A 55797-nucleotide genomic window follows, 5' to 3' on the forward strand; every position below is an offset into this window, starting at 1 on the left:
GCTTCCATGAGAAATTCGAGTTGCTGGCTGCGCAGCATGGCGCGCAGGCGCGCGGCGCGCGTTGCCGTCGGCGGGAGGGTAAATGCGTCGGGAGCGTTCATTCGGACACCATGGTCAGTGGTTCGAGCTGCGGCAGCACCTGTTCGGCGGCACGCTTCACGTCTTCAGGGTAGTCGATTTCGATCCACGGGAAGCCGGTGACGTCGGCGGTCTCGAATTGCGCACCGCGCTCGAGCAGCAGATCGCGCACGGCCTCTTCGTGCGGCATCTTGGCGCGGCCCGTTTCGACGTAATCGCGCGTGATTTCGGCAAGGCGCGCGGCCGTCGCTTCGTTGAAACGGAAAAAGCCGACGGATTCGCCGACCGTGTCGTACGTCAGGCCGACCATGACCTGCTTGCGCAACTCGACCGGTACGCCGTCGCGCAGACACAGCTTGACCGGCTCGTCGCCGACTTCGAAATCACGGTCGATGAGCAGGCGATTGGCGGTCTTGCCGGCCACGAGCGCGTTGAAAATGCGCTGGTCGTAGAGCACGTCGGCGTCCATGACGAGCACGTCGCCGCCAGCGGTCATGGCCTCCGCGGCGGTATGCAGCGTGAGCACGCTGCCGAGATGGAATTCGGGATTGAGGCAGATCTTCGGGCGCGGCGTCCAGTTCAGGCGATCGAGCTCCTCGCTCACCTGTTCGTGGTGAAAGCCGAGCGCGAGCACGACGTCGGTGATACCGGCGGCCGCCAGCATGCGCAGGTGGCGCTCGAGCAGCGACATGCCGTCGAACTTCAGCAGGCACTTGGGCGACTGCTTGTCCTCGGGCTGGAGCAAACGCAGGCCCATGCCTGCGGCGAGAATGATGGCCCGCATGATCGATTTCCTTCTTTAGAGCGGTGCAGTATCCGTGGCGGACGGCAGCGGCACGTTTTGTTGCGCCTCGCGCTGGCGACGCCAGCCACGTTCGGAGAAATGCAGATAGACGAGGCCCGGCACGCCGAGCAGCAACTCGCGCGTGCGTTTGGCCAGTGAGAGGGCCAGCGCGGCGTCGGCCGGCAGGCCCACGAGCGGAGCGAGCAACAGATAGCCGCCTTCCTGAACGCCGAGCGAGCCGGGCACGAAGAACGCGGCGCCGCGAATCGCCTGGCCCAGGCTTTCGAGCAGCAGGGCGTCGACCCAGCTGACCGGGAAGCCCATGAAATGGCAGATCAACCACACTTCGGCCGTGCCGACGATCCACCCGACCAGGCTGAGCAGGAAACTCGCAATCACCTGGCGGCGCTGGCCGTACATGCGCAGGACGATCTCGTCGACGGCGTCAGCGCGGTCGAGCAGCGACGACCAGTCGCGCTTGGACGACATTTTCGAGAGCATGCGAAACGCCCAGCCGAAGATGCCGCGTCGTTGCGCGACATAGAACCCATACAGCAGCACGGAGATGAGCCCGGTCGCCAGCAGCATCGGCATCCACAGGCCGTCGCCGGTGCCGCGCGTCGCGCCAATGCCGAACACGGCCAGGCCGAGCAGCGCGAAAACGATCTGGGCGACGGCCTGCAAGGTGGTGCTCACGGTAATGCCCGCCGCCGCCTCGCGCCCGGCCATGCCGTTTTGCTTCATCTGGCGAACCATCGCGATCGGTCCGCCGATCTGACCGGCCGGCAGCAGGCTGTTGACCGATTCGCCGACCCAGCGGGTGAGCGTGGCACGGCGCAGCGAGCACGACTTTGCCACCAGCACCTGAATCGCGGCGGCGTCGAGCACCAACGGCACCAGGTGGAAGGCGGCGATCGGCAGCAGCCCCCAGCCGGCGCCGGCCAGCGTGGACATCACCGATCCCGTGCCCTGCCAGATCAGCAGGGCCACGAAAAGGGCAAAACCGAGGGTGAGAGAGACGATGGCGGTCCGGTTCATCTAGCGTTTCGTCCGTCCCAGTACTTGACGAAACACTTGCCGGAATCCGAAGTAGGCAATGGCGTCCTTCATGTTGGAGATGAAGCGCTGCCAGGTGCCCATGCGAGGATCGGTCACGTACTCGAACGTGAGCGAGATTCGCTCTTCGTTGTCGCCGAGCGGCGTAATCCGGTGATGCAACTTGTCCCCGTCGAAGAACACCAGCGCCCCCGGCGGATACGCCACGGCGCCGTCGATCTGCGCAGCGCCCGGGTTGCGTGTGTGGAGCCGGTATTCGAGCTTGCAGCTCGATTGGTCCACCACGCCGAGCAGCAGCGTGTAACGGCGGCCCTTGTAGTAGGAAGTGTCGTAGTGCCAGCCGATGTGGTCGCCCGGGCGGGTGTAGTAATACAGCGCGTAAGCGTGCGGGTCGTCCTGCGGCGAGGGGAGCAGCTTTTCGCCGGCGAGCCGCTCGAGAAACCGCATCAGGGCCGGCGAACGATACAGCTCGGCCACGAACGGCGCGCGCTCGTCGAGCGTATGTCGGCTCACGCTGCCGCCTTGCTTGTGCCCGGGAAGATAGTTGCGGTTCACGTTCGGCGTGACCGCGCGCGCGGCGGCGATCAGTTGCTGCGTCACCGACTCCGGCAGGAATTTCTCGAGATAGACGAAGGCGTCCTGCGATTTGAATTCACGGGAGACATCGTCGATGTCGAGGGCGTCGAGCGCACGTTCGATTTCGGCGTCGGCCGCGAAGGCGGCGGGTTCGGTGGAGACTGGGGCCGCCGGTGCGGCACCGTTGGCCGTGTCCGGCGCAAGCATGCTCGCGTGCGTCGCGCGACGCATCACGCGCACATAATCGGCGATGACCAACAGCGCAAAGACCGGCGCGCCGATCGCCGCGGCGATCAGAAAGCCACGTGTGCCATCGAACAGCGTCACGAGCGGCATGAGATACAACACGTCTTCGGTCTCGAATCCGCCGACCGAGGCCTGACGGGTACCGGCCTTGCCCACGCGGTCCTCGATGCGCATGCGCAGGAAGAAAATCAGCGCCACGGCAACGCCGGCGATCCAGCCGAGCGCCGAGGCCGACAGCGGCACGGGCAGCGGGTACTGCTCCGGGGCCATGGCATCCACGCCCATGCCGATGCCACCGAACAGCAGCACGGTCACCAGGGCGTCGGAGGCCAGGTCATAGAGATGGCCGATACGGCTGCTCTTGCCGCTGATGCGCGCCAGCTCGCCGTCGGTGTGATCGATGAAGTTCGACAGTACCAGCAGCACCGCGCCCAGATTGGCCATGGCGTAGCCACCCTGCGCGAATGCCCAGGTACAGGCCAGGCCGACGATCAGGCGAAGCGTGGTGAGGTGGTTCGGCGTGACGCGTGTGTCGACGAGCGGCGTGACGAGCCAGCGTGCGAGCCGCGCGTCGTATTGACGCGGACGTGGCGGCACGGGGCGTTCGGACGCAGCATCAGGTGCCGAAATGATTTTCGGTATCGTTTCCATGAGGGGGGAATATATACCCATAAGGCGGTAATGTGCAGAGCACTCAAAACCCCGTATCGGCCGGACAACCTTGGGGATTCGGCGCATTGACGCGCATTGACGCGCATTGGCGCGCGATGGCGCCGAAGCGCTGCGCGGCTTCGCACCGTTGTGCAGAGGGCTCGCCGAGTCCGCTATGACTACGGTAGGTCATCAGCGCGCGAAGTTCGCGATTATATTCTGCAATACACCATTTCGCTTTGCAGCCCGGTGGCGTCGTTTTGACGCGGCCACGCCGGCTCGGCGAGAAAAGCGACGCAAAGTCAGGATAGCGGCACCGCGTCGATGCGCGGATAATGGCGTCCCATTCGTCATTTTTTGCGGCGTGCTCCAGCCGCCCATCTCCCGATGTCCCAAACGATTGCCTTGCTTACCGGTGCGTCCCGCGGTCTCGGCGCCGCACTCGCTCGCGGCCTGCTCGCTCCTGGCACCCGCCTTGTCACGATGGCACGCCGCACCGACGACGACCTCGCCGCGCAGGCCGCGGCCAAGGGAGTCGAGCTCGAGCAGATTTGCGTCGATCTGGCCGACACGGCCGCCGCGGCGCAGGTTGCCGAGCGCGTTTTTGCCGCATTGCCCCGCAATGCCGGCCGGTACCTGCTGATCAACAACGCGGGCACGGTGCATCCGGTGGCCAATTCCGCTGCATTGAACGACCCGGCGGCCATCGGCGCCGCGTTCGCGCTGAACGTCACCTCGGTGATGCTGCTGACCTCGCGTTTTCTCGCGGCCACGCAGGGCCTGCAGGCCCGCCGCCAGATCGTGAACATCTCATCCGGAGCGGGACGCAATCCGAACGCCGGCTGGGCCGTGTACTGCTCGACGAAGGCCGCGCTGGATATGTATACGCGCGTGGTGAACGCCGAACATCGCGAGCACGGCGTGCAGGCCGTTTCGCTTGCCCCGGGCGTGGTCGACACCGGCATGCAGGAGGCGATTCGGAGCAGCAGCGAGGAAAGCTTTCCGGCGCTGGCCCGGTTCCAGGAACTCAAGGCGAGCGGAAAGCTGTCGTCGCCTGAGGACGTCGCTCGCCGCATTCTGGCACTGACCGAGCGCGACGATTTCGGTCAGACGGAAATCGACGATATTCGCAACTACACCTGACGTCCGGCAAGCGCCGCGGCTGAACGTCGACGCGCGCCTATCGCTTCGCGAGGCGTGAAAAACACCGGGCAGCCGATTGGCTGCCCGGTGTTTTCGTTTGGATCGTGCGTCGGGTCGCGCGCAGCGGTGACGCCCGGCGTCTATTGTTCAGTGCCGGTAATGAAAACACTGCCATTGCGCTCAGGCGCATATAGGATCAGCGTAGGCGTGTGAATATCGAACGCGCGCTCGCAGGCTTCACCGTATGAATCGAACTGGACCGCCCACGCGCCATTGCGCACGTAGCAGTGGGTAATGGTGTCGGTCCGCCGATCGAACTCCTGCCCGAGAAACACGCCCTGCGTGTAGCACCAAACGACGAACCCGTGAAAATCGGCCTGCTCGGGGGGGCGAAAGACGCGCCAACGCGCATCGTCCCTGCCTGCCTGACGCGCCGTCGCGCCCGCGGCCCAACGTTCGAAACCGTCGTGTCGTTTGCGTTGCTCCATGTCGTCGTACCCCCTTTGGGTGAACCGCCCTTGAAATGCCGGGACTCGACATCCCCGGGCGCGTTTCCATAGTCGGAATTTGTTCCCGGCATTTCTATCAGGCAATTCCGAAAGGCGGCAGGGAATTTCTCCAAAGGGGCGACGACGGCTCAGTCGTAATGGATCGCGAGCCACACGGTTGTCTCGCCCTGCGCGGTCCATTCCACGCGGTGACGCCGATTCGGGGCGATCGTGACCGCGTCGCCGGGCCGCAGAACGAGCGTGTCGCCCGCCGAGTCCGCGAACGCCAGCCCGGCGCTGCCGGCAAGCAGCACGACCCACTCGTGTTGCGGCTGGTCGTACCAGAACCCGGGTGGAGATGCCTGCCCGGTCGAGACGATGCGCTCGACGCGCAGCCCGGGCCGGTCGATCAGCCTGTCGAACTGCTCGGCGGCCGCCGGATCGGGGTGCGAGGGCAGGCCGGCGAACAGATTTGTGTCCGGTATGAGGGGCATGTGCATACGAAGGTGAGACGCTCGAGCGTGGGGTTGAGAAGCATATCCGCGCGGCCTTGTTTTCCACGGCCCTGCGCAGGACGGCGACCCCGGCGATCAGTCGTCGAGATTCTCGTGCACGGCGGCGTCGCCTCGTCGCCAGTATGCCGCCGCCTTGACCCACTTCGGATTCAGGCCGCGCTCGTCCACGAGGTAGCGACGGATGGCCTTCGCCACGCCGGCTTCCGCCGCGACCCAGGCGTGGAGGTCGCCGTCGGGCAGCGTGGCCACCTGAAGCGCGTCGAGCAACGCGGTGCTCTGTCCCGCGGGGATGCCTTCGCGATAGATCCATTCGACCACGACGTCGGCATCGCTCGCGAAGCGAAGCCGATCGGCCGGGCTGTCGACTTCCACGAACACGAAGACCAGCGAGCCGGCCGGCAATTCGGCCAGGCGTCGCGAGATGGCAGGCAGGGCGGTGTCGTCGCCAATGAGCAGGTAGCCTTCGAAATTCATCGGAATGATGAACGAGCCGCGCGGTCCGCCAACGCCGATGCGGTCGCCCGGCTTCGCCGAACGCGCCCACTCGGTGGCCGGGCCGGAGTCGTGCAGCGCGAAGTCGATGACGAGCGTTCGGGTCGCCGCGTCGAACCGGCGCGGCGTGTAATCGCGCATGAGACGCGGCGCATCGCCGGGCGCGGGTTTGGCCACCCCTTCCGGGCCGACCCTGGGTAGCACCAGTTCGCCGGTTTGCGGGTCGGGGAAGAAGAGCTTGACGTGGTCATCGAAGCCGGGACTTTCGAAACCCTCGAGATCGTCGCCGCCCAAGGTCACACGCCGCATGTTGGGCGTCAGCGCTTCGACGTCGCGCACTTCGAGCAAACGCATGCGAAGTTCGTGGCGCACGCGTTGTGGCGTGCGATCGGGGATGGCGTTCGGTGCAGCGTTGTCTTGCATCAGAGTCGCTCCAGTTGTTGTGCGGCCGCGTCGAGAATCGCGGCGAAGGCATTGGCCTGATCGGTCGTAAGCGGCTCGCCGCCAAGACGCAGGTGCACGGCATATTTGAAGTTGTGCAGCGCGCGCATGACCTGCGGCGGCATGTCTTCCGAACGTTCACGCCGCGTGGCCAGCCGTGCGAGCAGTTCCGTCACCGAATCCTCGTTCTCGGCCAGGTATTCGCGGCCGGCGTCGGTGACTTCGTAAGATTTGCGCTGGCTGTCCCCCGTATTTTCCTGCACACGGATGAAGCCCATTTCCTCCAGGAGCGTGAGCGTCGGGTAGACCACGCCCGCGCTGGGGCTGTAAGTGCCGTTCACGCTTTCTTCGATGGCCTTGATGAGCTCGTAACCATGACGCGGTTGCTGAGCGATGAGGTGAAGCAGCACGAGGCGCAGGCCGCCATGGCTGAACAGCCGGCCGCCGCCTCGTCCGCCCCGGCCGCCGCGTTCCACACGCGCGTCGTCGCCGCGTCCGAAGCGACCCTCGCCATATCCCTCGCCACCGCTGCGCCGCCCATGCCGCCCGCCGCGGCGTTCGTCGCCAAAGTCCATTTTGTCCAGGTCCAGCGGGCCCCGGCCCATGAAATCGCCACGTGATCCACGCATGATGCGACTCCTTTTCGATGTAGTTAAGACGTGTTTACGATATATCTAAATTGAATCGAAAGCAAAGTTATTTTTTGCCGTGCTTCGGGTCGGGACGCGGCAATGCCCGTGCGGCAGGCGATTTGAGGCGATTCTGACTTCGATGGTGAACGCATCGACTGTATCGAAATGCGCATTTCGATACAGTCGGGTGTGGGAGGGGCGGCAGAAGGGCAGGGCTGTGAAGGCGGGGCAATGTGCAGCGGGCGATATCGATGGCTTCGGCGCGACCCCGATGCGCCGAAGCGGACGGCGGCTACGACAGTTTCGGCAGATCCGTATCGAGCCACTTCCGATACAACTTGTTCAGCTCGCCATTGTTGGTATTCCGCGTGACAAAGTCATTGACCGCCGCGAGCAGCTCGGGCTGATTGGGACGCATGGCGATGCCCATGGCCTGTTGAAGCAGGTTGAACTTTGGCTCGAACTGGCCAGGCGCGCGCTGGCGAATCGCATTCGCGACGGTGACCGAGCAACCAATGGCGTCGACCTGGCCGGTGAGCAGCGCCTGCATGGCGGAGGCGTCGTCTTCGAAGCGACGAATCTCGGTGCCGACGGGGGCCGTTTTCGTGACGGCCATGTCTTGCGTGCTCGCGCGCGCCACGCTTACCCGCAGCCCTTTGAGGTCCGCGGCGGATTTGATCGCCGTGCCTGCCTTGCCGAGCAGCACGATGGTCGCGGCCGCATACGGCTTGGAGAACTGGACCTGTTTCGCGCGCTCCGGCGTGATCGCGAGCGATGCAACCAAAACGTCCACCTTGCCGCTCAGCAGGTACGGGATCCGGTTCGGTCCCGTGACCGGCACCAGATTCACCTTCACGCCCATGTCATGCGCGAGCAGCCGTGCGACGTCGGCGTCGTAGCCGTCGGGCTGCGCCTGGGCGTTCGTGGTGCCGTAGGGAGGAAAGTCGATGAGCATCCCCACGTTGAGCGTTCCCTTCTTCTTGATGTCGGCAACGGTCTGCGCATGGGCGGGTGTGGCGAACAGCGAGAGCGTACTGGTGAGTACGCTCCCGAGCGTGCCGCCGAGCGAGCCGACGAAGCCCGCAGGCATCGCCGCCACGCCGAGCGTCGCGAGAAATCCGCGGCGCGAATGCGGATCGATCTCGCCAGCGGGCGTGCGGCGGCTGGCCGGGTGTGGCAACGCGGTGCGTTCTGGTACAGGGTGACGCGACAACTTGCGAGTCATGTTGAGTCTCCTGAAGCCGGGCAAACCACCACCGGCGTGGCCGATGGTGTGGCGCGAGCGAAATGCCGCGACCGGTCAGCGCACTGGCCGACGGGCGTCCCGAGCGATGGTAGCGGGCGGCAATAAAGGCGTCCACTCAGCAATTACCCGAGCGAAAACCCGAGGTTCGGCGACGCCGCGCGGCGCGACGAAGCCGTCGTAAAAGTGATGAGGATGACGAAATCAGTCACATGCGGGAGCGCAGGGGGTGCGCGCGTCGGGCCGTGGGGAGTTCGCGAAATCGTGGCGTCCGGGGACGGCGGTCGCGAGGGGGGAGGGCGGTGCAGCAGGGGCGCGGGATGGCGAGATAGCGAACGGGGGGCAAAAAAAACGGTGCCGAAAAATCGGCACCGTTATCAGGCGCAGCCTGCCAGGTCTTCGCTTTTCGCCGCGCCGTGGCGTGCACGGCGGCGTGAGCGCAGGACTTACTGGGCGGCGTCCTTCACCTTCTTCAGCGGGCGAACCTTCACGCGCACCGAAGCCGGCTTGGCCGGGAACCAGCGCTCTTGACCCGTGAACGGGTCCTTGCCGAAACGCTTCGCCTTGGCGGCGATTTGCTGCGACGTGACCTTGAACAGACCATGCAGCGTGAATTCGCCGACGCCCTTCTTGTGCAGCGAGCTGATGATGGTGTTCTCGAGTGCGGCGAGCACTGCCTTGACTTCCTTCACGGCGACTGCCGATTGTTCGGCGAGGTGTGCTGCGAGCTGGGTCTTGTTGAGTGCTTCCTTGATCGGCGAAACCTTGCCGTTCGCGGCGGCCTTCGGAGCTGCCTTCGCGGCGGTCTTCGGGGCTGCCTTCGGAGCAGCCTTCTTCGCTGCCGGCGCCTTCTTGGCGGCCGGGGCCTTTTTCGCCACAGGGGCCTTCTTTGCTGCTGCTTTCTTTGCCGTTGCCATATCGATCCAATCGATGAGAATAAGAAAGTGCCGTCGGAGAACGGCCACCCGAATGATACGTCTTGCTGCGCCGACGATTCTACCTAAGAAATCGCTTCGTGCGAGTAGTGCGCGCACAATGTTGCGCGCTTGCCGCACAAGGCTGCGCGCCGGATCGCAGCGGTTTTCCCGCGGGATTTATCGCGCTTTTGTTCGCGGCGTATCGACGGGTTCGCGCCGTCGCGTTTTTTTCACCGCGACGCCGGCGCGCCTTTCCTCGCGTCATTGCGGGCGACGTAACACCGAATTTTCCGTGTGAAGCGCCGTGCGCGGCAACGCCTCGATCGCCCGTAAACCCTCAGAAACGCTGCATTTCGCAGGTTTCGCAGCGACCGTCGGCATTGCACCAGGCGTCGGTGAGCGTGGTGCCGTCGGCGCCGAAAGTGATGTCGTGCTTTGCGCCGAAACTGCCGGCCATCTGCAGTTTTTCGCCGACGAGCGTGCCCTGTACCGAGGTGTGAACATTCGGCTCGACATCGTCGACACTGCCCGTGACCTGCGCGCCGTTGAGCGCGAGCGACATGAGTCGCGTCATGGGCGAGCCCCACAACTGCCACCATAGCGGCGCGTTCGTGCACAGGCCGCGCCAGCGTCCCGACGGGTTCACCACGCGTGCCGGCACCTGCGCGCTCGCCTGCATGACCGTGCCCGGCGGAATCGGTGGGGTCACGACGGTGACGCCGGCCGGTGTCGGTGCGTCGATCGACGTGACGTCGCGCGCAACGTCGGGGGTGCCCGCGCGGGTGGCGTTCACCGCGTTCAGTCCCGCCGTGTCGCCGATCTGGCTCGGCGGCGGCTGCGTCGTGGCTGCGCTGGTGGCGTCGGCGGTCGCCGGGAGCGGCTGCACTTGCGCACCGTGGCCGGCCAGCGGGGCCGGCGCTGCGTACGCGATCGGCGCGGTCGGCGCTGCGCTGTAGGTGCCCGGGGCGCCGTCGACGCGCGCCATCTCCGGCGGCAAGCCGTCGTTGGGCACAGGGGTCGAAGCCGACGCGCACGCGTGGCAGGACATGTGCGACAGGTTGTTGCGCGTGAGCGGGCGCGTGCCGTACAGACGCAGTGCGCTTTGCGCGCCGTTCTGCACAATCGTCACGTACGCCGTGTCATCGAGCTGGTAGTCGACCTTCGCACATGACGGCGCGTCGGTCTGCAGCGTCACGTCGGCCGAGAACGCGCCGTTGAGGGCGCGTACGGGCAGAACGGATACGGAAGCCGAACAGTCGGCGACGATCTGCGCACAGTTGCAGGCGAGCGGTGCGAGCGCGGCAGGCGCTGGCTGCGCCTGCGCGTGGCCCGCATAGGTGAGCGTGCCCGCGACTAGCCATGCTGTCGCAATCTTGAATGAAGCCAATCCCCGCATGATGTATCCCCGAATGTGCGGCCTATCCCGTGCTGCGGATAGTCGATCAAAAGATGTCGGCTGACAAGCGCCGAAAACAGCGAACAACTAGATAAAACGCGCGCTCCACGGCGTATCGGAAACATCGCCGCGTCACGCAAATATGAGATTTCCCCCGTATCCTGGCATGGATAGTGCGGTCTACACTCCTTACGTCTGCCCCCCTTCATTGCGCATCAACGCGCTAGTGCCGTTGCCCTCTGGAGAGATGCATGCCCGACGATCGCCTCTGCGAACCCCGCACCGCAGCCCAAACCGCCCCCCAAACCGCCCCCCAAACCGCCGACCAAACCCCGGACCAAACCATTTGCGGCCCCGATGCCTGGAATGCGGCTCCGGCGGCCCGGCCTTCCGTGAACCGCGTGCTTGCCGTGCTCGCCACGTTGTTCTTCGCGATGGGACTCATCACGTCGCTCAACGATATTCTCGTGCCTCACTTCAAGGCGGCGTTCGACCTGACGTATCGCGACGCGGCGCTCATCCAGTCGAGCTTCTTCGCCGCCTATTTCGTCGTGTCGTACCCGGCGGGGCAGTACACGGCGCGCGTCGGTTACCGGCGCGCCCTGGCGAGTTCGCTGTGGCTGGCAGGTCTTGGCTGCGCACTGTTCTTTCCGGCCGCGGCACTGGTCTCGTATCCCTGTTTCCTCGCTGCACTCTTCGTGCTCGCGAGCGGCGTCACACTGCTGCAGGTCGCCGTCAATGCGTATGTGGAGACCTTGGGCTCGCGCGGTGCGGCCGCGAGCCGTCTGACGCTCGTTCAGGCATTCAACTCGCTGGGCACCACGATCGGTCCGCCGCTCGCCGCCCTCTGGATCCTCGCGCCGCAATCGTCGGCGGTCGCCGGGCACGCCGCCGACAGCGTACGCGGACCCTATGGCCTGCTGGCGGGCGTGCTGGCGTTGGGCGGTATCGTGCTGTGGCGCCTGGCGCTGCCGGAGCCGGGCGCCACCGGGACGCCGCGACCGGGTGTGCGCGCCAACGTTGGCGGCCTGTTCGCGCACCGTCCCTTGCGTTACGGCATCGTGGCGCTATTTCTTTATGTCGGCGCGGAAGTCAGTATCGGCAGCTTTCTCATTGTCTTTCTGACGAACACGCAGACGGGCATTGCCGACCACGCGCATGCGAGCCGATATTTGCCGTTCTATTGGGGCGGAGCGATGGTCGGGCGCTTCGTCGGCGCATGGCTGCTGCGCCGGGTGTCTCCCGGCAAGATGCTCAGCGTATGCGCGCTGTACAACCTGACACTGATCGTGGCGTCGCTGGCGGTGCCGGCGTCGCTCGGGATGTGGCTGCTGCTGGCTTGCGGATTGGGCAATGCCATCATGTTTCCGACGATTTTCTCGCTTTCGGTGGGGGGACTGGGGGCGCGCGTGAGCGAGGGGGGCGGCCTGATCTGCATGGCGATCGTGGGCGGTGCGGTGTTGCCCTATCTGCAGGGCATGCTCGCCGACGCCGCCGGGCTCATGTTGTCTTTCCTGGTGCCGGCGGCGGCCTATCTGTACATCGCGGGGTTCGGCGCATGGAGCGCGCGCGCCATGGTGCCGACTGACCCCGCGCGGCATCAGCCGGGTTTGCCGAACGTGTAGCGCCCGAAGATGAACAACACGTTGCCGTTGCCCTTGCCGCCAGGCACATATGCGGTGGAGACAGACGCGCGTCCCACGCCAATCTCGGCGAGCGGGAGCGCGCCGGGGAAGGGCACACCGCCGAGCGTGTCGGAGCGCGACATCAGAAACACCGTGTAGCCGAGTCCGAAGCGCACGGGGCCCGCGTTCGCGACGTTCCAGATGCGGCCGTAGCCGGCCATCGGCGACCAGTCGTTGTGCGAGTCCTTGAATGCCATGGCGTAGAGCATGCGCGAGCCATTCCTGCCGTCGGACAACACCCGGCCGTAGCCCAGGCCCCAGGGATTTTCGTTGTATTGGGCGATCTTGTCGGCCGTGTAGGCGAAGCGCAGATGATGCGTGTGCAAGGGCACGTACAGATCGCTGGCGCCTTGCGTGGCCACGTCGCGCACTTCGTCGACGATCGCACCCGTCCAGGTCGACATGACGCCGGGGGCGTCGTTTGCCCGCGCGGCAAGTGGCGACAGGCAGGCGACGGCGGCACCCAGCGCGAGCGCATGGCGACGCGACGCCTGAAACGCGCGGCGTAGCGGATGGACGCGCAAGGGAGAGAGAACGATTCGGGTGTGGACGGCAAGCGATGCGAGTGAGATCGATGGCGCGAGCCGCCCGATGCATTGGGGGGGCGTAGTCATGGTTGTGCGAGCGATGTTGCGAGACGCGTGTCGATCGTGATCGTCGACATCGCGGGGCGACGCGTGGCGCGGGCAGGGGGCGGGTAACGTGTCGGTGTCGGTGTCGGTGCCGGTGCCGGAGTCAGTGCCGGTATGGACGACGGCGCGCCTGCCCCGCATTCGCGTGTCTTCTAGACCCCCCTCACCGGCGAAAAGTTCGCCTCGCGACCCGCGCCTCTCCCGGTGCCCGCCGCTCTTGCAAGACGTGACCGATCCGGCTGCGACGAAAAGAAAGCCTTTTGCGTCAAAGGCATACGCCGGATATCGACGTGTTATTCACCGGGTTGTGAACATTTTCTGTGGATAACGCATGCGATGACGCCTCCCGCCGAAGTGCGCCCGACCGGCCCACCATGCCGCGTCTCGAGGATCGGGGCGATGGCGCAGCAAATATGCGCGACACTTTTCCCGCGTCCGATCAAGGACTTGGGCGACCTATCCTGAAGTTGTCCACTGGCTTGCAAACAGATTCTGTGGATAACGGCATCCACCGAAAACCCGCGCCGCGCCTGGTTTTCGCGCACGCGGCACAACTTTCGCGCGTCGTCATTCTTCCCTGTCGAATCAGTCACTTGGCATGCTTTTCCGCAAGTTATCAACGGGCTTGTGAACAAAAAATGTGGATAAGCCGTGCCAGGCTTTGCACTCTTAAAATCCCAATATATGAGATCAATGTTTACATGTTGACATTTTGGTCGGCGGGGAAATACTATGCGCCTCATACCGGTCGACGGACACGTTCAGGAGACGACAGTGACAGAACGACGCAAACAGAAAGTGGCGATCATTGGCTCGGGCAACATCGGCACCGACCTGATGATCAAGGTGATGCGTAACAGCGAGCATCTGGAGATGGGCGCGATGGTCGGTATCGACCCGGCCTCGGACGGCCTGGCGCGTGCCGAGCGTCTGGGCGTGCCGGTGACGGCCGGCGGCATCGACGGCCTGCTTGCCATGCCGGGATTCGAAGACATCCGCATCGCGTTCGACGCGACGTCGGCCAAGGCGCACGCGCATCACAACGAACTGCTGCAAGCGCGCGGCGTGCAGGTCATCGACCTGACGCCGGCGGCGATCGGTCCGTACGTGATTCCGTCGATCAACCTCGACGCGCACCTCGATGCGCGCAACATCAACATGGTGACGTGCGGCGGTCAGGCCACGATTCCGATGGTCGCTGCCATCTCGCAGGTCGCCAAGGTGCACTATGCGGAGATCGTCGCGTCGATCTCCAGCAAGTCGGCTGGACCTGGCACCCGCGCCAACATCGACGAATTCACCGAAACGACCTCCAAGGCCATCGAGGTGCTCGGCGGCGCGTCGCGCGGCAAGGCCATCATCGTGCTCAATCCGGCCGAGCCGCCGCTCATCATGCGCGACACCGTCTTCGTGCTGTCGGAGCCGGGCGATCAGGCCGCGATCGAAGCGAGCATTCAGGCGATGGTCGACAAGGTGCACAGCTACGTGCCGGGCTACCGCCTCAAGCAGAAGGTGCAGTTCGAGCTGTTCGACGCCTCGCGTCCGCTCAACGTGCCGGGCCTGGGCAAGCTCACGGGCCTGAAGACGTCGGTGTTCCTCGAAGTCGAAGGCGCCGCGCACTACCTGCCGGCCTACGCGGGCAACCTCGACATCATGACCAGCGCCGCGCTGGCCTGCGCCGACCGTATTGCCGCGACGCGCCTGGCGCTCGCGGCCTGAACGTCGCACGCGCTATCAGGAGACTCACACCATCATGACGCAGAAAAAGCTCTATATCTCCGACGTGACGCTGCGCGACGGCAGCCACGCGATTCGTCACCAGTACAGCATTGCCAACGTCAAGGCGATTGCGGCCGCGCTCGATGCCGCCCGTGTCGATTCGATCGAAGTCGCGCACGGCGACGGCCTGTCCGGCTCCAGCTTCAACTATGGCTTCGGCGCGCACACCGATCTCGAGTGGATCGCCGCCGTGGCCGAGACGGTCACGCACGCCAAGGTCGCCACCCTGCTGTTGCCGGGCGTGGGTACTGTGCACGACCTGCGCGAGGCGTATGACGCGGGGGCCCGCGTGGTGCGCATCGCCACGCATTGCACGGAAGCCGACGTCTCGCGCCAGCACATTGCCTATGCGCGTGAGCTGGGCATGGACACCGTTGGCTTCCTGATGATGAGCCACATGACCACGCCACAGCATCTGGCCGAACAGGCCAAGCTCATGGAATCGTATGGCGCGCAGTGCATCTACGTGGTGGACTCGGGCGGTGCGCTCGGCATGAACGATGTGCGCGATCGCTTCCGCGCATTCAAGGACGTGCTCAAGCCCGAGACGCTTACCGGCATGCACGCGCACCACAACCTGAGCCTCGGCGTGGCGAACTCCATCGTTGCGGTGGAAGAGGGGTGCGACCGGATCGACGCGAGTCTCGCCGGCATGGGGGCAGGGGCGGGGAATGCGCCGCTCGAGGTCTTCATCGCGGCGGCGTCGCGCCTGGGATGGAACCATGGCTGCGACCTGTACACGCTCATGGACGCCGCCGACGACATCGTGCGTCCGCTGCAGGACCGCGCGGTGCGTGTGGATCGCGAGACGCTCGCGCTCGGATACGCAGGCGTGTATTCGAGCTTCCTGCGCCATGCGGAAGCCGCCGCCGCGCACTACAACCTCAAGACCGTGGACATCCTGGTCGAGCTGGGGCAGCGTCGGATGGTGGGCGGTCAGGAGGACATGATCGTCGACGTTGCACTCGATCTGCTCAAGCGTCGCGCCGCCTGATCGTCGGCATACACGGCCGCGCGTCGAACCGGGTGCCCCGGCGGTACCCGCGGCGCGGCACTTCCCTGCCCACACCGGCCCCTCGTCAGACGGGCCGGTTTTTTTGCGTCTTGAATCCGCGTGATTTACCATCGCGGGGCCAGATCGCGTCGCGGTCGCCGGGGGCCGGATATCTGCGCGCCGCGTGCTCGCCATGTGCTCGCGATGTGCCCGCCACGTGCCCGCCACGTGCCCGCCACGTGCCCGCCACGTGCCCGCCACGTGCCCGGCAGGCGGCTATCGTGCGGCTGGTCGACCTCGCTTCGCAACGCAAAACGCCCCCATCGCCAAAATGCGAGAACGTTGGCGGAATTCCGGGATAATCGCGAACTTTGGTCGAAAGTGCGCTGCGGCGCTCGCCGATTGTGCATAATCGCGCCGATGGTAAATTCGGCACCGATGCCGCCAGGCGCCGCATGACTTCGTACCCTGATCGATACCTAGGAAATCCACCTGTGTCCGACCGCGCATTCGTATTGCTACAACATGTCTTGCCCAAAACGCTCATGACGCGTGCGTTCGGCTGCCTGGCGAATCGGCGCCTGGGTGCCGTGACGCCCTGGGTGATTCGGCGCTTCATTGCCCGCTACGGTGTCGACATGACGGAGGCTCAGCGGCAGGCGCCCGAGGCGTACACGACCTTCAACGACTTCTTTACCCGGGCACTGCGCCCCGGTGCGCGCCCGCTCGCTTCGGCGCAGATGATCTGCCCGGCCGATGGCGCGGTCAGTCAGTTCGGCACGATCGCACATGACCAGATTTTTCAGGCCAAGGGCAAAACGTTCGGCAGCGGCGCGCTGCTGGCCGGCGACCCCGCGCAGGCGAGTCGTTTCAACGACGGCCAGTTCGCCACGATTTACCTGAGCCCGCGTGATTACCACCGCATCCACATGCCGTGCGACGGGCGGCTTCGCTCGATGCGACACGTGCCGGGGGCGCTTTACTCGGTGAACCCCGCGACCGCGCGTGGCGTCGACGCCCTGTTCGCGCGCAACGAGCGTGTCGTATGCGACTTCGATTCTCCGCAGGGGCCTTTCGCCATGGTGCTGGTCGGCGCGGCGATCGTCGGAAGCATCGCGACCGTGTGGCATGGCATTGTCAATCCGCGCAGCGGTGGTGGGGCAGCGGGCGTGAGTACGTGGGATTATGCGCAGCGCGACGTTTTCCTGAAGCAGGGCGAGGAGATGGGGCACTTCCAGCTCGGCTCGACGGTGGTGCTGCTCGTGCCGCCGGGGATGGGACGGTTCAGCCCGGACTGGTCTGCCGGCTGCCAGGTTCGCATGGGCGAGGCGATGATCGTCTGAGCGCGGTGCGACGACGCGTGGCGCGCTCGTGCGCTCGTGCCATGTGCAGGCTCGCACCCTTCCGTTTGCCCGTCTTCTGACGCCTAGCCCGCTTTTTCCGCGTTGCGCTGCGCGCCGTGCCGGATGGCTTCCGCCACCACGCTCAGCACTTCCCGCGCCGTGTTTTCCGAGTGCGCCCGCAGTACCTCCGCCAGACGCGGACGGCCGGGTTCGCGCAGCGCCGCGATGATCTCGTCGTGCTCCTCATGCGAGGCCTGCCATCGCGACATGTCCGCGTTGGCGGCGCCGCGCGCCCGATGCACTTTGCTCATCAGACTTGCGTAGATCGACGCCAGCACCGGGTTGCCGGCGCCATCGACGATCATCTGATGGATCGCCTGATTGGTTCGAAAGTACTCGGTGCGCAGGCCCTTGCCGTACGCATCGAGCATCTGGCCGTGCTGCTTCTCGATGGCGGCAAGCGCCTTGTCGGTCAGACGCCGGGCCGCCAGTTCACCCGCCATGTGCTCGAGCCCGTGAAGCGTCTCGAACGTGGCCCGGAGCTCCTCGAGATCCAGCGGCGCCACGCGATATCCGATGTATTGCCGGTGCAGCACAAGACCTTCCGAGACCAGCGTCTTCAGCGCTTCGCGCAATGGGGTCTTGGAGACATCGAACAGCTCGCAAAGGGCCTTTTCGTCGATGCGCTCACCGGGCGGCAATTCACCTTCCTCGATCATCATGCGCAGGCGCGCCGTGATCTCGGCTGCCATGCCCAGCGTGCGGAGCTTATGGGATTTCTGAAGGGGAAGGGTCACGGTCTCTGGCGTGTTTAGCAGTGTCATAAATATCCTACCATATAGGGAATTCCCTAAATCAAGTCTAATAAAATCAATTATTTACCGATATTGTAATTACAGATTACAGATCCTATACTCCATCCCAAGTCGCGCGACGAATCGTATTCAGGTCATCTACTCGGGAGAGTCACCATGCAGTCGACAGGTAGGGTCGCCACTTTGGCAACTGCAAAAAGTGCCGTGCGCTGGAAGATTTTTTTCTTGATGTTGTGTCTGATCTCGATCAACTACATCGATCGGGCATCGTTGTCTGTGGCCATGCCGTTGATTGCCAAGGAGTTCGATCTCACGCCCGCGATGGAAGGGCTGATTCTGAGCGGCTTCTTCTGGACCTATGCGGTGATGCAGATTCCAGGGGGTATGCTGGCGGACAAATACAAACCCCGGATCGTGATCGCGCTGGCGACCGTTTTCTGGGGGATCTTCCAGGCCGCGGCCGCGTTCTGCACGAGCGCCACGTCGTTGCTGCTCACGCGATTCGGGCTTGGCGCGGCCGAAGCGCCGATTTATCCGGCGGGCGGGAAGCTGAACGCAATCTGGATGACGCAGCATGAACGCGGGCGCGGGGCAACGCTGCTCGACGGCGGCGCTCCGCTCGGCGCCGCGCTCGGGGCCATCATCATCACGTGGCTCATCACGCTGTTGGGATCCTGGCGTCTGGCGTTCGTGGTTGCCGGTGTCGGGACGGTGCTCGCCGGATACGTCGCGTGGCGCTATATCCGCAACACCCCTCGCGAACACCCGGGCGTGAACGACGAGGAAGCGACCCATATCGAACAGGCGCAGGCGAGCGAACATCAGGCCGAACCCGCCAATCTCTCCGGCCGCTCGCTCGACTTCTTCAAGTACCGTTCCGTATGGTGCATGGCCCTCGGCTGGATGTGTTTCAACACCGTCTTTTACGGCTTGCTGACCTGGATGCCGAACTACCTCCACAAGGTGCACGGATTCGATATCCGGCAAATGGGCGGCGCGAGTTTCGTGATCTTCTTCTGCGGCTTCGTCGGCGAGTTGCTTGGCGGCTGGATCGGCGACAAGTGGAAAGCCGCGGGCGGGTCCGCCAATAAGGTCATGCGCACCCTGTTCGGCATCGCCGCGATCGTCGCGACCGTTTCGATCTTTTCCGTGGCCTATGTCAAGAGCGATGTCGCGACGGTCGCACTGCTGTCCTCCACGCTCTTCTTCCTTCGCTGGTGCGGGCTGTACTGGTGCATTCCGTCGATTCTCGGCACGCGCCACAAGGTGGGTTTCCTCGGGGGAGTGATGAATCTCGGCGGCAACATCGGCGGTATTTCGGTCCCGCTGATCGTCGGCCTCATCGTGCAGACCACGGGTTCGTACTTCCTCGCCCTGATGTTCTTCGCGGCCGCCGGCGTTGGCCTGTTCGTGTGCTCCACGCTGATCGACTACGAACGCAAGCTGCCCGTCTGACAGTTGCGCAACCTTTTCAAACCACGATCGGCCAGCCTGTCCGTTGGCCGATCTCCGTGCTTCAGGTAAGACCATGACGACGAAAAAAAGAAAGCTGCTTGGCATGCTCACGCCGTCCTCGAACACGGCGCTCGAGCCGATCACGAGCGCGATGGTGTCGGGACTCGACAATGTGTCGGTTCACTTCTCGCGCTTTCGCGTCACCGAGATTTCGCTCGGGGCGAGCGCCCTGGGGCAATTCGACCTGCCCAAGATTCTCGATGCGGCGCGACTGCTCGCCGACGCGCAGGTCGACGTCATCGCGTGGAACGGCACGTCCGCCGGCTGGCTGGGGTTCGAGACGGACGAGGCGCTGTGCCGGCAGATCACCGAGACGACCGGCATTCCCGCCACCACGTCGGTGCTCGCGCTCAACGAAATTCTGACGCGCACCGGTGTGACCGAACTGGGGCTCGTTACGCCCTATTTGGAAGACGTGCAGCAACGCATCGTCGCGAACTACGCGCGCATGGGCATTCGGTGCACGTCGGAGCGCCATCTGAGCCTGAGCAGGAACTTCGAGTTCTCGGAGGTCAGCGGCGAGACCCTGTCGCGTCTTGTCGGCGAAGTCGCGCAGTCGCGTCCGCAGGCGATCACGACCTTCTGCACCAATCTGCATGCGGCGCCGCTCGCGCGCGACCTCGAAGCGAGGACCGGCATCCCGATGTACGACACGATCTCGACCGTCATCTGGAAGTCGATGCAGCTCGCGGGGATCGACACGCGTGAGCTGCGCGGCTGGGGACAACTGTTTACCGAAGGAGCATAAGGCAATGGGCGACACCTTCGATCTGGTCATTCGTCACGCCGACGTCGTGACGGCGTCCGACCGCTTTCAATGCGACATCGGCGTGCGCGACGGTGTGATCACGGCCTTGGGCAAACACCTTGCCGGTGGGGCGCGCGAGATCGATGCGACCGGGCTGCTGGCACTTCCCGGCGGCGTGGACGGTCACTGCCATCTCGACCAGCCGATGCCGGACGGGCTGCGCATGGCCGACGACTTCCATACCGGTACGCGTGCGGCCGTTTGTGGCGGCACGACCACGGTGATCCCGTTCGCGGCGCAGGAAAAGGGCGGCTCGCTGCGCGCCGCGGTCGAGGACTACCATCGCCGTGCGCATGGGCGCGCCGTTGCCGACTACAGCTTTCACCTGATCGTTTCGGATCCGACGGAAAAGGTGTTGCGCGAAGAGTTGCCGCAGTTGATCCGGGAGGGTTATACGTCGTTCAAGATTTACATGACGTACGACGATCTCAAGCTCTCCGATCGCGAGATTCTGGAAGTGCTGTCCGTCGCCCGCGAGCACGATGCGCTGGTGATGGTGCACGCCGAGAACGCCGACTGCATCGCGTGGCTGACGGACAAGCTCGTGGGACAGGGGCGCATCGCCCCGAAGTTTCACGGCCTCGCGCGCCCGGCCGCCGTCGAGCGCGAAGCCACGCACCGCGCGATCACCTTTGCCGAACTGGTCGACGTGCCGATCCTCATCGTGCATGTCTCGGGCAAGGAGGCCGTCGGACAGATCCGCTGGGCACAGGGCCGGGGCATGCAGATCCTTGCCGAAACGTGCCCGCAATATCTCTACCTGAGTGCCGAGGACATGGGGCATCCGGGCGACGACGGTTATGCCGGTGCGAAATGCGTGTGCAGTCCCCCTCCACGCGACACCGATAACCAGGAGGCCGTCTGGAAGGCCCTCCGGCAAGGCGTGTTCTCCGTGTTTTCGTCCGACCACGCTCCGTTCAACTACGAGGACCCCCAGGGCAAGAAGCCGGGCGGCAAGCCACAATCGTTCGAGCACATCCCGAACGGCATTCCCGGCATCGAAACGCGTATGCCGTTGCTGTTCGACGGCGTACGGCAAGGGCGCATCTCGCTCCATCAATTCGTCGAACTGACGTCATATCGACCCGCGCGCCTCTATGGGTTGTACCCGCGCAAGGGAACGATTGCGGTGGGCGCGGATGCCGACATCGTGCTGTGGGACCCCGAGGCGCGCATGACCATCCGCAACGCGCAGTTGCATCACGCCGTCGACTACACGCCCTACGAGGGGCGCGAAGTCACGGGGTGGCCGGTGCACTGCTTCTCGAGAGGCGAACAGTTGGTCGCCAACGGTCAGTATCTGGAACCCGCTGCCGGCCGAGGACAATTCCTGCCGGCAGGCAGCCCGTCGCTGGTGTAACGCCGGTCTCACGCCAATCGACGCAACTTGCAGGAGCGGTTATGCGCCTACTTGTGGTAAATCCCAACATCTCCACCAGTGTGACGGCACTCATCGAAGCGGAAGCACGCCGTGCGGCGTCGCCCGACACGGCGCTGTCGTTCGCCACGGCGGCGTTCGGCGTCGCCTACATCGAAACGCGGTTCGAAGCGCTGGTCGGGGGCTACGCCACGGCGTGCGCGGCAGCGGAACACGCCGGCACGTTCGACGGGCTGGTCGTGGCGGCGTTCGGCGACCCGGGACTGGGCGGGCTCAAGGAACTGTTCGACGTGCCCGTCATCGGCATGACCGAGGCCGCGCTGGCGAGCGCCTGTCTGCTGGGGGCGCGCTTCTCGATCATCGCCATCTCGCATCGCATTCAGGCGTGGTATCGGGAATGCGTGGAAGCGAACGGACTCGCTTCGCGGCTGGCGAGCATTCGCAGTCTGACATCGCCGTTGCGGGACATTGCGACGGTTCAGGAGGATCACGCCGAACGACTCATTGCGCTCAGCCGGCAAGCGGTCGACGAAGACGGCGCCGATGTGATCGTGGTTGCAGGCGCGCCGCTGGCTGGATTGGCCCGCACGTTGCGTAACCGAATTCCGGTGCCGGTCGTCGATGGCGTATCTAGCGCCGTGCGGCATTGTGAGTCGCTGGTTGCGCTGCAACCCGGGGCGGCGATGCAGGGGAGCTTTCAGCGTCCGCCGTCCAAGCCCAATGCGGGCATGCCACCTGCGCTCGGCCGGTTGCTCCGCGCGCCGGAGTGATGCCGGGTTCCGGCGGAACCGGCGGTGAGGGGATACCGGACGCCACGGTTTGCGCCGTTCGTCCCGGGTACGTGGGGATCGCTGCGCCGATCCGGCATGTGTCCCGAAGCGAGGCCTGTCAGCGCGCGTCGCCGGACCAGCCGAGCTGACGGCTGATCTGCGCGGCGGCGTCCTTCACGCGCGGCACGAGCTCCTGCATGCGCTCGCGGCTCATGTATTTCGTCGTGCTCGATACGCTGATGGCGGCCACGATTCGCTGACTCGCGTCATAGACCGGTGCGGCCACGCAGCGAATCTGCGGCGTGTCGTCTTCGAGGTCGAAGGCGTAGCCCAGGCGCGCGTAATCGTGCATGCGCGCGAGCCATGTCGCGGTCTCGATCGGATGCGACGGCGACAGTGTCCGATAGTGATCGAGCTGGGCTCGCCAATCCTCTTCCGTCTTGTCGATCAGCAGTGCCTTGCCCACGCCCGTGACGCAGATCGGCTTGCGTCCGCCGATACGCGAGCTGATTTCCACCGCGCGCTGTCCTGGCAGCTTGTCCAGGTACATCACCTCCCAACCGTCCGCGACGGCCAGATGCACCGTGTCCTGTGTGTCGCTGGCAAGGCGTTCCAGTGCCGGCCGGGCCAGGCGCGGCAAATCGATCTGTCGATACGCGAGAAAACCCAGTTCGATGAGCTTGTTGCCGAGCCGATAACCACGGCGTGGCTCGAAGCGCAGATACCCTGCGTGCACGAGCGCCGAGGCGATGCGATGCGTGGTCGACGGCGTGATGCCGGTATGCGCGGAGAGCGCCGGCACGGTGTCGATGCCGGCGGCGACCGCCTCGACGATGTCGAGTCCTCGAAAGAGCGTCTGGCTGGCGAGCGTGCGGGGTCGTTCGGCGTCTGCCGACTTCGGCTTTGCCATCACGCCCCCCCGAGCGCGAGCAGGCGTTCGTACACATAGCATTTGAGCGCCACGTAATGCGCCGGCTCCAGCATGGGTAGTTCGATGCCGTGCAGATGACCGTCGTCGCCTTGCTGCACGCCCCGAATCGTGCCTGTGGCAGCGATCGGCATGTCGATGTCGCCCACGCGTACGCGAAACGCGAGCTGCAACGTGTCGCCGGGGGTGCCCAGCGGTTCGTTGGCCAGCAGCGACACGCCTTCGGCGCTGACATCCTGCAACAACGCCAACTGGTGCGCCTCGCCTGCGGCCGCCGATTGCACCGAGACAATCAGTCTGGCGGGCACGCGCTGCGAGCGCCGCAATACCTTGCGGCGAATCTGTGCGGGCGCCGAGAGCACCACGTAATCGAAAGGTGCGCGCTCGACACGTTCCACCGTGCAGACGAAGTGAAAGATGTCCTCGCCCGAGAACGTCCATAGTTCGAGCCGCTCGCTCGGTTGGAGGGTAGGGGGGGCGGCGCGTCCCGTCGGCGTGGTCACGAAGAGCATGTGATTGGGTGCATGACCGATCACGCGCGTACGCACCCGCTGTGACCCGACGCCCGGCGGCAACTGGATCTGTAGCCAGTCGCCGGGGCGCAGATTGAGGTCGTTGAGTCCGTACTGCGGCGCTGGCGTGTTGTCAGTGAGCACTCGCGGGGGCGACGCGGCGTCGCCGTCCGTCATGTCGTCCGTCCCGAGATTCGCCACGCGATGCGGCGCGAAGGAGGTGAAGAGCCAATCACGTCCGGCCGGTGTCGGGACGATGTCGCCCTTCGCCAGCAAAGGCTCGCCGTTGCGATCGACAATGGCCCAGGGCAGTGCTTCGCCCAGCGGAATGTCTTCGGGCATGAGGGCCACGAGTGGCAGCAGGGGCGCGGCCGGTGCGGTGGGATCCGTGGAGGCGGGAGAGGAAGCGGGTGTGGAGGCTGTCGACATAAGGACGGATCAGGAGCTCGGTACGCGTTGGACGATCGCGAACGTCAGGTGCCCGAAAGTCTACCGCGACGCATTGGCACTTGGCGAGGGGCAGGCCGGCATGCTGTTGCGCAATCTGCGTAAGTGTGTGCTCGCTGGGGTGCGCGCTCGGCGTTGCGACGCGCGTCATCGGCGCGGCGTGTCGGGCAATGCCCGCGTTGCCGCTCGACGAGGCGCCGCGTGTTCGATGCCGCCTGCCTATAGTCGGCGATTTGCCGGTGCGCCGGTGACGACGAGATGGGGGGGGCCATGGAGTATCAGCAGTACGCAACGACATCGGGCTGGACGGGTGTCGCACCGGCGGGCCGGCATGAGGCCTCAGTACAGCATCGCGCACAGCGAGGCGGCCCTGGCGACGGCGTGACGGGGGTGACGAATGGGCGCATCGACATCGGCAACGGCGCGGCGTGTCACGCCGAACGCCGCGCATCGGCGTCTTCGCCGGGGCTCGATCCGGCGCTGGCACGCGCGTTCAGCGCTGCCTGGGCGGGCCTTTGGGCGACGACCGGCGCGTGCCAGCAGTTCTATCGCCCGGAGTTTGCGCTCGCTCACCAACGCGACGCACGAGTGGCGCGCAATTTGGCGCAGGTCGAGGCGATGTTTGTGCCCACTCACGAAAGTGCGGATGCGATCGGGCGGGGCGGCATCGATGCGATGTGCCGTGATGTGAACCGGTGGCTGGAGGGCCTCGCATCCACCGGAGACCGGGGATGGCGCTTTCGCGCGGCACGTGACGCGCTGTCGTTGGCGGGCAATCTGTCGATGCTGGCGATCCTCGCCGCGTGCTTTCATCGCACGGACGGGCCGCCCGATGCGGTGGTGGGGGCGGCGGTGGCGAACACGCCGTTCGGCGTACCGTGGGCCGACTGGACACTCCTGGCGTTCGAGGGTGCCAAGGGCGCTGTCACGCAATCGCTCGGGTCGCCCACATTGATTCGCCACCATGCGGTCGACGAAGTGCTCAAGCGCATGGAAGCGGGGTGCCGGCTGCTCGAAGCCTGTCTCGTGTCGCCGACGCCGCGGCACTCTGCGTCGCGCCCGCCGTCGGCGGCGTTGCGATCATCCTGGCGGGACACGCTTGGCACGCTCACCCGCGCGCGCGACGTGGCAACACTCTTCACCGTAGCCAATACCGCGGTGCCGCCTGCCCGGTTGGGTCTCTGGATACCATCGTGGTTCTCGGCGACCTCTGCCGCGAACGACGGCTATCGCGGCATACTGCGGGTGGCCGGCCTCATGCTCGATTCCTGCCGTGCGGTGACCAGCCTGCTCGGGACATGGGCGCGCACCGAGGCGTTCACAATCGACGCGCAGGGGCTCACACGGCGGTGGCAATCGCTTTGCACGCGGCTGGCGCAGGTTCCCGAGGACATGCGCGTGTCAACCATGGTGCGTGCCGATCGGGTCGCAAGCCTGGCCACACATTGCGACACGGCGCTGCTCGCGACGATTGCCGCGCATGAAGCCTTGCGCGAGCACTTGCTAGCTTCGTGCGAAACATTGAGCGCGAGCCGGATCGCGCTGGCTTGCGAGGCATTCGGCGTGCGTTGCCACAGGTATCGGGACGGCGATCGGGAGGCGCTCAGTGCGAGCCCGGCGGAAAGTGCGTGGGGTCGCCGGTGGACGGGCTGCGCCTGGGAGAGTGTGAGCACCACGCCGTTACGTGCTTCGTATCGTCTGCTGCTGTCCTATCAGCACTGGAGCTCGGCGCTGCCGGAACGCTTGATGGCCGCCGCGCGCCGGGAAGACGACGACGGGGCCGCGGCGGCGACCTCGACCGATCCGGCAGGGCTCGCCCGAACGCGGGACGGCGTGGTGTACATCGAGCTCGACGCCCGGCGTGACATAGGGCATCCCGGACCCGGGCAACGCGCCTTGCCGGGCATCGTTCGGCCCTCATGATGGTTTCGATGGCGACGACGTCATGACGGAATATCGAGGTCTGACATGTGGGGTTCCGTATGCTGCGCCAGCGAATTTCATGCGCGTTTGCGCGTCCGATCTGCCATTGCCCCGGTTCGCGGCTTGCGGGGGCCGGCACTGGCGCTCGGTGTCTTCAGCGCTTTCTGGACGGCGCTTGCGCTGCGGCTCGCGCAACCGCCGTTCTCGCTCGGCATGCGTGGCGTGGCGGTATTTGCGCTTGCCGACGCGTCGGGTGCGATCGAGGCGCCGCCGCACGCGCAGCGACGACCTCGATATCGCGCGGCCGGGTGAAAACGAACAATTGAAGTTGTCCGCGCCAGGGTTCGTAAATTATTGATTTTTTTGTTGTTTTTGTTCGCGGCCAGAATTGACAAGAACCTGTCCGAACTCCAACGTATCGGGCTTGCAAAGTGGAATTTTGCGCATAAAGTTGTCCGGCCGTTACAAATCAATGGGTTAGCGCAGAGAAATTCCGCTTTCAGTGGCAGGACTACTAGGCGGGAGCGCTTGGATTTTTGCGTTTGAGGTTGTCCGCGATGTTTGTACTCGGAAAAGTACATGGGCCCATAGTTAACTCGTGCGCGTGAGCGAGGTCGCGTTTGAATAGACGAGTGCTCGTCATGGGCACGGTCGATGTACAGGTCAAAGGTTATCGACAAACCAGTCGTAGTTATCGAGAAGGGCGTTGGTCTTGGGCTTATCGGATGTATTCTTGGCCGGTTTGATTGTCTTCACCTTCGCTGATGGTTTCTGGGTACGTTGCTCATGCTGCAGTTGCCTATGCGCGTCACGCTCCTTTGCGGTAAGCGAGGCCAGAAGTGCCTTTTCATCAGCCACTCGTTGGCGCATCTGTTGGAACTGCATTTCGGCATCGACGACTGTCGATGACTGTAGCGGCGAGGCTAAGTCCTTGCGTTTGCTCCCGCTTCCGCTGTGGATGGACATTGAGGTTTCGATGTCGTTACGGAAGACCGCATAATCTCTCGAGGAGTAGGCTCGTTCGAGCGCGAAAAGGTCGACGTCTGACCGAGCTCGAACCGCATTGGCACACGCTACTTGCAGCAAATACGTTGTCGCTCGAATTGCTCCACCGGTCATGTTGTGTATCGACCTAGCGTCTTTCTCGGGGTCGAAAACGAATACGTCTGGAGCGACCCCTTGCAGCCATTCCAATAGAGTAGTCCAGTCGGCGCTGTCATGGGCTTCAGGAAAAAGGTGAATGGTCTTAGACAGTAGGCGGTGAACGTCCTCCTGGTTGCGGGCGCGAAGCTTATGCAGAAGACTGAAGTTAGCGATGTATACCCAGGGCAGCCCTGCATAGTAGACGGACAGCAACATCTCGGTTACCCGAGCGTTTGCTGAATTGGATTGTGAGACGAACTGAAATTCGTCCAAGCAAAGGAACGACACGCCATCGCGAAACGCCTGTTTTCGAAGCAGTCGGGACAGCATTTTGGCAGTGCCTGCTCCTTGGTGACCCGTGAGCATTATCAGAAGGTCACGCGTTGTACTGCAGTTGCCGACCGTTACCGCACGGTGGCTTTCCAGAGGGAACAAAGTTCCGTCGGCAGCGGAGACTGTGCCCATATCAGGCATGACTCGGCGAAAGGCTGCAACTGTCGCTGATTTCCCGACTCCCGCCGGCCCGGTCAGGCAGATTGGCACGCTGCAATCCGGCAACGGCGGCTCCGGTCGATAGACACCTTGCAAGTGCGCCATTGGGTCGCGATATACCGCTTTGCAATGTTCTTGCGCGTGCGTTATCCATTTGTAGAGAATGTCCACGCATTGTGCGCTCGGGTAGTAAATTCGACCGAATGCTGCCTCGACTTCGATGCCGGCTTGGTCCGGAGTCATTGTTCTGAGGTCAAGAATCGGCGCGGGCCTCAGCGCTGCCTTTTCCGCAATCGTTTCTCGATTCAATAGAGGAGAGAAGCGCTCGACCCACGGATTTTGGGAGTCGCTCTTCATGCAGACTTTCTCCCTGACACGTGTCTGTTGGCCTCTTTTGTCTCCTGCCTATCCTTCTTTGCCGGTCCCGACTTTCGCTGGCCAACGGTCCATTTTTCTCCTGTACTTTCCTCGAAGCTCTCCATCATTTCTGCGGCCGCGGCACTTCGATGTTCTTCGAACTTGGCGTTCACCCGTGCACGGGCTTCCCGCCATTGCTTCAGTTCTTCAATTGATACAAAAAGCAGGCTCTCGTCGTCGCGAATCTTCAACTTGGCATCGAGCCTGATGATGGTGCTGTCAACTTCAACCCAGATATGCCTGACGCAAAGGTCGAGCATATAGCCTTGTAATTCCACGCTGCCAAGGGAGTTTCGTGCGATTTTGTCGAGCAGGCCAGTATCTCGAAGTTCCGCGCAGTCGAATCGCCGGTCGTCAAGGTAGACGCCGTCTTTCTTCGCAAATACGGGGATTGGGGTGAGAAACGAACGCACTGCTTCAGCGATGCTGACAGGCAAACCAGAGTTGCGCAGCCTTGCGGAGTAATGTTTGTATAGCTCGTGAGGCGTTGGTAGCGTGTGGGCCAAGTCGGGGTCAATCTCCATCCGCGCGGACATATCCGTCTGATGGTTGTAGCCCATCAGCCGAAGAATCTCCCGTTTTGCCAGTTCGACCGGTGTGAGACCACTCAGAACGTAGCTGGGCCGGCCCTCAAGTTTCACATCCCTGGGATGGGACGACTCCACCGTGGCTTTGGATTGCCCGCTCCACGACGGAACCATGTCCCGAATCACTGGCTTCACGTTGTCGTCTCGGACTAGCGTTGGGGTGGACCCTGGGCCTCGGTCAAGTTTCAGGTGTGGCGGGAGGCCCTCGCATATCCAATAGTCATCTTTCAGCTCGATGCCGAAGAGTTCGCAGAAGTACGATTTAGGAACCGCCATGCTGAAGAGCGCCATACGGTAGGCGGACGCACGTTCGGCAAACGAGAACCCTATGCCTGCCATAACCCCACACAGATTGTCTCGGGCAACAACCACGCATAGTGGCGGAAGTGGCCTACCCTCGATGTAGCCTTTGGGTAGCTCGCTTGTAAAGTATCCGTCGAACTCGGTTATTTCGAGAACGTTGGAGACTTCCTCGGAGTATCGGCCATTTGATGCACGGAGGCTGCGTCTGTGTCGCGCAGAACCGAAACGGGTTCTCTGGACGGTTTCCAATGAAAGCTCTTTCGTCACCCAGTACCGAAACTGGCGTGAACTGGGAAAGGGCTCACCGTTAGGTTGGTAGTACTGGAAGCACCCGTCCTGGTCTCGCCTGGTCTTGCAGCCGAATATGAACTTCATCGTCTGCGTGTAGATGACTTTCATGGTCACCCCGGCAGCGCCATATTTGAGATACCCTTTCACGCACAACTCGACCATATGGGGTGTCATTGCATAACCATGAAATTTCCCATTGGCTTTCGAAGGGGCGCCTAGCTTGACGTCCGAATACTTCCCTGCCTGTCGCCCCAGCCGATGAAAAGGCGGTAGTAAAGCCCACATGTTTCGGCCAAAGCAGAGGTAGACAAGCAACCAGAATCGAAATCTCCCCCTGTTTTGTGGGGGCGATGCGTCGTTTGCAAATTGGTTGATTGCGTAGTCAATGTCCGGCTCGGCAAAGATAGCGTCCAGGTTATCCAGAGCTCGTGCGAGATGCATGAGCCTCGACTGGACATACTCAAGGTAGGAGCGCCTGCCGCTCGGTCGGCGCGCATCGATTGCCATGATGTTCTTGCCCTTCAGTTCCTCCAGCCATGGCGGTAAATCGGCAGCGTCACTTCGACTTACCGATATAGCGTTCCGGTCGAGTCCGTCTTCAAAGATGTCTCGAGGAAGGCGTAACAGACTCGCCGTTGGTTGACGCGTATTCTTGCCATATGAATCAAATTGAGCCAGCAGGATGGTAGGGCCGGCGTTGACGACAAAATGGTACGTGACGCCGCGGGCGAGCGGACCAAAACCATCCGGGGCGGTGACTTGCGCTCCGATTAACATGGCTTCTCCTCGAACCAACCTGCATAACGGGCAAGGACATCTTCGTTCTCGCGGCGAAGGGGCCTGTCAATCAGCACTGGGTGGAAGAGGTCGACCCGTAAGGTCCGACGCCAGATGCTCTGGTAAAAGACGTTGCAGCAGTCTTCGACGGAGAGGCCGTCGCCTGCAACGCGAGCGATTACGTGCAACGGCGGAAGGCCGGTATCCAGGCACGTTCGAAAGCGGGCGATAAGGTCCGATTGCTCAAGCGCCGACAGACTCACGCTTCGCTTGTGACGTAAGAAAAGCAGCCGCAAGTTTGACGTGACGTGCTTGTCGATTTCGCTCCCGGCAACGTGCACCGTCCTGATACCAGCGTCTGCGTAGTAGACGCGCTCAAGTTCATGGCGTGTCTGAATCTCCGCGGGGAACAGAAGCTTCGAGCGGGATATTCGCTTGTAGTCAAACGGTCGTTTGAATGCTTCTTCGCTGTCTTTCACTGACCAATTGACGCAATACAGTTGTCCAGTTGGGGCTCGTATCGCCCATAGCAGGTCGCCGATATGAGGAAAGATAATTTCGCGCTTTCCCGTCTCGCAATTGACGTCGTCCACCCAGATGCGCGGGAGCACCTTCAGGCAGTTCAGCCGTTCGGCTACTGCCACCATCCCTCGAAGTGGCGGTAATCCGCCAGCAATGCAACCGGGGAAGTTGGCGAGAGGGTGAGCTTTCGGAGCTGGGGAGAGCATTCGCTGCTCTTGCAGTCCAACCGTGCGTGGGTGGTAAAGGCCTAAAAGTGTAGCGGCCAGCTCAGAGTTGGAGAGGAGGTGCAGGTCTCTGTTGGCCAGTTTCGCGCAATTTATGATGTGCGCGTGAGAAATCGACGGCGCCTCACCGCGAACGGCCAACGTGGACGGCACGTAGCTGGCGTCCCAGCCTGGGTCCTTCTGACGTTTAAGAATCTGTTTCAGGCGGAGGGATGTTAATGCGATAGATGTTCCCATCAGGGCGTCCGTTATAAAGGCCGCTTGAGGGAAATAATGTTCGCGAGAGCCATTTATTTTCCTCCATAGCGGTAAGCTGCGATTCTCCTGTCCGAGTAGTTCGAGAAAATCGCGAAAACAGCTTGACACGCCCAGGCGAGTGGAGGAGACTAAAACTGCCACGTAATAGTCTTCTGCATTTCGCAGGCGAAGCCGGATGAGCCGTAAGGTGATTCCGGTTTTTCGTTTCTACATCTCAATCCTCCATTTATCTCCGCTTCCCTTGAACCCGCGTGTTCGAGAGGGGGACGATTCCCCAATTGCTACCCACTGCGTGCATTGACGGCTCGCTCTGCGACCGCAGTCTGATGCATTGCATATGGCTCGTGATTATTTCTGCACGCCTGAGTTTGATAATCGATGTAAATTAAAAAATAAAATCGCATTTATTTTGCATCACAATTAAATTTATTTCCACATAAAATTTCCTTGCGAAATTGCGTATTTAACGGTATTCGATGATTGTTAACTTAACTGTTTGACCGTATACCATTGAATTGATTTTTTAAAACGGTGGTTGAAATTTAATATCGGTGTGATAGTTTTATAGGGGTTCTGGGTTTGTGGTGAGTTAATGCGTTTGGGTGATTTGCCAGATTGATGGTCGGGAGGGGATTTGTTTATTTTGCCAACGATAGCCATTGATGAGTATGCGCTGGGGTATCTTGGTCGCATTTGCTCACTTAACCTTCTTGATGTTCGTCCAAGGCCTGGATTGGGAGGTCTAGTTTTACAGTGCGGGAAGTTTTCGAGTAGGTATCATGTGCCGCTTGCCAAATTGCTCGGCATGACCCTCCATTCGTTCCTGCTTGAGCATGCGCTGCCGTTTGCGTTGTGGTCCGGAAGTTCTTTGGGTGAGCCGAGGCCCGGTACGGCATCGCGACCAGCGCGCTTCTGTGTCGAGTGCGTGAACCAGCATCGGCAGGAGCTGGGGGCACCATTCTGGCGCCGTGCTCATCAATTGACTGGCGTGTGCATATGCTTTGAACATGGCACCGCCTTATCGGCGGTGGCCGAACAGTGTCCATCGCGTGTATTGCCGGCAGCCAAAAATATACGAAGCACAAGAGAGTGGAGCCCGCAAGGGGGCGCGGGCTGGGACGCCATTCGGAGCTACAGTGGCGCGGCTAGTTTTCTCCTTAAGGCACTTGGTGGTGGCTACCTATATGGCCTTTTGCGGCCAAAGCTCAGCCCAATGTTCCGGTGTCGAGCAGCAGAAATGGGCCTTGTTACTGCGCTGGACGATGCGCCAGGGCGGTACCTCAGTGACGTTGCGTTTGAGCGCTTTCCGCATGACTGGCTAGAGAAAATTTTCCCAAATGCCAAAAAGCGAAAAGAGTTTGGGAAACGATTTCTTCCTATTGATGACGTGGTTTGTGCCGCATACGCGGTGCCTTATGTCGCTGAGCCATTGGCGTTGGCATTGATGTTTGATATAGACGAGTGGGAGAGCTTAATCCTCCCGCGAATCGCAATGGAGAAATCGGACTTCCTCACAAAACATGGCAAGGAAAATGTTGCCCAATGGGCCGAGATGGAGCTGGACGTAGTCTTGGGTTGTCGTCCGGCCGCCTAGAACGGTATGGAAGAAGCCCTTTTTCAGTGCGGTCCGTGTGTGCCGGCTTACGCCGATGAGACGGTTTACAGCTGGTGTGCCCGGTTATATCGACTTCATGGTGGGCTAAGCGCACGAGGCTTCAGTCGTCTGCTGAGCGGTCATCCAACGGCTTGCCTCAGACATGATTTCCCGTCGCGATTAGAGCGCTTCTATCAGCACATCCAGGATGGGGGGGCGGCAAGCGAGCTACTTGTTGAGCGAACCATCTACGGCATTCATGCGCCGTTCCTGTCTGAGCGCGCTGACTTGGCAGTTCGTGAGCGCCTGCTTGGCAGCCAAGGTTCGAGGGCAATGCGGACGTTGGGAATTCCGCGTGCCGGCATCCTTGCCCTTAACGCGTTGAAGTTCTGTCCTTACTGTGCTGAAACGCAGCGGGAAGGGAGGGGCACTGCGTGCTGGTTGACGTCACAGCAGTTGCCATCGACATTCGTGTGCAGCGTCCATCGGGTCTGGTTGATGTTGCAGGACACAATCCAGTCGAGGGGCGTTACCGACGATTTTTACCTCCCTGACCCGCATCTCGCCCGCCCCTACATGTTGGCACCGCAGCACTCACCGGCGTTTCGCGCTCTTGAGAAGCTTGGGGTGTGGGGGCTTCATTTTCGAGCTCAGCGTGAGTCCCGATATACCGATGCCCATTTGCGTGTTGTCTATCTCTTAGGTGCCAAGGCTCGCGGCTGGGTTGCCCTCGATGGAAGCTTGCGCATGCGGCGGCTCCGCGAAACTTTTGTGAACCACTTTGGCGAGGCGCTTGGCCTGCTCGGGACCGAGTTCACTGGTGACATCTCTGGCACTTCAGAAGGGTTCCTTCCTCTCTTGGTTCGACGATTTGCAGGGCATCGGCACCCGGTAAAGCATCTCATGCTGATGAGCTGCCTGTTCGATAGCTTTGATGAGTTTGCCGAAGCGCATGCCAGTGCCTCAAGCTTGCTGGCAGATGGGGGAGAGGCTGCCGTACTCGCTAAGCTCCGTGACGGGCAGGATGTACTTCGTCGCATGGTAGACGAAGGGCAGTCGGCGAGCGTTGTGGCTCAAAGCATGGGAATTCCTGTAACCCAGGCAACGCGGACCTTGGACAAACTTGGTGTGGAGGGGCGTTTTCGTCGGCCGAGAATTGTTGGAACTGCGCGGGAGCGCGAGCTTTGTAAGCTGTTATCTGATGGGCAGAGTCGTGCACATATTTCCAATGCTCTGTGCGTTCGTCCGGCCTTCATCAAAGACTATCTTTCGACCCGGCAAGCGTTAAAGCGTCAATGGGCGGACGCGTATGAGAGGCGACAGCGAGAACACTATCGCCGGAGACTAACGGAAGTTCTGCGCACGTACCCAGACCTGCCCATAAAGGCGATTCGCAGGCTACCCGGAAATGGCTTTCAGTGGCTCTACAACCACGATAGGGATTGGTTACGCGAGGTGCTTCCCGCAATTTGGAAGCGTAAGTGAGCGCTCAGCGGTTACGCGTGCCGGGCAGTTTCGTCGTTCTGTGCGGATTCGATGCGCGGCAAGCTGGGCGGGTTCAGGCTGTTTCGGGAAGAGCGTTAGATTGTCCGCGGAGACTCTCAACTCGTCGTCACTTCCGGGAGCACGCCGGCCACATCCGAAAGGAGAACCGCAATGACAGCGCCAGAAAACCAAATCGATTTGGACATAGCACTGAGGAAGTTGCACGAGCTCGCGCTCGCAGATGGCGACCTAGGCTACGAGTATTGGTATCGTGTTGCTGAGTTGCTTCGGCGCGCGTCAAGCATGCGGTCGGAGATTGAAATGTTGTCGAGGGCGCTCGAGGAGTGCAGGGCCGAGCGTAACAAGGCGCATGCCGTTGCGAATTCCACTCACGGCAACGCCAGTAAGTGATGCTCGATTGAAGAAGTGGTCGAGATGGGCGCACGGTATCAAAGGGCACGACCAAACCGTTGGGGCGGTGCAGAGGGTAGAGGGGCAGTATGCCGCCGGCGCGCAGTTGACCCTAGGAGCATCCACCAACATCTTCGGTCAGAGCATCGAGACGTCTGGTATCACGAAGTTTCATCACTTTTGAAACTTTTCACAGTCGATGATACCTTGCTCCTCGATAACCGGCCCGTCGCCTCAGGCCCAAACCACTGGCTCGAGAACAGTTCAGGGGCGTCAATCCGTAGTAGTTGCAATAGGTCATTCAGTCGACGAACCCATATTTCCGGTATTATGGAATTATTGGGTCAACCTCGGACTTTGCCACGCTAACGATGCAACAAACCCTTTCGACCGACGTCTGCGTAATTGGAGGCGGCCAGTCAGCGCTGGCGACAGCCTACTTCCTGCGCCGGGCCGGCTTGAACTTCGTTCTGTTGGACGAGCAGCCGTCTCCCGGTGGCGCATGGCAGCAGGCGTGGGATTCGTTGCGACTGTTCTCGCCTGCGCAATGGAGCTCGCTCCCCGGCTGGCCGATGCCACGTAGCGAGAGTGAATATCCGTCGCGTGACGAAGTCATCCGCTACCTGACCGATTACGAACACCGGTACCAGATTCCGATTCGACGTCCTGTTCACGTGACGTCCGTGACGCAGGCCGACACGGGCTTGCTCGTCGAGACCAATGACGGTCACTGGTTGGCGCAAACGGTGATTAGCGCCACCGGCACATGGAAGAAGCCTTACATCCCGACCTATCCCGGGCAAGAGCTGTTCGAAGGTGAACAACTTCACTCCGCCAATTACCGTAATGCCAGCAACCTGCATGGCAAGAACGTACTTGTCGTCGGTGGCGGCAATTCGGGAGCCCAAATACTCGCTGAGGTGTCGCAAGTTTGTAACGCGACCTGGGTTACGGTGGACGAGCCGCTCTTCCTGCCAGACGAGGTCGATGGACGAGTGCTGTTCGAGCGCGCCACCGAAAAGTGGAAGGCTCAAAGCGAAGGCAGGCCAGCACCTGCACTCACGGGCGGCCTCGGTGACGTAGTGATGGTGAAGAGCGTGAAGGAGGCCAGGTCCAGAGGCGTCCTTCATTCGGTTCGCCCGTTCTCCCGCTTCGTATCTGATGGCGTGGTCTGGGCGGACGGCTCCCACTCACCTGTGGATACCGTCATCTGGTGCACTGGCTTCCGACCGGCGCTCGACCATTTGGACGAATTAGGCGTGCTCGAAAACGATGGACGTGTAGCGACTGAAGGTACTCACGCTATTCGCGAACCCAGGCTATGGCTCGTTGGCTATGGCGAATGGACAGGCTTCGCCTCAGCTACGCTCATCGGCGTGATGCGCGGTGCCCGGGACACGGCCAATCAGATTGCTGAATACCTTGCTTCAATTCAAGAACGGAGTAGCTCATGAAGGTCACGATTTATCACAACCCGGATTGCGGGACGTCGCGCAACACGCTGGCCATGATTCAGAACGCTGGCATCGAGCCGGAAGTCATTGAATACCTCAAGAATCCGCCGACACGCGACCAGCTCGTCGACCTCATTGAGCGGTCGGGTCTTTCCGTGCGCGAGGTGGTCCGCGAGAAAGGCACGCCCTTCGCAGAACTGGGCCTCGGTGAGCACGGCGTAACGGACGACCAGCTTTTAGATGCAATGATGGAGCACCCCATCCTCATCAATCGGCCTATCGTTGTGACGGAACTCGGTGTGCGACTGTGCCGCCCGTCCGAGGTTGTTCTGGACATCCTGCCGACGCCGCAAAAAGGCGCCTTCACCAAGGAAGACGGCGAAGTCGTCGTCGACAGTGAAGGCAACCGCGTCACCAAGGGGTAATCAGAAATACCGGGCGCGCTACTGCTGTGGCGCACCTGCAAGAATCCACGTCAGAACAACCTTCAGGTCGGCATCACTGATGCCAGGATTCGGCGGCATGGCCATGGGCCCCCACACGCCGGACCCACCTTGCTTGACCTTCTTCATCAGCTTGGCCATCGCGCCAGAATCCCCTTTGTATTTCTCGGCAACCTCGCGATAAGCAGGCCCCACAATCTTGTGGTCGGCGGCGTGACACGAGAAGCACATGTTCTTACTCGCGATGGACGTAGCCTTGGCGGCATCGACCTGAGCAACGGCTGGCATTGCAACGGTCAGGCCGAGAAGAATTCCCAGAAATCGCTTCACTAATTTCTCCATGGTCGTTGGAAAGAAAAAAGCCGCCCGGGGTGGCGGGCGGCATATGACTGCAATCACGCGTATCGTCGGCTCTTGAAACTCACGGTTTTCTGGTAATCCTCCATGGCACCGACGCGGCGCACGTTGGCCCAGGTGCCCTTGTAATAGGGAATGATGTTTCGGTCGGTCCAATCGGTCGTCACATCGCCCTGGATGCCATTGACATACCCAAAGAGCATGAACGTCTGGTCCTGCTTGATTTCCTTAGCCGGGTACGCCATCGCGTACGTAGAACCGAAATCGTTGAAGACCTCGACAATGTCGCCAGCCGAGACACCTAGCCCCTTGGCATCGTCAGGGTTCATCTCCAGGTAAGCCATCGGGTATCGTCCCCGGACAAACTCGTTGTACTGGTCGTGATAGGCGGTTTGCCAGACCTCGTTGTTCCGTCCGTTGTTAATCCAGAACCGATATTTATCCTTCTGCTGGGCCACCGTTTTCGGCAAACCGTTCCAGGGAGCCGGCTTGAACTGCGCCTTGCCGTCGGCCGTGTCGAACTTGGAGTCCGTGTAGAGCATCTCGGTGCCGACCAGCTTCCCGTCGGTGTACGACTTGACGGGCAACTGAACGCCATTGTTTCCCGCTGCCCTTAGACGGTCATACGTCACGAGATTGCCTGTCCCACCACCTTGGCTGTCAATCTTCGGCGCCCCTGGCTGCCCGGCCTGCCGGAACCCGTCGTTGAAGGCATCCTCTTCAGTCTTCCAGTCGAAGCCATCGAAGCGTGCGGCCATCTTCGAGTTGCCGTCGGCCTGGTACATGCTCTTCAGGGAATTGGCGATTCGAGCAGCGATAAGCGAGTCGGGCATTGCGCTACCCGGCGGGTCCATGAACTTCTGCGACAAGCGCATGCGCCGTTCGCCATTCATAGACGTGAGGTTGGTTTCACCGGGGTGCGCGCCTGGTAGCATGATGTGGGCCGCTTCAGCAAGCTTGGTCGGATAGAGGTTGACGGAAGCCACGAACAGGCCGCCTTTTCCGGTGGCATCGAAAATGGCATCGACAAGTTGCTCATCGGTCGCGCCCCGAGCCTTCTGCATTGCCTCTTTCACAATTTGCGAGCGTCTGAGTACGGCTTCGCGCAGCGCCTCGGCATTGTTGCTGGTCTGAAAGTTGTTGCAGGCCCACCAAGTCATCATGCGGCCCTTGCCGTGAATGAGCTCCTGGTCGATGTAAATCTTCGTGTCTCCGGGGTAAGGCGGTCTCGTGTATCCCTCCTGGTGGCCGCCCATGCGAACCACGCCTGTGCCTCGGCGACCGACGTTGTGTGTTGCAAGCACGAGGTCGACCAAAGCTGACTGAATCAGGTAGTTGTCGTTGCCCCAGATGATTCCTTTTTCGTAGGCGTGCATCGTGCGCGGCAACTGACCGGACGTCTTCGGCTTATAGGCCCACTCTGCCGCCTTGCGCAGTTTGTCGACGGAGACGCCAGTGACCTTACTGGCTTCCTCGAGCGACATATGGTTGGTCTTCACCGCGTCATCGAACCCGTTCGTGTGCTGGGCGATGAAGTCTCGGTCAATCCAACCCTGCGAAACGACGTAAGTGAACAACCCGTTGAAGAGCGCAACGTCCGTCCCCGGCTGGATGTCCAGATGAAGCACGTTGTCTGCGCCAGCGACCTGCTCCGCGATAGCGATGGTCGGCGAGCGACGAGGGTCGACGAAAATAATCTTCGTGGCTGGCGTAGCTTCGCCAGCAAAATGCTGCTTCTTCTTGTCGAGTGTTCCCCCCTGAAGATTGAGTACCCAATGATTGAGGAAGTAGTTCGTCTGGGTCTCGTATGCGTTATTGCCAATCGACATCAGGACGTCCGCGAGCTCTGCATCCTCGTAGGAATTGTTCAACTCACCAATGCCCATTTCGCGGGTGGCGTGGCACTCAGAGTTGTAGGCCGGCCGATTGTGGATGCGCACCATCGGCGTCTGAATTGCCGTGAACATCAGCTTTCCCGTCGCCCAGGTGTTCTCAAAGCCACCGCCGGCACCGCCGTGGTCGAATGCCGAGAACACCACGCCGCTTGGGCCATCCTTATCCAGAGTGCGCTTGAGCAGGCCGGCATAAATCTTCATCGCGCGGTCCCAGTTCGTGTCTACCCACTGGTCACCGACGTAGAGGCGCGGGTTGAGAAGCCGGTCACGCGTGGAGCCGTACGGGTTGTACATGTACATGGCCATCTTGCCGCCACGCGTAGAACTGAGCCCGCTATTAACTACGCACTCCTTGTCCGGGACAATCATGACGTTGTAGCGAGCGCCGTTTGCGTCGCTCACGACGTTGGTCATCGCGGGCGTAAGCGTCAGCGATAGTGGTGGCACCTGCTTTCTGAAGTCGACGCCTAGCGCGTTTTCTCCTGGCGCTCGGCCTCCCTCGGTCCCTTCCGGCCACTTGTAGACGTGATAGCCACACCCCACGATGCAGAAGTGGCAAGTCATGTTGGTACGTTGCGCGCTCGGGGGCGGCAGCGTAATGCGGTCACCGTTGTTGTCCATGACTCCTCCGTTACAGGACGTTCGCCTGCCGGCCGTACAACATGCCCTCAACACCCGTGGCAGTGATACGGCCGCTCTTCTCGTCGTAGGAAAGATGAATGCGCGGCAGATTCTCCGTCGCCTGACCGGCAATCATTTGTCCGCCTTTTTCCGCATCAAACATGCTGTAGTGACACCCACACTTGAAGGTGTTTGTCCCTGCGTCGTAAGCGACCGGGCAGCCCATGTGCGTGCACATCATGCTGTACGCGACGATGTCCTGATTCGGCCCGACGCCTCCGGGCGCGGGCACGCCGAGCTTGATAGCAAGACACGGCGAAGATGCGTCGGGATAACTGAATTGGAGCGGTGTGCCCTGAACAATCTGCCCCGCAGTGCCCAAGGGTTTTCGCGGATAGGGAAGAACCGTATGACTGGTATCCGGCGCTGCGGCCGGGGCGGCTGATGCTGGCTGTGCAATGCCTACAGCGGTTACAGCGACACTCCCGCCGCTGAGCTTGAGAAATGTGCGGCGCGTTAAGTTCTTATCGGACATGCCTCCTCCTTGATACCCCTTCGGGCAACCAGTACTATCGAGAAGAGAAAGGCAAACTCCATGCCACACGAGACCGAAGCCTATGCGGCATGGGGTCCAATAATTCGATGCCCCCAGAAACATCGTTGTATGTTTCCAGGTGGTAACGGGAAGAGGGGACAAAGCAATGTCCGGGTTACCGTTCAGTAACACCCGACGGACGTTGATTCACGCTGTTGGGGCCGGCGTCGGCCTCGCCGCGTGCGGAGCTATTCGCTCTGCGCTTGCTGCTCCGCAGCAAAAAGTATTGTTCGGAACGACGGCTGTCTTCCTCGACAATCAAGTGCGGCTTCTCTCGAAGTGGCGCGCGCATCTGGAGTCTCATCTCGAGCAAGAGGTCCAGTTTGTTCAGCGAGGAAGTTACGGTGAAATCACCGAAATGCTTCTGGCCGACCAGCTCGATGTGGCGTGGGTATGTGGATACCCATATGTCACTCACACTGACCGCATGAAGCTGCTCGCAATACCGCAGTACAAGGGGCGCCCGCTCTACCAGTCATACCTCATCGTTCCCAAATCCCAGCAAGACATATCGAGCATCACTGAGTTGCGAGGGAAGGTGTTTGCTTACAGCGACCCGCAATCGAACTCGGGGTATCTGGTTCCGCGCACCGAGTTGATTCGAAATAGTCTCGACCCGCGGAGCTTTTTTAGCCGCACGTTCTTTACGTTCGCTCATCGGAAAGTCGCTGAAGCCGTATCAACGGGACTGGCGTCGGCTGGCGAAATCGATGGGTACGTCTTCGACACAATGGCCAAACAGTTGCCGGATTCGGTGTCAGGGGTTCGCGTCGCATGGAAATCGCCGGCCTATGGCTTTCCTCCACTGGTGGCACGTAAGGGGCTGTCGATGGAAACCTTCGCTCGCATCCAGTTGGCATTGCTCGCGATGCCGGAGAGCGCCGATGGGCGAGAGCTTCTTGAGCACCTGAACTTGGACCGCTTCGTCATTGGCGACGACCGGTTGTTTGACGGCATTCGAAGCCTCGTGCGGATTTCCGACACGATGCCGACGTGAGCCTACGATGCTAGAGAACGTCAGTTATCGCTACAAGATTCCGCTCGCACTCGCTGCGGCAATCTTCCTGACCGAGTGTGCTGTCACGGCGGTGCTGCTTGGGTTGGCACTTGCGGATGCTCGGCACAACGTTGTGGATGGCGCCCGAAGTCTCACCAATGCCACTGCCATCGCAGTTCGTGAATCACTGGTCAGAGACGACCTTTTCCGCGTCTATGAGTTTGTGCGCACGCCGGTCGCCGCGAAGCAACCCGACGACCCGCTGACGGCGGTTGTCGTCTTCGATGCAAACGGCAAGGTCTATGCCGGGAGTGAGCCGCGGCAGTATGTGACGCTAACCAAGTCTGACGACATGGGGCACGCCATCTCGTCGGCTATTGCCGCACTACGCGCCAGTCCACTCGATTTCTACTTCCAATACCCTGGCATCTTCAGTCACGACGCTATTGTCGGTGCCCGAGCTGTGCTGGCAGAAGACAACACGCCGCTTGGCTTCGTTGTCGCGACTTACGACACCGGAACGCTACGTGGCAGTCTCGGCACACTGTTTATTCGAATTGCGGTGCTTAACGCAGCAGGATTTCTGCTACTGATTCCGTTGAGTTGGCTTTGGGGCGCACGTATCGCCCGGCCGCTCCATCGACTCTCCAATGCTCTTGGCCGCGTTCACACGACCGAACCCGAGGTGCTCAAAGACGAAGTTGTGGCACACGGTCGTGATGAGATTGGCCGGCTCTCCGCCAGCTTTAGAGACATGCTCGATGAGCTAGCCGAGAAGCGCCAGCTTGAGCGCGAGATGGTTGTCTCCGAGCGATTGGCTGCGGTGGGGCGCGTTGCCGCGGGTATCGCTCATGAAATCAATAACCCACTCGGCGGGCTGATTAACGCGGTCGACACCCTCGGGAAGCATGGGCAGCCAGACGGGCTGACGCAGCGCACGCTGGCGTTGCTGGAGCGTGGCCTGGCTCAGATTCGCGCAACGGTCGGAGCCCTGTTGTTCGAGGCTCGTCTCGACTCACCGACGACCGCACCGTCGGATTGGGACGACCTAAGGCTGCTCGTGCAACCTCAGGTCCTCACTAAGCGCGTAGCGCTTCAGTGGCACGTCCCAACTGAGAGCGTCAACGTACCGTCCCACCTAGTTCGCCAGCTCGTTCTGAACCTGCTCCTGAATGCGATGAAGGCTGTCCCTGTGAACGGACGGGTCTCCTGCCGCGCGGCCGTGAAGGCGTCGACGTTACGTATCGAGATAGCCAACACCGGCGAGCAGATTCCCGAGGAAATGGTGACGAGCTTGTTTGAGCCGTACTGGCCAAGCCAAAGCCCGAAAGGCGTGCGCTCGTATGGTATTGGGCTTTGGGTTAGCTACCAAATAGTCACGCAGCTCGGTGGAACGATAGCGGTATTGAGTGATGCGTCCGACACGACATTCGAAGTCATATTGCCGTTGCGCAATGGAGAACCGTCATGAACGCCCCGAAGATATGCCTCGTTGAGGACGACCCGATTATGGGTGAGTCGATGGTGGAGCGCTTCCAGCTAGAAGGGTTCGCCGTTGACTGGCACACGATGGGCGCCGCGGCATTGGCGGCCATCCCTAGCGCCCACTACGCGGTAGTCATTAGTGACGTCCGATTGCCTGACGTGTCAGGCGACGACCTGTACTCGCGTCTGGTCACGTCAATGCAAAGCGTTCCACCGTTCGTGCTGGTGACGGCGTACGCCTCCGTCGACCGTGCAGTCGCGATGCTCAAAGCCGGAGTCTCGGACTACATCACCAAACCCTTTGACATCGGCAACCTGGTCGAGAAGATTCGGAACCTGGTTGCCACGACGATTCCCGAGCATGCGCAACTCGATTGTGGGCCACTCGGCGTTGCAGCAACGATGCAGACGCTTGCGGAAATCGTGCCACGGGTAGCCAAACGGGCATCCTCCATTCTCATCAATGGCGAGTCCGGCGCGGGGAAGGAGGTCCTAGCTCGATACATTCACGACGTGGCAAGCGAGGGACATTCAGAGCCATTCGTTGCAGTGAATTGCGGCGCAATCCCAGAAACATTGATGGAGTCGGAGTTCTTCGGCTACGAAAAGGGTGCGTTCACCGGTGCCGACCGCCAGAAGCGAGGCCTGTTCGAGCAGGCAAATGGCGGAACGCTCTTCCTCGATGAAATTGGCGACCTGCCATTGAGCATGCAGGTCAAGTTGCTTCGCGTGCTGCAGGAGAAACATGTCCGACGCGTAGGTGGCGAGCACATTGTGGAGTGCAACTTCCGCCTGGTGTGCGCGACGCACGTCGATATTCACGAGCTCGTGGAGAAGAAGCTGTTCCGTGAGGACATCTTCTATCGACTCAATGTCGTGACGCTCAGAGTGCCGCCGTTGCGCGAACGGACAGAAGACATACTTTGGATTGCGCGTCGTTTCCTGGCGGCCCACGCGGCAGCAAACGGTGAAGCCATCAAGGAATTGCATCCGGCCGCCGAGGCTGCGCTAGTGACAGCCGAATGGCCTGGAAACGTCAGAGAGCTTCGCAACCGGCTTGAACGCGCCTGCCTGTTGTCGAGTTCACCCGTGCTGCGGGCTGTAGACATTTTTCCCGAGACAGGGTCAGGTGATGAAGGCCCGACGGATGAAGCCGAAGAGCCCCCGTTGTCGCAGTACCTCCAGCGCTGCGAGACGCTCTATATCCGGGGAGCTTTACTGACGCACGGTGGGCGAATCAGCGAAACGGCGTCCGCGCTTGGAATTTCGAGAAAGAGCCTGTGGGAACGGATGCGGCGTTACAAGATTGCTGGCCACGAATCCCACGACGCCGTATCAAAATGAAACAGGCCGCGAATTCGCGGCCTGTCGGGAGACGTTACGACTGACGTTGGTACCACCGCCGGGAGGAATTCACCACCTTCACGACGGCGAGCATGAGGGGCACCTCAATCAGAACACCAACGACGGTCGCCAGAGCCGCTCCGGACTTAAGGCCAAACAGGCTAATTGCGGTCGCCACGGCCAGTTCGAAGAAGTTCGAGGCTGCAATCAGGCAGGACGGCGCAGCGACGTCATGAGATACGCCGAGCTTGCGGTTGGCAAGATATGCGAGCGTAGCGTTGATGACGACCTGAATCAGGATGGGCACCGCGAGAAGCACAATAACGCCTGGCTGCTCGATGATTTGCTCACCTTGGAACGCAAACAGCAGCACCAGCGTAAGCAGCAGCGCAGCAATGGAAAACGGACCAATCTTTGCGAGTGCGCGCTGGAAACCAGCTTCTCCATTTGCCAACAGCACCTTGCGAAGGAGCTGCGCAATGATGACCGGGATGATGATGTAAAGCACCACCGACGTCAGGAGCGTGTCCCAGGGAACCGTAATGTTCGAGATGCCCAGCAGCAAGCCAACAACCGGGGCGAACGCGAAAACCATAATCACGTCATTGAGCGCTACCTGCGAGAGCGTGAAATACGGGTCACCCTTCGTCAGTTGGCTCCAAACGAACACCATGGCGGTACACGGTGCCGCAGCCAGAAGAATCAGGCCAGCAACGTAGCTGTCCAACTGGTCCGCAGGCAACATCGACGCGAACACGTGCCGCACGAACACCCAGGCGAGGAATGCCATCGTGAACGGCTTCACCGCCCAGTTGATGACAAGCGTGACGCCAATGCCCTTGACCTGGCTGCGAACCTTGCCCAACGAAGCAAAGTCGATTCGCAGGAGCATCGGGATAATCATCACCCAGATGAGGATGCCCACGGGCAGGTTGACGTGTGCGACCTCAAGTGCGGAAATCGACTGCACGGCACCTGGCATCAGTTTGCCGAGCCCGATACCCGCAACGATGCACAAGGCGACCCACACGGATAGGTATCGCTCAAAGAACCCGATACCCCCCGCAGGCTTCTCCGACGGTGTATCGACGGTTTGACTGTCCGACATCTTTACTCCCCTTTCTCGCGCAGCGACGTGCCGATGTTCTGCATTTCCTTCTGAACCGCCATACGGTCGAGCTTATCGAACGACAGGTTGGTGAACAGTTCGATGCGCTTCTTGAGTTGCACGAAGGTCTTCAGGAAAGCCCGGCGCTTTTCCTCTTCGCTGCCCTCGACCTGCGACGGGTCGGGCACACCCCAATGGGCCTTGGCCGGATGACCGGGCCAAATCGGGCAGACTTCACCAGCCGCGTCATCGCAAACCGTGAAAATGAAGTCGATGCGCGGTGCGCCATCGACGGCAAACTCATCCCAGCTCTTGCTGCGAAGCCCTTCAACGGAGATGTCCTGCGAGCGCAGCAACTCGATACCGTGCGGATTCGGTGCCGTCCCAGGATGGCTGCCCGCACTGTAGGCGACAAATCTGTCACCGGCCAGCGCGTTCAACGCGGCCTCTGCGAGAATCGAGCGCGCTGAGTTGTGCGTGCACAGGAAGAGGACGTTGTATTTGCGTTGTTCGGTCACGAAAATTCTCCGCTTGTTGGGCATGGTCGAATTAAATCGACATCTCCAATATAATCGAAATGTTGATGCCCGACAAGCGCCTTTCGGACGGCAGGGTACGGGGCTGGCTGAACACTTGGTCCCCAAGGTGGGACCGGGGGATACACCCACGCAAGTGAGGAATTGCTGCTCACGCGCCACAGCCATCTCGATAGGCTTAGAATAGTCGCTTAACCATTGCGACCAAGCACCATGAAGGAAAACGACGCAGTCAAAGCTCTTGCCGCCTTGGCGCAGCCTACTCGCCTCGCGGTTTTTCGCCTGCTCGTCACAGCCGCGCCGGACGGCCTCAGCGTTGGTGTGATTCAGGAAGCCCTCGGTCTCGCGAGCGCTACGTTGTCCTTCCACTTGAAGGAATTGACTCACTCCGGCCTTGTCACGGCGCGCCAGGAGGGACGATTCATCTATTACGCACCGGCAATCGACCACATGAACAGTCTCATCGGCTTCCTGACGGAGAATTGCTGTCAGGGTGCCGAGGTGTGCGCGCCCAAGAAAGCGGTCAAGTGCAAACCGAAGACGGTCGCTGCCTGACCACGCTGCCTGCTCCTTTACGCACGACACAAACAAAATGGCCGCCTGATTTGGCGGCCAATTCGCGTTTACACGGCACTTAGCAGCAACTGGACTTCGCGCTATCCGTGGTGGGCTTATTGGTCAGCGGCATGCAACATGCCTCTCCCTTTTCGGCCGTTTGACTGTTCCTGCCGTAGACAGGGATGGTCCCCAGCGTGTGATAGGTTTCCCAAGGCACCCCAGCCGGGTCCTTCGCCCAATACTTGTTCGACGAGGCGTAGCAGCACTGAGCGCCAGTCTGGTCGACGATGTCGACACTCGCGGCGAACACCTGCTCACGCAGCGAGGCGAGTTCGTCTTCGGTATCGACTTGGAAGCCCAGGTGATTCACCCCAGTCTCCCCGCCGCGGGCCGAAATCGCGAAATTGACGCGCGGGTCTTCCAGCATCCACTTGGCATAGTCGCCCTTGAGCACCGTCGGCTCCGCACCGAACAGGCCACTGTAAAAGCGTACGCTTTCGTCGAGGCTAGGCACGACAACATGTACGTGAAATCGCTTCATTTAAGTCTCCACTACGTTGGAAGCGCTGCCACACTTTTCGGCGGCGCAACAGTTTTCGAGCAAAAAGTCGATGAGAGCCTGCATGTTTTCGTAGTTCGCCCGGTAGATGACATTCCTCCCCTGTGAATGGCCCTCGATAAGCCCGGCATGGGTCAGCTCTTTCAGGTGAAACGACAGACTTGGGGCCGGCATATTGAGCGTGTCGGCAATCGCGCCGGCGTTCATGCCAGGCGACCCAGCTGTCACGAGCAATCGGAATGCCGCTAGCCTCGAATCCTGCGCAAGTGCGGCGAGTGCGGTAACGGCGCGCTTCGAGTCGATATTGGCCACGGCTTACTCGACCTCTTCATGTTGCGGCACCATGTTCAATCCCATCGCGAGCGATGCCAGGTCCGTGTTCACGTCGAGGACACGTCCCTCTTCAGCACGCTCGCTATATCGGTCGACAAGGTAGTCGGCGCGTCCACGCAGCAGCAGCGTGAATTTCACCAGCTCTTCCATCACATCCACCACCCGGTCGTAGTACGGCGACGGCTTCATACGGCCGGTCTCATCGAATTCGTCGTAGGCCTTCGCAACCGAGGACTGATTGGGGATGGTGAACATGCGCATCCAACGACCCAACTGTCGCAGCTGATTGACGGTGTTGAACGACTGCGAGCCGCCACTGACCTGCATCACCGCGAGCGTGCGGCCTTGTGTCGGTCGAATCCCGCCCATCGACAAAGGCAACTGGTCAATCTGCGTCTTGAGGACACCCGATACCGTTCCATGACGCTCCGGGCTGCACCAAACCTGGCCTTCAGACCAGATGGACAGCTCACGCAGTTCCTTGACCTTCGGGTGGTCTTCGACACCCGGCTCATCCGGATACGGCAAGCCACGCGGGTCGAAAATGCGCGTCTCAGCACCGAACAGCTCGAGCAAACGGGCGGCTTCTTCTACGAGTAGCCGGGAGTAGGAGCGCTGACGCAGTGAGCCATACAAAAGAAGAATTCTCACGGGTTCGGCGCCCGGCATACCAAGGCGTGCCGCGATGGACGTGTCGAGATATTCAGTCTTTGCGGCCGGAAGAGTTGTTGCGTTCAGGTTAGGCGTGGTCATTGAATCGGTCCGTTGAACATTCTATGTTTCCAAGTTTATGGAAATATCAAAGAATTGCAAGTAGAATCGTCAAACGCACTCCGCCGGCGCCGAAAGACGCTGCTCTAGACCAAGCAATACATGGGAAGCCTTGGGGCAACACTGTATGGAACGCAACGAATCAAGTTCGCAGCTGAATCAGCCGGCCTCAAGCCCCTCCACGACAAAAGAGGAGAACGGCTTAGCGGCGACTTGGGCACTCGCCCTGGCCCAGTTGGTGTCGTGGGGCTCTGTGTATTACGGTTTTTCGCTGTTCGTGGTGCCGATGGAACAAGCCATGGGCTGGACGCGCACGGACACGAATGCGGCACTTTCCTTTGGCTTGCTCGTATCCGGCCTCGCGGCGTTTCCGCTTGGCACGTGGATTGACCACGGGCACGGCCGTCGCATCATGGTGTTGGGGTCTGTTCTATCTAGCGCGATGCTGTTGCTCTGGTCGCAGGCCCACTCGTTGGTCACGCTCTTCGTGGTGTGGGGAGGCCTTGGCATATCAATGGCCGCAACCCTTTACGACCCCGTGTTCGCCATCGTGACGCGCGACTACCCCAGAACGTTTCGCGCGAAGATTACGCTCATCACCCTGGTTGCCGGCTTTGCCAGTACCGTATTCATCCCGCTGACCCAAGGGTTTGTGGACTGGTTCGGCTGGCGTGGCGCACTTATCGCGTTGGCGTCGCTCAACCTTGTGATTGCGTTGCCAATTCACCTCTTTGCCATCCGCGCCCACTCGAGCGGCGCGTCAACCAGCAACCAACGGGCGCTTGTCCGCGAGGCGAACAAAGTATCTACCAAACGCGCACTGAAGAGTCCTGTGTTCTGGGCGCTGGCAGCCTGCTTTACGGCCTACTACGCCACCTTCGCAGCGCTGACCTTCCACCTCGTTCCCCTCATGGTCGAGCGCCACGTCTCTCATGCGGTGATTCTGACGACAATGGCAATCATCGGCCCCGCACAAGTCATCGCCCGAGCGGCTTGGTTTGCCACCGGGCGAAACGTGAAGCCGTCCATCATCGGATTGATAGTGACGACGGTGTTCCCGGTGTCCGTTGTTGTCCTCCTGGTTGCCGGCTCGTCACCGTATGCGCTCGCGCTGTTCGCGCTTCTTTACGGTGGTGCAAATGGCATGATGACAATCCTGCGCGGCACCATCGTGCAGGATTTGATGTGGACGGAGGGATACGGGGGCATCAGTGGCTTACTGTCGATGCCATCGAATATCGCGAAAGGTATCGCGCCGATTTCGGCCGCGGCGATATGGAGTGTTCAGCAGCGGTACTTGCCAGTCGAATGGGTGGTGCTGGCCGTTTCGTTGATGTCAGCAGTAGCGTTTGCTTTTGCCGTTTATTTTGCTCGTGGCGCGCATGCCGCAAAGCACGCGCACTCACCGTCAGCAGTTTCAGCGGAGTAACTCGCGATGAACGACAGTAGCATCATGATTCGCCTGGCGCGCGTAGACGAAATCCCGCAGATTAGAGCGCTGCTCGCCAAGTGCGAACTGCCGTGGGAAGACGTTACTGAGTCAGCGGGTATTGGATTTCTCGTCGCCGTAGCGACCAATGGGAACATCGTTGGAAGTGTCGGCTTGGAGCTTTCCGGCACAGTCGGCCTGCTACGCTCCCTCGCCGTGGCAGAAGAGGTTAGGGGGATGAAGATTGGACAGGCACTCGTTGCCGCAGCGGAAGCAATAGCTCGAGAGCAGGCCGTCGATGCGCTTTACTTGCTGACGACCGCTGCGAGCCAGTTCTTCGCCCGGCGAGGATATGAGGTCATGGACCGAAGCGGCGCACCAGAGGTGCTCCAGCGAAGCTCGCAGTTCACGAGTATCTGTCCTGCGTCGGCCGTTTGCATGGTCAAAGCAAACGACCGGCCATAGTGACTAACCGCTAAGTCAGCTTCAGCGGGAGTGCTGGAACGTCTTAATAGCGGAAATCAGAAGAATCACGCCCAAGAGCGAAATCAGTAGGTTCGTTGGGACAAGGCCGAGCAGCATTCCACCGATGATGGCTCCGACGATAGAGCCGCCAGCCATCGCGGTTGCCAAATAGCGCTCGGCTCTCAAGACGGAAAAGGCATCAGAGTTGCGGTAGCGAAAGAACCCGACAATCATCGTAGGCAGACTGACGATGAGCGAAAGACTCCCGGCCAGCTTGATGTCAACTCCGAACAGCAAGACGATGGTGGGGATAAGTAACTCGCCGCCGGCTACGCCGAGAAGCGCGGCGACAACACCAATGAGAAAACCCGCAACGAGGCCTACGCCAAACTGAAGCGGGGCATAGCTGAAAAGTGGTCGACCGGCCTGATGGAGGTGGAACCATGCTTCGGACAGCATGAGTACCGCCAATCCGACGAGAAGAACCATCACCACGCGGTCAAGCGTCTGCCGGGACATACTAATTGCATGTCCTGCTGCCCACCAGGCGCCGACCAGACTACCGGCCAGCAAATTTCCAGCAACTGGTAAGTGCGGAACTAGCTCATCAATGGAAATAGTCGTTGTGCGCGACATTAATGCAACGGCCACGACGACCAAGCTCATCGCTTTGTTCAAGATGATGGCCTGCAATGTTGGCAGTCGAAAAAAACCAACCAACACTGGCAATCGGAACTCGGCACCGCCCAGTCCAATTAGGCCGCCCAGAATTCCAATCAGGCCACCGGATACAAAGCCCCCAGCCGCACGTTTGCGGTCTAACGTCTGAACAGTCTCCATCGCCCCAATCGCAATATTTTATGGAACATAGCGAATGGTATCGTATGTGGTTGCACGTCTAGACTTGGGTTTTACCCGCTGGTCATCTTTGAGTTCGTAACGTCGCGCAGACATTTTGACACTTAGCCAGTACGCGGTTTTATCGCCATCGGGTGCGGCTAGTTTTCGAGTCGCCGTCCCAGTTCCATCAACTGCCACTCGGCTTCAGCACCACTGAGCTTCCACTCCCGAGCATTCACTTTCGACCTCACGGATAATGTCACCCGTCGAAAGGTTTCCACGCGTGACGAACCCTTCGACGCGGCTATTCTGCGGCAATAAGCCTCAAGCTCCCCGACAAGGATGAAGCAAGCATCGAAACGTTCTCGGAGCTCCTCCTCCGTGTACCCTTCCGAATTCCACTCAGGGCAACGCTAGTAAGTGATACGCAATTAAGGAATCGCTCGAGGTAGGTATCCAGTCAAGACATATATAGGTCGCCAATTGCCACTAGGTTTTTCTTCAAGGACACTGAGACGGGCGTACATTGACCGTGAGCCGGCGCAGCTTGCATATTCAACATGTTATTCTGGCAAGCGACCAATAAATAACGCGAAGGGACACAAATGCGTCTACGCCGCTTCGACATCCGAAACTTCAAAGCCATTGCTCAAGCGAGCTTCGAATGGGATGAGCTTCTGATTTTGATTGGTGAAAATAACGGCGGTAAATCGAGCGTGTTGACTGCGCTAAGTTGCTTCTTGAGCGGGAGTGGTATTCGTGATGCGTCATTGTTTCGAAGGCATCTAACAGGCGTTAAAAATGCGATTGAACTGACAGCGCATTTCAATGACTTGACGCCGTTGGAGCAGGAGCAGGTCGCAGTGCGTGGGCGACTTGCGAATGGCGAATGGGTACTCAAAAAGAAATATTGGTTTGAACCCGCAGGTGACGCCGACGAAAGTGAGCGAGGCGGGTGGAAAGAGCAGCTTTTTACATATTCATCGCGTGATAACTTTGCCGAATGGCCGGAACCTGACACCGCGTGGACTGCCTTTCCCGCACATTACCAGCCGTTTATCGACGAACTTCCTAATAGAGGTGCCCGGCCCAACAACGCGTCGCGCGACGCCCTCCGTGACCTAGTGCGTGTGCGCAGGCCTGACCTCGTCACGCCGTCCGCGCCGGATTGGGTGCCAAACCCGGGAGGTGGCGGGAACTGGAAGTCAAATGCGAACTCCATCATCCCACGCGTTATCTTTGTCCGAGCCGTTCACGAAGCGTCGGACGAAACCGGTGCACGTGATGCATCGACGTACGGCAAGCTCATTAATCTCATCGTCGAACGTCAGTTGTCGCAACGACCAGAAATGGCTGCATTGAGCGCGGCGCTAGATGCCGTCTTCAGTCTGTTCCAGCCTGATGAGCAAAATCCGGAGCGACAGGCGCAGGAAATTCGGGAACTGCAAACTCGGATTAATCAAGGGCTCGCAGACGTCATCGGAGGGCAAGCGTACATTCGAACAGAGCGACCAGAACTGCGTTCCCTTGTAATGCCAAGCACGTCGCTGGTCATTCGAGACCCGCTCGCAGGAATTGACACGCAGGTGGGACACCAAGGGCACGGACTACAGCGTACCTTGGTAATGACATTGCTGCAGTTGCTGACCGAGGCCCAGGCGCAGCCAGCGGCGGATGGCGGAGGGGTACTCGCACGCTCAACCATTTTGCTGGTCGAGGAGCCAGAGCTATACCTACACCCGCAGATGGAGCGGCTAATGCGGGACGTACTCTACCGCCTCTCGTCGCAACAAGGCATCCAAGTCGCATGCTGCACGCATTCGCCGGTCTTTCTCGACATCGCTGAGCGATACAAAGGCATCATCCGAATGACCAAGCAACCCGACGGGGACGTTACAGGTCACCAGGTCGCTTATGACATCTTCCCTGGGGCCGGAGACCGTACGGAACGAGAGAAGCTTCAGATGATTTCGCGGTTTCACCCGACGGTGAATGAGCTTTTTTTCGCGAAACAGGTAGTGCTTTTTGAAGAATTTAGCGCTATTGCCGCGTTTGAGCGTGCTGCAGACCTTGGCGGACTATTCCAACGTCATCGACGATTGCGACGAGAGGTGACGTTGGTAGACTGCGACGGAAAAAAGAACATCACCGCATTCCAGCGGGTACTGAACGCGTTCAATATTCCTTATCGAATCCTGCATGACGAGGACGCGGACAACCCGGCGGCCTTCGCTGAGAACGCGCGCATTACTGCAGCCATCCCTGCTGGTGGTGCGAACGTTGTGCATATGGTCAGACCGAATGACCTTGAGGGGCTGCTGGGCTACGCGGTGTCGAAGGGTACGAGCAAACCGTTTGCGGCGGTGCAGAGGGTGGAGGAGCTGCATGCCGCCGGAGCGCTTCCGGCGGCCTTTGTTGATGCCATGAACATGGTCTACTTTGGGCAACAGGTCGAGCCAATACCTGCGCCTTAAAATTAAGCGCTGGTGATTCGGTTTGTCTGTGGTTTATGAATGTCGTATCACTTTCCCTGTTCGGGAACCGGACTGGTCGTTTTGCCATACGTCCGCCGGCGGCGGAAGGGCTCGAAATGCGCTATCGGGCATTCAACCTTGGGGGCATCCACCAACATCGTCAGTCGAAGCGCTAAGCCGTCTGGTATCACGAAGTTTCACCACTTTTTAAACTTCTCATAATCGATGACACCGCGCCTCCGATAACCAGTCCGTCCCCTCTCTGCAATAAGGTAACTAAGCTATAGGCAACCATTCGCTTAAGTTTGGTAGGCATGCTATCAAAATCGATGATAGAGGCCGCTAAATGTAGTGACGAACCCTGATGGTCCATGGGTTAGAGTCGGAACTACACTGGCCTTTGCATGGCCCCCGGCTCATTCGGTGCCTGGGAGCGAAGTTTGCTGTCTGCGTGGATTCTCGGATTGTCGAATGGAAGGTGGGCACCTGGTGGCTGCTTCACAGTCCACTTGAATCGAGGGTATTATTTTTGGATAGCTAGAAGAAATCATACAAATGGTACGTGACCAGAGCGCCGGCGGGGAAAACTCGGCCGAGAATCCACGCAGCGGGGACAATCGAGACAATCCGCTTTTTCAGCCACAGCGCGAGTCAGCTGGCTCGGTGACGCTTGCCCGCTTTGCTTACCAATATGACTGGGCTTTATACGAGTTCCTCGAACTTTACCAACGCGGCGAAGCCAGTATCGTTTTCATGGAGTTTCACGAGGACGTCGTGTTCAGCAATTCACTCGAACCGGACGCGGCAAGTTTCATTTTTTGCCAAGTCAAGGCGGGTGGAAAATCGTCCTACACGGCGAAGTCACTAACTAAGCGCCTGAAAGAGAAGCCATCTGTTCTTGCGAAGATGTTTTCATCAATCTCTGACAAGTCGATAGAGGCGAGGGTGAAAAAGGTTCGCCTCGTCGCTACCGCTGGCTTCTCCCTGAACTTGACGATGTCCGGGTTCCGGTTGGAAGAGATTCCGTGGTCAAGCGTCGGGCCGGAGGATGCTGCTCATATTGCTGTCGCCTTACGCTCGGAACTCGGTGCTGACGTTAGCATAGACAAATTACACTTCCACGAGCCTGAACTGGCGAATAGGCGGCACGATTTGACGGTGATGGGGTTAATCGCGAAATTAATCAGTGAGCGAAACCCTAAAGACGGGGGGGACTCCCGGGCAATTTATCTTCTTCTCAACGATGAGCTTCGCCGTAAGGGCTCTGTCGAATGGGATTACGCGAGTTGGGACAACCTAGTTGAAAGGAAAGGGCTTACCGGTGACCGCGTGGAGGCCCTGTTTTCACAGTTTTGCTCTACACGCTCAATCGAAGAGCTAATTTCCGATGTAGAAGAACTGGCGAAAGAGCTCGCAATCAGTGCGTTGGAGCGTAGGCGCATTAGGGATGCTGCACGCGAGTTTGCACTTGGCACCTTGGCGGGAGGCTCGCTCGGGCATATCCAGGCTCAGAGAGCCATTAAGGAGTGCCTCTCAGCGCGCCAAGACAACGCTCTAACAAGGGTCGAGCTTGAATGTTTGGCCGAAGCGGCTCCTCAGATTGTGAGAGACACCTTGCCAAACGAAGCGACCATTCGTGCAGCGTACCTAATTGAGTACCTGAGGGGCTAACGTGAACGAGCAGAACTACAAATTTCTCATCCGAAATCTCCGCACGAAAGCCTATGAACACGTTGAAATTAAAGAAGCTGCTCGTGCAGTCGACTACCCAAAGTCAGGCAAGCATGTTCCGGTTCGGAAGCGGCTTGAACCTGATTACGGGGGACGATAACTCCGTTGGCAAGTCGACTCTGGCTCGATTGCCGTTGTGGGCGATGGGGTGTGACTTCAATTTCGACAACGATTGGAAGCAGCACGATGCGCGTGTGATTCTGACCTTTTCAGTTGGGGAGGCCAAGTATGCAGTCGCTCGTCACCGAAGCACCATACTGCTTCACAAAGGGAATGGCGAAGGATGGTTGCGATTCGAAAAGGTGTCAGGAGCTTACGCTAGGGAGTTCGCGAAGATTGTCGGATTTGGGGCTCTTCTGCCTCGTAAGAAGGAATCCTGGGTTCATGAGGTCCCGCCTCCTGCGTACTATTTCTCCGCGTTCTACGTCGACCAGCGGCGAGGATGGGTCGAGCCATGGAGCAGCTTTGTCGACCATCGCTACGAGGCTTGGCGCAGACCTGTTATTTCCTTCCACGCGGGATACCATCCAGCAAACTACTACGAGTTGGGCGCTGAGATTGCGCGTGGGCAACAAGATATTGCAGAGGATGCGCAGGTCGTTGATAAGTACACGCGAGCAGTTGAGGTGCTAAAGCTGCTTGCGCCGCCCGATGAGCTTCCTGCCACGGATGCTGAGCTGGATAGCGCCATTCATGAAATTCAGCAGTCTATGGTTGCGATTAAGCGCCGGGAGCAACGAGCGCTCGCCTCGTTATCCGCCCGGCGGGAGGAGCTTGAGGTTGCGAAGGTTCAACGAGGAATTGCTGAGGCTGCGGTTGCCGACTTGGAGAAGGATTACGATTTCGCAGTGAATAATCTGCCCGAGGACACGTTGGTCTGCCCACTGTGCGCGACTGTGCACGACAACTCATTGCTCAATAGAGCCTCAATCCTTCAGGACCGGCAGCAAGCCTCTCACCAGGCCCAAAAACTCGCTGCGCATCAAATGCGTGTCGAAGCTGCGATAGCGAACGCCTTACGGAGGCTTGATGAAACGCGTCAAGAGCTCTCCAAGCTCAATCGGAGATTTAAGCGCTTGGACAAGGACGTATGACCATGCCTCGATTTCGC

50 protein-coding genes and 2 pseudogenes (1 of these 52 running past the window's edge) are annotated in these 55797 nt (G+C 60.7%); 24 read left to right on the forward strand and 28 right to left on the reverse strand.

The features are described from left to right. From aepX to W930_RS31115, 5 genes and pseudogenes are all read right to left on the reverse strand, one after another. Positions 1-101, reverse strand: partial view of a phosphoenolpyruvate mutase gene (aepX, locus tag W930_RS0104710; protein ID WP_023597003.1) — the start only. It extends 1609 nt beyond the left edge of the window; the window shows 101 of its 1710 coding nt (coding positions 1-101); its start codon is at positions 99-101; the stop codon falls past the left edge of the window. Then, entirely contained in the window at positions 98-862 is a 765-nt protein-coding gene (locus W930_RS0104715; protein ID WP_023597002.1) for an NTP transferase domain-containing protein, read from the reverse strand. The genes aepX and W930_RS0104715 overlap by 4 nt, the downstream gene beginning before the upstream one ends. 15 nt (positions 863-877) lie before the next feature. Continuing rightward, positions 878-1900, reverse strand: coding sequence for a flippase-like domain-containing protein (locus tag W930_RS0104720; RefSeq protein WP_023597001.1), 1023 nt, complete (start codon positions 1898-1900; stop codon positions 878-880). Continuing rightward, positions 1901-2725: a 2OG-Fe(II) oxygenase gene (locus W930_RS30015; protein WP_048806866.1), complete on the reverse strand. Its 825-nt coding sequence runs from the start codon at positions 2723-2725 to the stop codon at positions 1901-1903. It abuts the gene before it with no gap. Between the two features lie 174 nt (positions 2726-2899). Next, positions 2900-3478, reverse strand: a pseudogene (locus W930_RS31115) (CDP-alcohol phosphatidyltransferase family protein); the annotation flags it as partial. A gap of 300 nt (positions 3479-3778) precedes the next feature. On the opposite strand from W930_RS31115, the gene W930_RS0104730 reads away from it, so the two are divergent. Further along, on the forward strand, positions 3779-4534 hold the full coding sequence (locus tag W930_RS0104730) for an SDR family oxidoreductase (protein WP_023596999.1): 756 nt from the start codon (positions 3779-3781) through the stop codon (positions 4532-4534). Between the two features lie 140 nt (positions 4535-4674). Here W930_RS0104730 and W930_RS0104735 read toward each other — a convergent pair whose 3' ends face one another. The 7 genes from W930_RS0104735 to W930_RS0104765 form a co-directional block, all read right to left on the reverse strand. After that, positions 4675-5022 (reverse strand): hypothetical protein, encoded by a 348-nt coding sequence (locus W930_RS0104735; protein ID WP_023596998.1) that lies wholly within the window; start codon positions 5020-5022, stop codon positions 4675-4677. 149 nt (positions 5023-5171) lie between these two features. Then, positions 5172-5516, reverse strand: a complete 345-nt coding sequence (locus W930_RS0104740) for a cupin domain-containing protein (protein ID WP_224785326.1) — start codon at positions 5514-5516, stop codon at positions 5172-5174. A 96-nt stretch (positions 5517-5612) separates the two neighbouring features. After that, the gene (locus tag W930_RS0104745; protein ID WP_023596996.1) at positions 5613-6452 is read right to left on the reverse strand and encodes a siderophore-interacting protein; all 840 of its coding nucleotides are present in this window, start codon (positions 6450-6452) and stop codon (positions 5613-5615) included. Further along, entirely contained in the window at positions 6452-7099 is a 648-nt protein-coding gene (locus W930_RS0104750) for a PadR family transcriptional regulator (RefSeq protein ID WP_023596995.1), read from the reverse strand. Before W930_RS0104750 ends, W930_RS0104745 begins: the two co-directional genes overlap by 1 nt. A gap of 295 nt (positions 7100-7394) precedes the next feature. Continuing rightward, on the reverse strand, positions 7395-8192 hold the full coding sequence (locus tag W930_RS0104755) for a transporter substrate-binding domain-containing protein (RefSeq protein ID WP_031627347.1): 798 nt from the start codon (positions 8190-8192) through the stop codon (positions 7395-7397). A gap of 599 nt (positions 8193-8791) precedes the next feature. Next, positions 8792-9262, reverse strand: coding sequence for an HU family DNA-binding protein (locus tag W930_RS0104760; protein ID WP_023873541.1), 471 nt, complete (start codon positions 9260-9262; stop codon positions 8792-8794). A 337-nt stretch (positions 9263-9599) separates the two neighbouring features. Beyond that, positions 9600-10658 (reverse strand): hypothetical protein, encoded by a 1059-nt coding sequence (locus W930_RS0104765; protein ID WP_023873542.1) that lies wholly within the window; start codon positions 10656-10658, stop codon positions 9600-9602. A 392-nt stretch (positions 10659-11050) separates the two neighbouring features. Between W930_RS0104765 and W930_RS26080 the strand changes: the two genes are divergently transcribed. Next, positions 11051-12283 (forward strand): sugar MFS transporter, encoded by a 1233-nt coding sequence (locus W930_RS26080; RefSeq protein ID WP_023596991.1) that lies wholly within the window; start codon positions 11051-11053, stop codon positions 12281-12283. On the opposite strand, the gene pagP is transcribed toward W930_RS26080, so the two are convergent. Further along, on the reverse strand, positions 12259-12957 hold the full coding sequence (pagP, locus tag W930_RS0104775; protein ID WP_081326921.1) for a lipid IV(A) palmitoyltransferase PagP: 699 nt from the start codon (positions 12955-12957) through the stop codon (positions 12259-12261). The two genes, W930_RS26080 and pagP, sit on opposite strands and share 25 nt — an antisense overlap. A 750-nt stretch (positions 12958-13707) precedes the next feature. Here pagP and W930_RS0104780 point away from each other — a divergent pair. The 3 genes from W930_RS0104780 to asd all read left to right on the forward strand — a co-directional run bounded on the left by W930_RS0104780 (position 13708) and on the right by asd (position 17091). Then, positions 13708-14694, forward strand: a complete 987-nt coding sequence (locus tag W930_RS0104780; RefSeq protein WP_023596989.1) for an acetaldehyde dehydrogenase (acetylating) — start codon at positions 13708-13710, stop codon at positions 14692-14694. Between the two features lie 34 nt (positions 14695-14728). Further along, positions 14729-15748 carry a 4-hydroxy-2-oxovalerate aldolase gene (gene dmpG, locus W930_RS0104785; protein WP_023596988.1) on the forward strand — a complete coding sequence of 340 codons (1020 nt, stop codon included), beginning with the start codon at positions 14729-14731 and terminating at the stop codon, positions 15746-15748. 494 nt (positions 15749-16242) lie between these two features. Next, the gene (gene asd / locus W930_RS0104790; RefSeq protein ID WP_023596987.1) at positions 16243-17091 is read left to right on the forward strand and encodes an archaetidylserine decarboxylase; all 849 of its coding nucleotides are present in this window, start codon (positions 16243-16245) and stop codon (positions 17089-17091) included. A gap of 83 nt (positions 17092-17174) precedes the next feature. Here the strand turns inward: asd and W930_RS0104795 are convergent, their stop codons facing one another. Further along, positions 17175-17915, reverse strand: a complete 741-nt coding sequence (locus W930_RS0104795; protein WP_036642904.1) for a GntR family transcriptional regulator — start codon at positions 17913-17915, stop codon at positions 17175-17177. 147 nt (positions 17916-18062) lie between these two features. On the opposite strand from W930_RS0104795, the gene W930_RS0104800 reads away from it, so the two are divergent. The 4 genes from W930_RS0104800 (at position 18063) to W930_RS0104815 (ending at position 22377) form a co-directional block, all read left to right on the forward strand. Further along, positions 18063-19361, forward strand: a complete 1299-nt coding sequence (locus W930_RS0104800) for an MFS transporter (RefSeq protein ID WP_025249502.1) — start codon at positions 18063-18065, stop codon at positions 19359-19361. A gap of 73 nt (positions 19362-19434) precedes the next feature. Then, on the forward strand, positions 19435-20169 hold the full coding sequence (locus W930_RS0104805) for an aspartate/glutamate racemase family protein (protein WP_023873546.1): 735 nt from the start codon (positions 19435-19437) through the stop codon (positions 20167-20169). Between the two features lie 4 nt (positions 20170-20173). After that, positions 20174-21589: a dihydropyrimidinase gene (gene hydA, locus W930_RS0104810; RefSeq protein ID WP_023873547.1), complete on the forward strand. Its 1416-nt coding sequence runs from the start codon at positions 20174-20176 to the stop codon at positions 21587-21589. A gap of 41 nt (positions 21590-21630) precedes the next feature. Beyond that, positions 21631-22377, forward strand: a complete 747-nt coding sequence (locus W930_RS0104815) for an aspartate/glutamate racemase family protein (RefSeq protein ID WP_023873548.1) — start codon at positions 21631-21633, stop codon at positions 22375-22377. A gap of 118 nt (positions 22378-22495) precedes the next feature. On the opposite strand, the gene W930_RS0104820 is transcribed toward W930_RS0104815, so the two are convergent. After that, the gene (locus W930_RS0104820) at positions 22496-23287 is read right to left on the reverse strand and encodes an IclR family transcriptional regulator (RefSeq protein ID WP_023873549.1); all 792 of its coding nucleotides are present in this window, start codon (positions 23285-23287) and stop codon (positions 22496-22498) included. Beyond that, on the reverse strand, positions 23287-24159 hold the full coding sequence (locus W930_RS0104825) for a flagellar brake protein (RefSeq protein ID WP_023873550.1): 873 nt from the start codon (positions 24157-24159) through the stop codon (positions 23287-23289). Before W930_RS0104825 ends, W930_RS0104820 begins: the two co-directional genes overlap by 1 nt. A 375-nt stretch (positions 24160-24534) precedes the next feature. Here W930_RS0104825 and W930_RS0104830 point away from each other — a divergent pair, with 375 nt between their 5' ends. Next, entirely contained in the window at positions 24535-26187 is a 1653-nt protein-coding gene (locus tag W930_RS0104830) for a hypothetical protein (RefSeq protein ID WP_023596979.1), read from the forward strand. Positions 26188-26322: 135 nt separating this feature from the next. Next, a pseudogene (locus W930_RS30020) lies at positions 26323-26457 on the forward strand (MFS transporter); the annotation flags it as partial. Positions 26458-26850: 393 nt separating this feature from the next. On the opposite strand, the gene W930_RS30025 reads toward W930_RS30020, so the two are convergent. From W930_RS30025 to W930_RS30030, 3 genes are read right to left on the reverse strand one after another with little or no spacing between them, the layout of a single operon-like run. Continuing rightward, positions 26851-28179 carry an ATP-binding protein gene (locus W930_RS30025; RefSeq protein ID WP_152552653.1) on the reverse strand — a complete coding sequence of 443 codons (1329 nt, stop codon included), beginning with the start codon at positions 28177-28179 and terminating at the stop codon, positions 26851-26853. Beyond that, the gene (locus W930_RS0104845; protein WP_028730820.1) at positions 28176-30197 is read right to left on the reverse strand and encodes a hypothetical protein; all 2022 of its coding nucleotides are present in this window, start codon (positions 30195-30197) and stop codon (positions 28176-28178) included. Before W930_RS0104845 ends, W930_RS30025 begins: the two co-directional genes overlap by 4 nt. Next, a complete protein-coding gene (locus W930_RS30030) occupies positions 30191-31342 on the reverse strand; it encodes a hypothetical protein (protein ID WP_145929437.1) in 1152 nt (383 codons plus the stop codon). Before W930_RS30030 ends, W930_RS0104845 begins: the two co-directional genes overlap by 7 nt. A gap of 592 nt (positions 31343-31934) precedes the next feature. Between W930_RS30030 and W930_RS29475 the strand changes: the two genes are divergently transcribed. From W930_RS29475 to arsC, 4 genes are all read left to right on the forward strand, one after another. Then, on the forward strand, positions 31935-32795 hold the full coding sequence (locus W930_RS29475; RefSeq protein ID WP_255343975.1) for a TniQ family protein: 861 nt from the start codon (positions 31935-31937) through the stop codon (positions 32793-32795). Positions 32796-32801: 6 nt separating this feature from the next. Continuing rightward, positions 32802-34280 (forward strand): TnsD family Tn7-like transposition protein, encoded by a 1479-nt coding sequence (locus tag W930_RS0104865; RefSeq protein ID WP_081814393.1) that lies wholly within the window; start codon positions 32802-32804, stop codon positions 34278-34280. Positions 34281-35062: 782 nt separating this feature from the next. After that, on the forward strand, positions 35063-36145 hold the full coding sequence (locus W930_RS0104880) for an ArsO family NAD(P)H-dependent flavin-containing monooxygenase (RefSeq protein WP_028730822.1): 1083 nt from the start codon (positions 35063-35065) through the stop codon (positions 36143-36145). After that, the gene (gene arsC / locus W930_RS0104885) at positions 36142-36570 is read left to right on the forward strand and encodes an arsenate reductase (glutaredoxin) (protein ID WP_028730823.1); all 429 of its coding nucleotides are present in this window, start codon (positions 36142-36144) and stop codon (positions 36568-36570) included. The genes W930_RS0104880 and arsC overlap by 4 nt, the downstream gene beginning before the upstream one ends. 18 nt (positions 36571-36588) lie before the next feature. On the opposite strand, the gene W930_RS0104890 is transcribed toward arsC, so the two are convergent. The 3 genes from W930_RS0104890 to W930_RS0104900 form a co-directional block, all read right to left on the reverse strand. Then, the gene (locus tag W930_RS0104890; protein WP_152552654.1) at positions 36589-36876 is read right to left on the reverse strand and encodes a c-type cytochrome; all 288 of its coding nucleotides are present in this window, start codon (positions 36874-36876) and stop codon (positions 36589-36591) included. Between the two features lie 107 nt (positions 36877-36983). Further along, a complete protein-coding gene (locus tag W930_RS0104895) occupies positions 36984-39461 on the reverse strand; it encodes an arsenate reductase (azurin) large subunit (protein WP_028730825.1) in 2478 nt (825 codons plus the stop codon). Between the two features lie 10 nt (positions 39462-39471). Further along, positions 39472-39996, reverse strand: coding sequence for an arsenate reductase (azurin) small subunit (locus W930_RS0104900; RefSeq protein ID WP_025249487.1), 525 nt, complete (start codon positions 39994-39996; stop codon positions 39472-39474). Between the two features lie 166 nt (positions 39997-40162). Between W930_RS0104900 and W930_RS26090 the strand changes: the two genes are divergently transcribed. From W930_RS26090 to W930_RS0104915, 3 genes are read left to right on the forward strand one after another with little or no spacing between them, the layout of a single operon-like run. Next, the gene (locus W930_RS26090; RefSeq protein ID WP_081814394.1) at positions 40163-41053 is read left to right on the forward strand and encodes a PhnD/SsuA/transferrin family substrate-binding protein; all 891 of its coding nucleotides are present in this window, start codon (positions 40163-40165) and stop codon (positions 41051-41053) included. Positions 41054-41060: 7 nt separating this feature from the next. After that, positions 41061-42524, forward strand: coding sequence for a sensor histidine kinase (locus W930_RS0104910; protein WP_028730826.1), 1464 nt, complete (start codon positions 41061-41063; stop codon positions 42522-42524). Further along, the gene (locus W930_RS0104915; protein WP_028730827.1) at positions 42521-43882 is read left to right on the forward strand and encodes a sigma-54 dependent transcriptional regulator; all 1362 of its coding nucleotides are present in this window, start codon (positions 42521-42523) and stop codon (positions 43880-43882) included. Before W930_RS0104910 ends, W930_RS0104915 begins: the two co-directional genes overlap by 4 nt. 34 nt (positions 43883-43916) lie before the next feature. Here W930_RS0104915 and arsB read toward each other — a convergent pair whose 3' ends face one another. Beyond that, positions 43917-44990, reverse strand: coding sequence for an ACR3 family arsenite efflux transporter (gene arsB, locus W930_RS0104920; protein ID WP_025249483.1), 1074 nt, complete (start codon positions 44988-44990; stop codon positions 43917-43919). 2 nt (positions 44991-44992) lie between these two features. Beyond that, positions 44993-45508 carry an arsenate reductase ArsC gene (locus tag W930_RS0104925; RefSeq protein ID WP_028730828.1) on the reverse strand — a complete coding sequence of 172 codons (516 nt, stop codon included), beginning with the start codon at positions 45506-45508 and terminating at the stop codon, positions 44993-44995. A 231-nt stretch (positions 45509-45739) separates the two neighbouring features. On the opposite strand from W930_RS0104925, the gene W930_RS0104930 reads away from it, so the two are divergent. Beyond that, a complete protein-coding gene (locus W930_RS0104930; RefSeq protein ID WP_025249481.1) occupies positions 45740-46081 on the forward strand; it encodes a helix-turn-helix transcriptional regulator in 342 nt (113 codons plus the stop codon). A gap of 79 nt (positions 46082-46160) precedes the next feature. On the opposite strand, the gene W930_RS0104935 is transcribed toward W930_RS0104930, so the two are convergent. The 3 genes from W930_RS0104935 to arsH are packed head-to-tail and all read right to left on the reverse strand — an operon-like array spanning position 46161 to position 47729. After that, positions 46161-46625 carry an ArsI/CadI family heavy metal resistance metalloenzyme gene (locus tag W930_RS0104935; RefSeq protein ID WP_028730829.1) on the reverse strand — a complete coding sequence of 155 codons (465 nt, stop codon included), beginning with the start codon at positions 46623-46625 and terminating at the stop codon, positions 46161-46163. Continuing rightward, positions 46626-46955, reverse strand: coding sequence for a helix-turn-helix transcriptional regulator (locus W930_RS0104940; RefSeq protein ID WP_028730830.1), 330 nt, complete (start codon positions 46953-46955; stop codon positions 46626-46628). A gap of 3 nt (positions 46956-46958) precedes the next feature. Further along, the gene (gene arsH / locus W930_RS0104945) at positions 46959-47729 is read right to left on the reverse strand and encodes an arsenical resistance protein ArsH (RefSeq protein WP_028730831.1); all 771 of its coding nucleotides are present in this window, start codon (positions 47727-47729) and stop codon (positions 46959-46961) included. Positions 47730-47874: 145 nt separating this feature from the next. Between arsH and W930_RS26095 the strand changes: the two genes are divergently transcribed. Together W930_RS26095 and arsN2 are read left to right on the forward strand one after the other, a co-directional pair. Next, entirely contained in the window at positions 47875-49176 is a 1302-nt protein-coding gene (locus W930_RS26095) for an MFS transporter (protein ID WP_081814395.1), read from the forward strand. Between the two features lie 6 nt (positions 49177-49182). Further along, positions 49183-49641 carry an arsenic resistance N-acetyltransferase ArsN2 gene (gene arsN2 / locus W930_RS0104955; protein ID WP_028730832.1) on the forward strand — a complete coding sequence of 153 codons (459 nt, stop codon included), beginning with the start codon at positions 49183-49185 and terminating at the stop codon, positions 49639-49641. 21 nt (positions 49642-49662) lie between these two features. Here the strand turns inward: arsN2 and W930_RS0104960 are convergent, their stop codons facing one another. Further along, entirely contained in the window at positions 49663-50481 is an 819-nt protein-coding gene (locus W930_RS0104960) for a sulfite exporter TauE/SafE family protein (RefSeq protein WP_028730833.1), read from the reverse strand. Between the two features lie 605 nt (positions 50482-51086). Here W930_RS0104960 and W930_RS0104965 point away from each other — a divergent pair. From W930_RS0104965 to W930_RS26105, 3 genes are all read left to right on the forward strand, one after another. Then, positions 51087-52955 (forward strand): ATP-dependent endonuclease, encoded by a 1869-nt coding sequence (locus W930_RS0104965; protein WP_028730834.1) that lies wholly within the window; start codon positions 51087-51089, stop codon positions 52953-52955. A 555-nt stretch (positions 52956-53510) separates the two neighbouring features. Continuing rightward, entirely contained in the window at positions 53511-54626 is a 1116-nt protein-coding gene (locus tag W930_RS26100) for a dsDNA nuclease domain-containing protein (protein WP_051610628.1), read from the forward strand. Positions 54627-54679: 53 nt separating this feature from the next. After that, on the forward strand, positions 54680-55780 hold the full coding sequence (locus W930_RS26105; RefSeq protein ID WP_051610629.1) for an ATP-binding protein: 1101 nt from the start codon (positions 54680-54682) through the stop codon (positions 55778-55780). Positions 55781-55797: the final 17 nt, after the last annotated feature.

The organism is Pandoraea sp. E26, from assembly GCF_000681415.1.
GTDB lineage: Bacteria > Pseudomonadota > Gammaproteobacteria > Burkholderiales > Burkholderiaceae > Pandoraea > Pandoraea pnomenusa.

Excerpts from the sequence above, each read along its gene's own strand:
- W930_RS0104715 (WP_023597002.1), bottom strand. The coding sequence starts at position 862 with ATGCGGGCCATCATTCTCGCCGCAGGCATGGGCCTGCGTTTGCTCCAG.
- W930_RS0104720 (WP_023597001.1), bottom strand. The coding sequence starts at position 1,900 with ATGAACCGGACCGCCATCGTCTCTCTCACCCTCGGTTTTGCCCTTTTC.
- W930_RS30015 (WP_048806866.1), bottom strand. The coding sequence starts at position 2,725 with ATGCGTCGCGCGACGCACGCGAGCATGCTTGCGCCGGACACGGCCAAC.
- W930_RS0104730 (WP_023596999.1), top strand. The coding sequence starts at position 3,779 with ATGTCCCAAACGATTGCCTTGCTTACCGGTGCGTCCCGCGGTCTCGGC.
- W930_RS0104735 (WP_023596998.1), bottom strand. The coding sequence starts at position 5,022 with ATGGAGCAACGCAAACGACACGACGGTTTCGAACGTTGGGCCGCGGGC.
- W930_RS0104740 (WP_224785326.1), bottom strand. The coding sequence starts at position 5,516 with ATGCCCCTCATACCGGACACAAATCTGTTCGCCGGCCTGCCCTCGCAC.
- W930_RS0104745 (WP_023596996.1), bottom strand. The coding sequence starts at position 6,452 with ATGCAAGACAACGCTGCACCGAACGCCATCCCCGATCGCACGCCACAA.
- W930_RS0104750 (WP_023596995.1), bottom strand. The coding sequence starts at position 7,099 with ATGCGTGGATCACGTGGCGATTTCATGGGCCGGGGCCCGCTGGACCTG.
- W930_RS0104755 (WP_031627347.1), bottom strand. The coding sequence starts at position 8,192 with ATGCCTGCGGGCTTCGTCGGCTCGCTCGGCGGCACGCTCGGGAGCGTA.
- W930_RS0104760 (WP_023873541.1), bottom strand. The coding sequence starts at position 9,262 with ATGGCAACGGCAAAGAAAGCAGCAGCAAAGAAGGCCCCTGTGGCGAAA.
- W930_RS0104765 (WP_023873542.1), bottom strand. The coding sequence starts at position 10,658 with ATGCGGGGATTGGCTTCATTCAAGATTGCGACAGCATGGCTAGTCGCG.
- pagP (WP_081326921.1), bottom strand. The coding sequence starts at position 12,957 with ATGACTACGCCCCCCCAATGCATCGGGCGGCTCGCGCCATCGATCTCA.
- W930_RS0104780 (WP_023596989.1), top strand. The coding sequence starts at position 13,708 with ATGCGCCTCATACCGGTCGACGGACACGTTCAGGAGACGACAGTGACA.
- dmpG (WP_023596988.1), top strand. The coding sequence starts at position 14,729 with ATGACGCAGAAAAAGCTCTATATCTCCGACGTGACGCTGCGCGACGGC.
- W930_RS0104795 (WP_036642904.1), bottom strand. The coding sequence starts at position 17,915 with ATGACACTGCTAAACACGCCAGAGACCGTGACCCTTCCCCTTCAGAAA.
- W930_RS0104800 (WP_025249502.1), top strand. The coding sequence starts at position 18,063 with ATGCAGTCGACAGGTAGGGTCGCCACTTTGGCAACTGCAAAAAGTGCC.
- W930_RS0104805 (WP_023873546.1), top strand. The coding sequence starts at position 19,435 with ATGACGACGAAAAAAAGAAAGCTGCTTGGCATGCTCACGCCGTCCTCG.
- hydA (WP_023873547.1), top strand. The coding sequence starts at position 20,174 with ATGGGCGACACCTTCGATCTGGTCATTCGTCACGCCGACGTCGTGACG.
- W930_RS0104815 (WP_023873548.1), top strand. The coding sequence starts at position 21,631 with ATGCGCCTACTTGTGGTAAATCCCAACATCTCCACCAGTGTGACGGCA.
- W930_RS0104820 (WP_023873549.1), bottom strand. The coding sequence starts at position 23,287 with ATGGCAAAGCCGAAGTCGGCAGACGCCGAACGACCCCGCACGCTCGCC.
- W930_RS0104825 (WP_023873550.1), bottom strand. The coding sequence starts at position 24,159 with ATGCCCGAAGACATTCCGCTGGGCGAAGCACTGCCCTGGGCCATTGTC.
- W930_RS0104830 (WP_023596979.1), top strand. The coding sequence starts at position 24,535 with ATGGAGTATCAGCAGTACGCAACGACATCGGGCTGGACGGGTGTCGCA.
- W930_RS30025 (WP_152552653.1), bottom strand. The coding sequence starts at position 28,179 with ATGAAGAGCGACTCCCAAAATCCGTGGGTCGAGCGCTTCTCTCCTCTA.
- W930_RS0104845 (WP_028730820.1), bottom strand. The coding sequence starts at position 30,197 with ATGTTAATCGGAGCGCAAGTCACCGCCCCGGATGGTTTTGGTCCGCTC.
- W930_RS0104865 (WP_081814393.1), top strand. The coding sequence starts at position 32,802 with ATGGAAGAAGCCCTTTTTCAGTGCGGTCCGTGTGTGCCGGCTTACGCC.
- W930_RS0104880 (WP_028730822.1), top strand. The coding sequence starts at position 35,063 with ATGCAACAAACCCTTTCGACCGACGTCTGCGTAATTGGAGGCGGCCAG.
- arsC (WP_028730823.1), top strand. The coding sequence starts at position 36,142 with ATGAAGGTCACGATTTATCACAACCCGGATTGCGGGACGTCGCGCAAC.
- W930_RS0104890 (WP_152552654.1), bottom strand. The coding sequence starts at position 36,876 with ATGCCAGCCGTTGCTCAGGTCGATGCCGCCAAGGCTACGTCCATCGCG.
- W930_RS0104895 (WP_028730825.1), bottom strand. The coding sequence starts at position 39,461 with ATGGACAACAACGGTGACCGCATTACGCTGCCGCCCCCGAGCGCGCAA.
- W930_RS0104900 (WP_025249487.1), bottom strand. The coding sequence starts at position 39,996 with ATGTCCGATAAGAACTTAACGCGCCGCACATTTCTCAAGCTCAGCGGC.
- W930_RS26090 (WP_081814394.1), top strand. The coding sequence starts at position 40,163 with ATGTCCGGGTTACCGTTCAGTAACACCCGACGGACGTTGATTCACGCT.
- W930_RS0104910 (WP_028730826.1), top strand. The coding sequence starts at position 41,061 with ATGCTAGAGAACGTCAGTTATCGCTACAAGATTCCGCTCGCACTCGCT.
- W930_RS0104915 (WP_028730827.1), top strand. The coding sequence starts at position 42,521 with ATGAACGCCCCGAAGATATGCCTCGTTGAGGACGACCCGATTATGGGT.
- arsB (WP_025249483.1), bottom strand. The coding sequence starts at position 44,990 with ATGTCGGACAGTCAAACCGTCGATACACCGTCGGAGAAGCCTGCGGGG.
- W930_RS0104930 (WP_025249481.1), top strand. The coding sequence starts at position 45,740 with ATGAAGGAAAACGACGCAGTCAAAGCTCTTGCCGCCTTGGCGCAGCCT.
- W930_RS0104935 (WP_028730829.1), bottom strand. The coding sequence starts at position 46,625 with ATGAAGCGATTTCACGTACATGTTGTCGTGCCTAGCCTCGACGAAAGC.
- arsH (WP_028730831.1), bottom strand. The coding sequence starts at position 47,729 with ATGACCACGCCTAACCTGAACGCAACAACTCTTCCGGCCGCAAAGACT.
- W930_RS26095 (WP_081814395.1), top strand. The coding sequence starts at position 47,875 with ATGGAACGCAACGAATCAAGTTCGCAGCTGAATCAGCCGGCCTCAAGC.
- arsN2 (WP_028730832.1), top strand. The coding sequence starts at position 49,183 with ATGAACGACAGTAGCATCATGATTCGCCTGGCGCGCGTAGACGAAATC.
- W930_RS0104960 (WP_028730833.1), bottom strand. The coding sequence starts at position 50,481 with ATGGAGACTGTTCAGACGTTAGACCGCAAACGTGCGGCTGGGGGCTTT.
- W930_RS0104965 (WP_028730834.1), top strand. The coding sequence starts at position 51,087 with ATGCGTCTACGCCGCTTCGACATCCGAAACTTCAAAGCCATTGCTCAA.
- W930_RS26100 (WP_051610628.1), top strand. The coding sequence starts at position 53,511 with ATGGTACGTGACCAGAGCGCCGGCGGGGAAAACTCGGCCGAGAATCCA.
- W930_RS26105 (WP_051610629.1), top strand. The coding sequence starts at position 54,680 with ATGAACACGTTGAAATTAAAGAAGCTGCTCGTGCAGTCGACTACCCAA.